Consider the following 56,203-nt stretch of genomic DNA (forward strand, 5'->3'; position numbering starts at 1 on the left):
TCAAGAAAAACCTGGTTTCAGAACTTGAATATATCCAGGTCAAGCAAAAGGTGGTTGAGAATCAAAGGGAGCTTGTTGCTGAGATCAATGCGGTTTCCTCGTCCAAGTCCCAGATTTCAGAAGTTCAAAACCAGATTCAGGACCTTCGGGCCGAACATGCCCTGGCTGCCCAGGCAGAATTGAGCAAGGTGGTGGGTGAGCTTGAACGGCTCCAGAGCAGTCGGGTGGCTTTGGAGGACCGGGTGAACAGAACCCATGTGAGATCTCCTGTCAACGGGACGGTAAAGCAGTTATTAATCAATACTGAGGGCGGGGTTGTCTCGCCGGGTATGGATATTCTTGAAATCGTGCCCACGGATGACAAGCTTTTGGTTGAAGCCAAGGTAAAGCCTTCGGATATTGCCTTTTTATACCTTGGCCAGGATGCGGTCTTGAAGATTACCGCCTATGATTTTGCCATTTACGGCAGCCTTGAGGGTAAAGTGGACCATATCTCCGCAGACACCATCCTGGATCCGGCCTTTCAAGAAGAGTTTTATCTGGTGAATATTAAAACCGATAAAAATTATCTGGGCACAGAGGATAATAAAAAAGAAATTATTGTGGGCATGACGGTTCAGGCGGACATTATCACAGGAAAGAAAACCATTCTTCAATATATAATGAAACCTATTTTGCGTGCCAAATACAATGCGTTCAGGGAGAAATAGCGAGAACTGAAGCCAAAGGAGACCCATGTTTATCTGTACGGGTGATCTAAAATTTGTTCAGGAGATCCGCAGGAGGAGGTTACAATGATCAATGATGCCGCCTTGATTGCCGACAAAGGAATTCAAACAGGCAAGGAAATGGTGGTCATTGATCTTGAACCCGGGTTTGAGAATATGGGGCTGTTTCCTGAAAAAATGCCCTTGTTGACCTGTCCTTGCATTGCGCTGTCAAATGTACCTGCCTATGAAGAGGCGGTTCGCCTGATGCAGTTCGGCATCAGGGGATATGGCAATAAATACATGCTGCTGGAAAATTTTCGCCAGACCGTTGCATCGGTATCTGCCGGACAATTATGGCTCATCCCGTTTATTTTAAATAAATTTATCCAGAATATGGCAGTTCCTGGACATCCGGAATCTGACAAAGAACGTCTGGCCTTTTGGACAAAAATCAGCAAGCGGGAAAAAGAAGTGGCCCAGCTCATTGCAAAGGGATTCTCCAACCAGGAGATTGCAGACAAGATGTTTGTCTCCCTTAGAACGGTCAAGGCCCATCTGACCAATATTTATGGCAAAACCGGATGCAGGGATCGCATGGACCTTGCCTTGAAAGTGAACCAGATGCATTGAGAACGGTAGTCTTTGGATTTGCTCAGGGCGTTGAGCCTGGATTTGAATCTTGGGGTTGAACTAAAGAAAATAAAAACCCCCCCGGACGGCAATCCGGGGGGGGGGTAGAGTTACAGGGGAAATTTAGCCAAGCTGTTCTCTCATGGTGATGTCATGTTTGAGTTCCTGAATGGTTTTTTTGCCCATCTTCCGGTCATGATCCTCGGAATAGGGCGAGGCACACACTTTTTTAAGCTTTTCAGCATTTCCCTCGACCGTGTGCCTTGCATCACTGGAAAGACCCTCGATGCAACTATTATATTGTTTATTCAGTTTTCGTCTCACTTTCAATTCCTCGTGCTGCCTGACAGCTCTGTCTTTCATAACAGGCTCCTTTCATATAATAGTGTAAACTATTTGGAACTTAAGATCCCCTTGGGTTAATAAAGGATATCTTCAGGTAAAAGAATAAACAGTTTTTTCTATTTGGCAAGGGTGTTGATGAAAAAAGTTTGACGAACCTTAAAAAAACAGCGAAGGCTTCTTTTGGATACCATTTGTAAGTATTCCACCGAAGTGATCAAAAGTCCATATTTTTCTGGGTGGAAAATATCTTTGTTTTTTTGGCCGGAATCCAAGCCTTTTAATTCGGGTTAACCTCTGCCCAGCATTGCTTTGATAATATGGTTGACCATGGCCGGGTTTTCTTTGAGCCGTCGGGTGGAATATCCAAACCAATGGGCACCAAAGGGGACATATACCCGGACCGGGTGGCCTGCATCTGCAAGTTTTTTCCTCTGTTTGGGTGTGACCCCGTAGAGCATCTGGAATTCGTAATTTTCTTTGGGAACATTGTACTTGTCAATCAACTCAAGTGCCCCCTGGATCAATGGCCGATCATGGGTGGCAATGGCAGGATACACCTTATTTTTAAACATGAACTCAAGGTCTTCAAGATAATGGGCATTGATTTCATGGTAGTCTTTATAGGCAATGGCGGCAGGTTCTACATAGATTCCTTTGCAGAGCCTGAAGTTTAAGGGGGCGGTATCTGATCTCAGGTCCAGCATGGCCTCAATATCCCCCAAGGTCCGTTTGAGATAAGCCTGGAGTACAAGGCCTACATTTTGGGGAAATTCATTTTTCAAGCGCCTGAATATCTCTATGGAATCGTCAACACAGGGGGAATTTTCCATATCAATGCGGATGAAATTATTAAAGGATGCGGCTTTGGCCACAAGTTCCCGAATGTATTCATAGCATTTTTCCCTGTCCAGAAGCAGGCCGAACATGGTTGGTTTGACAGAGTAATTACCTATTACTTCAGTCTGTTCAACCGTTTGAATAAGGTCCAGGTATTCATCCCGGTTGTCCCTTGCCTGGTCCATGTTTTCAATGAATTCTCCCAGGATATCAAGGGTGACCATTGTTTTTTCCCGGTTAAGGGTTTTGGATGCACAAATGGCTTCCTGGGTGGTTTCACCGGCAATATAATTTTTGGAAAACTGCCAGATAAATTTTTGGGGAAAATATGGAAGGACCTGACTGATAATTTTATTTAGCATGTTAAGCTCCTGATTTTTTCAATGGTTTAACCATTAACACTTCGCAAAATATGCGTTCATTTTTGCCAATTGTCAACCCTAATTTGCTGTCGGCAAATCAGATCAGGTCTTTTTCCTTGTATTCTTCTTTTATCAATTGACCCAGAAGGGCGATTCCCTTTTCAAGGGCAGGCTGCCATTGAATGCCGCAGTTGAGGCGCAGACAGTGTTTGTACCGGTCAGACGAAGAGCAGAGCCGTCCCGGCAAAATGGAGATGTCCCGACGCCGGGCTTTTTGGTAGATATTCATGGTATCAATGGCCTGGTTCAGTTCGATCCAGATCATCATCCCCCCTCTGGGAAATGTCAGCCGGGTATCTTTGGGAAAGTGATTTGCAATGGCAATGGCAAAAAATGAGGCCTGGTTTTTGATTTGGTTTCTAAGGCGCCGCAGATGCCTGTCATAGGCACCGCTTTCCAGAAATATGGCAGCCACCTTGTGATTGATGCTGGGGCAGGCCAGCTGGGTGTTGAGTTTGAGGCGGATGATTTTTTCCTTGAATTTGCCGGGAATGGTCCATCCTGCGCGCAGCCCCGGGGCCAGGGTTTTGGAGAATGATGAGCAATAGAGCACCAGTCCCTTTTCATCAATACTTTTAAATGTTCCGGGCCGGGTCTTTCCAAAAAAGAGATCTCCGTAAATATCATCTTCAATGATGGGAAGGTCATTGGCATGGGCAATATCCAACACCGATTTTCTGTTTTCAGGCGACATCACAGATCCGAGCGGATTCTGGAAGTTGGTGTTGAGCAGGCAGGCGCGGATGTCGTTTGAGGCAACAATGGCTTCAAATGCATGGGGATCCATTCCACGGTCCGGGTCTCCAGGCAGCTCTATGATATACATGTTCAGATCTTCGATAAGCTGTAAAAAGCAATGGAATACCGGAGATTCCACCAGGATGGTGTCTCCGGGGTTTGCCACAGCCCTCAAACAGAGGCTGACCGCTTCTAGGCAACCATTGGTGGTGATGATGTCATGGGCAAAGACTTTACAGGCATGGCCCAGCATCTGCTTGGCCAGAGCATTGCGCAGATCCAGGCTGCCCATGCAGGTATCATAGCTGACCATGGCCGTTTCCAAATCATCCATGGACATGGATTTGAGGATTCTGGACAACTGTTTGACGGGCATGAGCTCCTTTGATGCCACCGCCGCGCCCAGCTGAAGCATATTATCTGCCTGGAGATCCGTGAGTATGGTTTCGGCCAGGTCATTGATTTTGACCCGGCTCGGCAGGGCCGTGGTTTCATCCCTCCCGGGCAGGGGTAAGGGGTTTGCAACCAAAGGTCTTACATAAAAGCCTGATTTTTCCCTGGCATGGACCCGGCCCCGTTTTTCAAGCTCAATATAGGCCTGGTGGATGGTGGAAACGCTCAGGCCCAGCTGGTGGTGAAGTTTTCGAAGAGAGGGCAGCTTTTCTCCGGGCCTGAACTGCCCGGTCATGATGTCTGCCTGGATTTCATCGGCCAGGGCCACGTATCTGAAGTTGGTCTGGGAGGTCATGGTCTGCTCATCTGTTATGGTTGATGTTTCGATCTTTTGTAACTGTTTATCTTTTGATAAATAGTATAAGTCTTTTAAATTGGCAATATTTAAAAAGGCAGGATAATGAAACAGGTATTTTTGTATGCGGTTACCGTATTGATCTGGGGATCCACCTGGATTGCAATCAAGTTTCAGCTGGGCCAGGTGGATCCCATGGTTTCAGTGATTTACCGGTTTGGCCTGGCAGGGGCGCTGCTGCTTTTTTTCTGCAGGATTCGCAGGTTGACCTTGCGCTTTTCATTTAAAGAGCATTTTTTCATGGCAATGGTGGGATTTTTTTTGTTTTCCATGAATTATTGGCTGATTTACCGGGCCGAGGCCCATCTGACCTCCGGGTTGATGGCCGTGATATTTTCATCTCTTATTTTTTTTAATATTGCCAACAATGCTCTTTTTTTAGGGGCTGCGATTGATTTGAAAATGGTGGCCGGTGCCCTGGCCGGTATCTTGGGCATTTGCCTGATCTTCATGCCAGAAATTCAAGGGTTTTCACCTGGAGATAAGGGGATGACCGGAATCGGTCTGGGTGTGGCGTCTGTCCTTTTGAGTTCCTTTGGCAATATTGTCTCGGCCAGGAATACCCGTGAAAAGATTCCCATTATCCAGGCCAATGCCTTTGGCATGACTTACGGTACACTGACCCTGACCCTTATTGCCCTGTGTCTGGGAAAGGACTTTGGGGTTTCTTTTTCCCTTTCCTATACGACCTCCCTGGTCTTTTTGTCTGTGTTTGGCTCCATTGTGGCCTTTGGTACATATCTTACCCTGGTGGGCTCCCTTGGGCCGGATAAGGCCTCCTATGCCATCATGGTGGTTCCGGTGGTGGCCTTGGTGATTTCGTCTTTTGTGGAAAATTATGCCTGGACCCTTTCCGGAATCACAGGTCTTGGGCTGGTTCTCGGGGGCAATTTTCTGGCCCTTTGGAAACGGTCCGGGCAGCATTAGCCCAAGATTGAAATCTTGGAGTCAGGTCTCAAAAATCTTTACCTTGTAAAATGAGGTATCGAAAAATTCAACTTGGATGTAGATTTGCCCATGTGTAAGGCGCAAGAAATTTTGAAACCGGAGTGTACTCTTGTACATGAGGATTTTAAAATTTTGCAGCAACGCGGCAGATGGCAAGTCTACATCCAAGTACTATTATAGTTCAGGTTGCATAGTACAATAGATCTATGCTAATTAAATGACTTATGAAACAATATGTAATCGACGGATTGACGCTTCAAAATTATACTGCACTCAAGGAATATCTGGACGCACACCTGGATTGCGCTCCCGTCGGAGGGATCTATTGGCTTGAACTGGACCGGGAATGTCTCACCCCTGTCCAGGCAGACCATCGGGACTGCGGTCCCCATGTCTTTGCCCTGATGCTGGAAGAATCCTATTTATCTTGTGAACTGCTGGTGAGAATTAAAACCAATATTAAATGTGACTGCATGGGATATGCCACCAAAGAACAGCGGGACTGGCTGATCGATTGGACCGATGCCCTTATGGCGCATCTTTCCATCTGCATTTGATACTGGGTCTGGAAAATATTTATGCTTAAGATTATACCCTTGGGGGGCCTGGGTGAAATCGGCCTGAACATGATGGTGGTGGAATACGGTGATGTTATGTTCATCATTGACGCAGGTCTCATGTTTCCCGAAGATTATATGCTGGGTGTGGATATTGTCATTCCTGCCATGGATTATTTAAGGGAAAACCGGGACAAAATTGAGGGCATCATCCTCACCCACGCCCACGAAGATCATATCGGGGCATTGCCCTATCTTCTCCGGGAGATCCGTCTGCCGGTTTACGGCACCCCCTTTACCCTGGAAATTGTCAGAAATAAACTTGTGGAGTTTGAACTCAATACCTATATTGACCTGAATCTGGTCCATCCGGGTGAAGTGTTGTCCATTGAGCCCTTTGAAATTGAATTTATACGGGTGAGTCATTCGACCATTGACGGGGTGGGCCTGGCCATTACCACCCCTGAAGGGGTGGTGGTCCATACCGGAGATTTCAGGATTTCCCATTCTGCCGACAAGATGAAAAATACGGATATTTCAAGCTTTGCAAGGTTTGGAGAGCAGGGGGTCCTGGCCCTGATGTCCGATTCCACCAATGTTGAGGTGGAAGGGTATACCATGTCCGAGCAGGAGGTGGCCAAAAATCTGGGCAAATTGATTGCAGTCGCCCCGGGCAGGGTGCTTGTGGCCCTTTTTGCTTCAAATGTATTTCGTATCCAGCAGGTGATTGACATTGCAAGGCGCAATAACCGTAAAGTCATCTTTAACGGGCGAACCATGGAGCAGATTACCTCTGTTGCCATTCGCCTGGGGTATATTACCTGTCCGCCAGGCTTGATTGTGGATATCAAACAGATCCACAAACTGCCGGCCCAAGAGGTGGTGATCATTACCACGGGCAGCCAGGGAGAGCCCATGTCTGCCCTGGCCCGGATGGCTTCAGGCATGCACAAGCACATTAATATCCGCCAAGGGGATACGGTCATCCTTTCGTCCAAATACATCCCGGGCAATGAAAAGGCCATTGCCAATATTATTAACAAGCTTTACCGCAGGGGGGCTGAAGTGGTCTATTCAAAGATCGCTCAGATCCATGCCTCTGGTCATGCACACCAGGAAGAGCTCAAGCTCATGATCAATTTGACCAAGCCTGAATATTTTATTCCCATCCACGGAGAGTACCGGCATCTGGTCGTCCATGCAAGACTTGCCGAAAAGCTGGGCCTGGACAGGGATAATGTGATTGTGGCCGAGGACGGGCTGGTGATTGCCTTTGATCAGGAGAAGGGCGGCCGTATCGACGGCAAAGTCACAACAGGAAGGGTTCTTGTGGACGGCAAGGGCATCGGCGATGTGGGACGGTCCGTATTAAAAGAGCGCAGGGAGCTTTCAGAAGGCGGCCTTGTGGTGGTCACCATGATCATTGACGAAGAAACAGGGGGCGTTCTCTACGGGCCCGAACTGGTTTCCAAGGGGTTTGTCTTTGATTCGGCAACCGGATACCTGGTGGATGACGCCCAATGTGTGATTCTTGAAATTGTAGAGGAAATCGAGGCTGGTTTGGAGTCCAGAGTGGAATTGATCCGCAAAAAACTCCAGCGGGCCTTAAAGCAGTTCTTTGCCTTTGCCATCAACCGCAGACCCTTGATCGTACCCATTATTATTGAAGTATGAAAAAAGAATTATACGGCATTTCACTTTTCTTTTTTATCATCCTGACGGCAGTCAGCCTTTTTTCATTCCATGGGGCAGACCCCTGCGTGGGGAACCATTTTTATACTGTACCGGACAAGGTTCACAATCTCTTCGGCCTGGTCGGGGCCCATGTGGCCGGTTTTTTTGTCTATTTTTTCGGTATCGGCGCCCTGTGGATTCCCCTGGTTCTCTCTTTGCTCGGCCTGTGGTATCTTAAAGAAAAATCTTTAAAAGTGGTTTGGCTGACCCTTGGGGGCGGATTGATTTTAATGGTCGCAACAGGGGCAATATTTTATCTGTTTAAAGATGCCTATCATTTTTCAAATACCCTGATTCCTGCCGGCGGTATCCTGGGTCAAGGACTGACGGCATTTCTTTTAAAATACGCCAATATTACCGGGTGCGTGATCATTCTTTCCTTTTTTGTGGTCATCGGATTTACCCTGGCCACGGGTATTTCCATTAAAACCATTGGCCTTGTCCTGAGAAAACAAACAGTTTCCTTTGGCCAGACCATTTACCGGGACCTTATCGAGGGGTGGGAATATGCCAAAAAAAGGGCGGCCCGGTTTAAGGCGGCAAGGAAAGAGGCAAGACTTGAGCGGGCCGAAAAGATCGAAAAGATGGCTGCCCTGCCCAGGGAAATTGAGATTGAGCCTGAACCGGAATCTCATCCTCAGAAGATGCCGGTTGTGGTTGTACAACCCCCTGGGACCGAGTCCGAGAGCCTGGATCTGGATGCACTGTTTGCACCGAATATTGTGGAAGTTGAAACCGATGAAAAAGAATATACCCCAGACCCTCTGATTCAGGATATCCGGGAACAGCCGGATTTTATCCTGCCCAAGCTTTCGTTTCTGGACGAAAAACCCAAGATCAGGCGTCAGATTGACGCCCAGGGCCTTCAGGACAAGGCCAGGATACTTGAAGGCAAACTCAAAGATTTCAATGTCCGAGGCGAGGTGGCGGAAATTCTTCCAGGACCCGTGATCACCACCTTTGAATACAAGCCTGCACCCGGGATCAAGCTTTCCAAAATCGTGGGACTTTCCGATGATCTGGCCCTGGCCCTGTCAGCCATTTCCATCCGGATTGTTGCTCCCATCCCGGGCAGGGATGTGGTGGGCATTGAAATCCCCAATGAACAAAGAGAACAGGTCAACCTGAGGGAGATGGTTTCATCCAAAGAGTTTGTCCGGTCCTCCTCCCTTTTGACTTTGGGCCTGGGCAAGGATCTTCTGGGACAGCCCGTGGCCACCACCATGGACAAAATGCCCCATCTGCTCATTGCAGGGGCCACAGGCACGGGCAAGAGTGTGGGGCTCAATTCCATGATCATCAGTCTATTGTACAAAGCCACCCCTGATGAGGTCAAGCTGATCATGGTGGATCCTAAAAGGATCGAGCTTTCGGTGTACAATGATATTCCCCATCTCATCACCCCGGTGGTGACGGATATGAAAAAAGCCACCAATGCATTGTTCTGGGCGGTCAAAGAGATGGAGCGCCGGTATGAGCTTTTAGAACTTTCCGGGCTGAGAAATATTGTCCAGTACAATGAAATGGTCAAAGAGCAGGGAGATCTCGCCTCCGGTACCCAGGACGCTGAGGCCCAGCCCCTTGAAATCCTGTCCTATATTGTTGTTATCGTGGATGAGCTTGGGGATTTGATGATGGTGGCATCCAAGGATGTGGAGTATGCCTTGACCCGTCTGGCCCAGATGGCCAGGGCGGCAGGCATTCATTTGATTATTGCCACCCAGAGACCCTCTGCCGATGTGCTCACCGGCACCATCAAGGCCAATTTTCCCACACGGATCTCTTTCCAGGTCTCGTCAAAAATCGACGGCAGGATCATCATTGACCAGGGCGGGGCTGAAAGCCTTCTTGGCAATGGAGACATGCTCTTTTGTCCCCCGGGCACAGGCAAGCTGATGCGCATCCAGGGGGCCTATATTTCTGAAAAGGAAATCGGGCGGATCACAGGATTTTTAAAGGGCCAGCGTAAGCCTGACTACAACGAAGAGGTTGTTCAGGGCGAGACCTCAGATGATGAAAAAAGTTTTGACGACGCCGATTACGACGCCAAATATGATGAGGCTGTGGCCCTGGTCACCAAAGACCGCCAGGCGTCAATTTCCTATGTCCAGCGCAGATTGCGCATCGGTTATAACAGGGCGGCAAGGCTGATTGAGATAATGGAGCATGAAGGTATTGTCGGCCCCCAGATGGGGTCAAAACCCCGTGAAATTTTGGTGAAAAGCTATGACCATGAACAAAATTGATTTTCAATTTTTAAATACCATCAAAGGGTTTATGGATGACCAGGAGGTGGTTCGGCTGTTTGAAATTTCCAGGCAGGCTTCTGCCATGGGACCCTTGCTTGAAATCGGGTCCTATTGCGGACGGTCTGCTGCCATTATCGGCCAGGCCTGCAAGGAAAATAAAAGCATTTTGTATTCCATTGACCACCACAGGGGCTCGGAAGAGCAGCAGCCCAAAGAAGAATACTTTGACCCGGATCTTTATGACAAAAATACAGGGGGGATCAACACCTTTCCCTTGTTCCGCCAGACGTTGAAACAGGCAGGATTAGAGGAAACCGTGGTTCCCATTGTGTCGACGTCAGCGGTGGCAGGACGAATGTGGCAGACCGGTCTTGCCATGGTTTTTATTGACGGCGGTCATTCCTTTGAAGCTGCCCATACGGATTTTCTCACCTGGTCCCCCCATCTGATGCCGGGCGGGTTTCTGGTGATTCATGATATCTTTTTTGATCCTGACAAGGGCGGTCAGCCGCCCAGGCAGGTCTATGAAGCGGCCATATCCACAGGCCGGTACGAAATCCTTGAGATGACCCATACCCTGGGGGTACTCAAACAGAAAAACCATTGAAATGAAGGAGCCCCATGCTCGACAATCTTTTGGACACCATAAAACACTATTACCTTGAATGGCTGCCCTTTAACAAGGTCCTTGGAATCTCCATCGATCATCTGGACTATGAAACCGGGCAGGCCCTGACCTCTTTTCCCATGAAACCCGAACTGATCGGAAATTCTGCCGCAGGTATTCTCCACGGCGGGGTCACCGCTTCGGTGATTGATCTTACAGGGGGATTAAGCGCCTTGCTTTCCTGTGTTAAAGGTAATGAGGGCGCAAGCCTCGATGAAATCCAGGCAAAGCTTGTGGCCTCTGCCACCATTGATATGCGGGTGGATTATTTAAGGCCGGGAAAAGGGGATTCCTTTGAGTGCAAAAGCCGCCTTATCCGGGCAGGCTCCCGAGTTGTGGTATCCAAAATAGATCTGTTCAATGATACTGACATCAGGATTGCAACGGGCACGGCAACCTATATGATCGGGTGAGGCTGTTGCTTTCATAACCTGAAGGTCAGACCTGAAAAAACACCTTATTCCTGGGATTTTGCCGGAGGCAGCCCTTTCATTTTTTTCAAGGCAGCCTTAAATTTTTCACAGGGATCTTCGTAGCTTACCCGCTGGGTAAACCATAGAAAATCAGCAGGGGGTACGGGCGCAAACCCTTTAAGTTCCAGAGGGTCCAGGTACTCGTCAAGAACGGCAGGTTTTCTTGATATTTCCGTCATGGCCAGGTTGACCTGGGAAATGCCAGGGGCCAGGTGGCGGACGCGGTCGATTACCCCAAGCCCGTATTCGGTATGGCCGTTTCCCATGATGACCACCACAGGACCTGAGGGCTTTCTATTCCGGCCTGATTCGTGGAGCTCGACAATGGACAGGGCCATTTGATCATTTCTTGCCGTCCAGGTGTCATAGAGCCTCTCTGTCATTTTACCGTGGTTCATTCCGCAGTGGACCGCCTTGAATATGGATTTCATATGGGCCTCATAGGCAGGATCGTCTAATTTTGTGGAAAACAACCGTTTTTGTTCAATACGGGTCAGCCCTGCCAGTCCCTTTCGGGTAATCCGTCTTTTCTGGGCAGACGAGATATCCAGTCCTGTGGCCTGAAGATTGTTTTCGCCTGCCAGGGACAGAAGATTCCAATAATAGGCCCACATTCGGTCTGACTGGTTTGCCCATCCTAGGTTTTTTCTCATTTTTGTTTCAAGGGCCGTGTCTGATTTCAACTGGTGCCCTGCCTTTTGTGCATCCCCAAGGTTTAAAAGAAGAGGGGTGTCATAAACTGAAAAAAATTCAAATCCAATGGTAGGAGATTTCCCCCTATCCACCAGGTGCTGGATGATCCGGTGCTGGATATCATGGTGCATGGGGTTGTCGTGTTTTTCTGAGATATAGATCACATCATAGGGCTCTAAGGCGGCCATCAGGCTTGTGAAATCAACCAACTTTTGGGTGGAGCTGTTCACAATTTTTCCGATCAAAGGATCATTGCGCATGATGGTTTTTGGGGCGGTGGCACAGGCCGATACCAGTGGGATTAAAATGAGTATGATCAAAAAAAAGCGCATAATCTCCTCTCGGATTTTGGAGTTTAAGTGAATATAATGCTTTTTTAGAGGATTTAAACCTATGGATGAAATAGATCTGAAAAATTTTCAGGTTAACAGGCCCTGGGTGCAACACGGTAGATCGGCCAGTTGCCGGGCAATTTCGTTCAGATTATAAAAATGATCCTTAATTTTTCTGAAAATACAGTACCAGGCTTTTGCCCAGAACCGGGTTGAGCAATTGATCCACCCAGGCGGTGATTTTAGGTTTTTTCATAAGATCCCAGACCAGAAGTCTGTGATAAAGGTTCACGGGCAAGGAATCTGTTCGATTGGGACCGACCAGGCACTTGAGCCACCAATAGGGCGAGTGGATGGAATGGGCAAAATGATACCCTTTAAATTTAAATCCGTTAGCCTTTATTCTTTCGATAATCTCATCTTTTTTGTAAATTCTCACATGGCCCATATTGGCGTTGAAATATTCGTCTGAAAGCTGCCAGCAGATTTTTTCGGGCCAGGCCCTGGGCACACTCACGGCCAGGGTTTTACCCGGCTTAACAATTCTTGCAAGTTCTTGCATGGCCTTGGCGTCATCAGGGATGTGTTCTAACACTTCAGAACAGATGACCACATCAAAGCTTTTACTTTTAAAGGGAAGGGCTGTGATGTCCAGGCAGGAAAGGTTCCACTCCCGGCAGGACAGATCATTAATTTCCTGGTGAAACTCAAGCTTGCCTTTTGTGGTGACAAGATTGTCAAATCCAAAGTCCCCGCCCGTGCAGACCGCCCCTTTTTCCTGGCAGGCCCTGATGGTGTGGCGGCCCTCACCGCAGCCGATATCAATCACCCGGTCATCAGCTCCAATGTTCAGGCGTTTAAAGTCCATTGTAATCATCAATTACCTCCTGGTAAGTGGCAGCGGTTCTCATGGCGGTTTTTTCCCAGGTGAATTCTGAGGTCACACGTTCATAGCCTCTCTGGGCAAGATTGTGTCTTAGATTTGGGTCATCAAGCAGTTCGACAATGGCCGTTTCCAGGGCCTTGGCATCTCCGGGCGGTACAAGCTTTGCCGCATCTCCTGCCACTTCGGGAAGGGCCCCGCCTGTGGTGGAAATCACAGGAATGCCGCAGGCCATGGCCTCTCCCACGGGCAGGCCGAATCCTTCGTACATGGACGGGACCACAGCCACCTGGGCTTTGGCATATTCCCGGACAAACCGCTGGTGGTCTATTCTTCCGGTAAATTCGATGTGGGCGCCAAGGTCGAGTTTTTTAACCAGGTTTTCAATGCCCCCGTCTTTTTTGGGACTGCCGATCACGGTCAGGGAAACGCTCCGTTTTTTCAATACCCCTTTTAAGGCATACAGCAGGTGGTACAGCCCCTTTAAGGGGGTGTCCGCACTATTAGTGACAATGAGGCGGCCCGGAATTTTTTTAATATGGTCCAGGGGGAAAAAATTTTCCATGTCAATGCCGATGGGGATGGTTCTGAACCTGGATTCCGGGATCTTAAATTCCCTTGAGATATCTTTTTTGGAAGAGTCTGACACTGTGATAATGGCAGAAAGGCGTCTGGCCACCCTTTTTTGCATACTGATAAACGAGTACCACCTTAGGGCCTTGATTTTTTTTATAAAGGATCGGGTGGACTGGACCGCCAGTCGCCGGTCCACGGTCATGGGGTGGTGGATGGTGGCGGTGACGGGCATCTCTTTGGCAAGGGAGAGCAGACCAAAAGAGAGGCTCTGGTTGTCATGGATGATATCCAGATGGTTTCTTTGACCCTTCATATACCGCTTCACCCGCATGCCGAATGTCATGGGTTCTGAATATCCCATGGCCGAGATGTCCAGCCATTCCAGAAGATTGACAGGATCCCTAAGTTCATCAACCCTCGGGGTTCTGAACGGATCTTCGGAATTGTACAGGTCCAGGGTCGGAAGCATGGTCAGCTTGACATTGTTGTTGATCTGGGGGTCGGGTGGGCCTGCAATGACTTCAACCCTGTGTCCAAGGTCTGAGAGTGCATGGCTTAGGTGGCGGATATAGACACCCTGTCCACCGCAGTGGGGGTTGCTTCGGTAACTGATCAATCCGATGCGTAAGCCTGTTTTAAGGAAAGTGTTCATGAAGTTTATGGTGGTACGCCCGGCTGGATTCGAACCAGCGATCTTCAGCTTCGGAGGCTGACGTGCTATCCCCTGCACTACGGGCGCGAAAATCAGTCCCTCTTATACCATGTTATGAAATAAAATCCAGTTCAAATTTTCTCTTTGCCTCTCCGGCCACATACAAGGAGCCGGCAATACAGACGGTATCATCGTCGGAACATGTTGAAATTGCATGGGATACTGCCTCGGCCACATCTTCGATAATCATCACCTTGTCTGTGAAAGATTTTTTAACGGTCGAGGCCAGCACCTGGGGGTCAAGGCTTCTGTCTATTTTTGCCTTGGTAATGATTACCTGGTGGGCCAGGGGAAGCAGATGGGCCAGCATTTTTTCAAAGGGTTTGTCATCTAAAATACCCACCACCAGGGTCAGCGTTTTGGACCCTAGGGTTTTTTCAAGATATTTGCCCAGAACCTGGGCGGCCTTGAGATTATGGGCCCCGTCCAGAATCACCAGAGGTTTGTCTGATATTTTTTCAAGGCGGCCGGGCCATCGGGTGTTTGAAAGCCCCTGCCTTACCAGATCCACGGACAGATCATATCGATTGTCATTTTTGGCGTTTTGTTTAAAAATCAACTCACAGGCCGCCAGGGCCAGGGAGAGATTTTCCTTCTGGTGGTCTCCGGGCAGGGGTTTTATAATTTGTCTGAACGCCTGATGGATGCCCTGGAAGGTAAAAGATTTTTCCCTGGGGGTCTTGCGGAGGGAAAAATCTTTTTTAAACTGAAACAGAGGCGCCTTATTCTTGTCTGCGGTTTTCTGGATGACCCGAAGGCCCGAAGGCTGGGTTACAGCAGTTACCACAGGGGTTTTGGCCTTGATGATCCCGCCTTTTTCCCTTGCCAGATCCTGGATGGTATTTCCCAGATAATCGGTGTGCTCAATGGACAGATTGGTAATTACACTCACCTCGGGCCGGACAATGTTGGTGGCGTCAAACCGTCCGCCCATACCGGTTTCGATGACGGCCCAGTCCACCTGTTCCTTGGAAAAATGATAAAATGCCATGGCCGTGGCAAATTCAAAAAAAGTGGCCTTTCGTTTGCCGATATCCACGGCATTGACTGCCTCATAGGCCAGGACAACCTCTTCATCTGAGATCTGGTTCCCATTGATAGAGATCCGTTCATTGAACCGGACTAGATGGGGACTTGTGTAAAGTCCTGTCTTAAAGCCAGCCTGGGTCAAAATGGCGGCAATATAAGAGGCGGTGGAGCCTTTGCCGTTGGTACCGGCCACATGGACGGTTGCAAAATTTTTCTGGGGGTGGTTCAGGAATCTTAAGATGTTCTGGATGGTGTCAAGTTCAAGCTTGATGCCGAAACGGCCCAGCTTGTAGATTTTATCCAGACATTGATCATAGGGTGTCTTGGCCATTTGTTTATCCATAAAAAAACCCGGCATATCAGTTAAACTGACATACCGGGCGATTTTTTTGTGCTTTAGCTACGTCTTCTGCGAGTTCTGGAGGCAGCAATTCTTTGTCTTCTCATTGCTTCTCTCATCTTACGTCTTCTGTACTGACAAGGTTTTTCATAGTGCTTTTTAACCTTGAGACGTTTAAAGAGTCCATCGTTCTGGATCTTTTTCTTCAGAATTCTTAAGGCCTTTTCAACGTCGTTATCAATAACGGTGACCGTAATTTCTTTCAAGCAGCATCGCCCCTTTCATTGTGGATTTAAATATTAGATATTTATAACCCGCATTTGTAACAAACCCGATCGGATAAAGCAAGTAAAAAATGAGGTGATGCCCCTCCCGATGGAATGGAATAAAAGCCCCCGAAAATTGTTTCCAGCGGTTTTTTAAAATCGCTTTAGGTGAATAAGTCAAATTGGGTCTGATCCACAAACCCCGCACTCAAAGAATCTGTCCGGGTATAAACCAATAAAAGCGGTTTTGCCGTTTCCGAGGATCTTGTTGTTGAGTGCTGTTCTATGATCACCTCCACAGGCACATAGCTTGATCCGCTCTGCTCAATTTCCATTGCCCTGTCAAAGAGTGCAATTGAGGTGTCTGCGTCTGTTGATGACAGCTCTTTGGCTCTTCTGCGAAGGATGGTGATTTCCTGGGCCGCATCTTTGGTTATGGAGCAGTGAATCCTTGCCTTTGCCTCCTTTGATCGATTGATGTCGCTGGACTGCCTGTTTTCGAGTGCCTCAAAAAGAAACCCAAACCTTTCTTTTACCTCTTCGGTCAAGGCACCGAAGGTTTCCATGACTGACCCTGGGTCCGCCTGAGCCAGGGACGAGATCAGTTCTCCCACAAGCGATTGTATGGTTTCATCCCTTTGCTCGGTTTTGGTTTCATCCGGCTGGGGTTCCGGGGTTTTTTGGATCAGCCGGTCAAAGAGAGGCGTAAATTTTTGGGCCTCTTCTTTTCCCATCAGGGCAGTGATGGCTTCCTGGATGGATTTTGGATTCTGGGTGATTCTTTCCTTCAAGGTTTCCTGAACGGATTCTTGGGTATCCCTTATTTCTGGCTTTTTTGAGCCCAAAGATCCCAGGGAACTTAAAAAGACCTCAAGTTCAGGCGTGGTGCCGCCCCCAAGGGTTGCCAGGGTTTTTAATACCGTTTGGGGATCATCCCCAAGTTCGGCGCTGATAATTCTTTGGGTGGATTCATCCACGCTGCCGTCCCTGGTGGTGATCACCCGGGTATCAATGGATGTTTCAAATTCTGCCCTGGCCTTAAGGGCTATGTGGGTGTCGTCAATGCCCAGGGTACCGCCTAAACTGACCTTGTATTCCCGGGTCCCGGTTCGTTCAATATTGCCTGAGGATGTTATCAAAGTGGACCCTTTTGCCTGCCTGGAAAACTCGGCTTTGGCAGAGACGTCCAGGCTGCCCTCCTGTCCCAGCACGCTGAATTCTATATCCTCTATGCCGATGCTGGCCTTGGCACCAAAGGTGGCTTCAGTATCCAGGATAAAATCAATTTCATCTATCTCGTCCAGGCTGGGGCGTCCTTCAACAAAGCCCATGGCAAATCCGTATAAGGATCCCCCGGCCTCCTTACGGGTGGAATCAAATCGGGCAATATACCCGTCAGCCTCCATGACAGAGCCTTCAACCCCTAAAGAGAGCATCCCTTCTGCAAGGCCAAGTTCCAGGGAGAGTTTGGTTTGTGCGCTGGGTTTTACCAAGCAGCTGTAAGCATCCAGAACACCTTCGGATTGGGTGGATATTCTGCTCATGGCCATGGTGCCTTCATTCATGTGGGCAAAATCCATTTCCAGGGAGACTCCCCCAAGAAACGCATCTGAGACGGATTCAGGGGTTTTGATCTCTATTTTATGCTCACGGCCCACACTGGCGCTGATGGTCTGACCTTGCTTTAACCCGCCCACTAAATGATACAAAACCCCGGACAATTGGCTTCTTACCCCTATGGGGGTTGAGCCCTTTTTAATGAAGCTGTCTAACACTGTTTCGCCAAAGTTTTCCTGGACAAGAGCAGATATTTTTGCCTTGGCTCCATCAAGGCCAAGGGAGCCTAAATCTTCATAGTCCTGTAAAAAACAGTCCAAAACCGCATGGCTAATCCTGGGTTCTCCTTGAAAGATACTTGAAAAGTCTGCCTTTATCCTATTGATGATATCTGCCTTGCTAAGGACATTCCCGGTTTTAATGCCTTCTGCCTGAATGGCACCGGCAAGGGCTTTGAATTCCATTTGCATGCAGTTGAGCCTTTTATACTTTGATAGGAGGGCAGTTACTTCTTCCTGGTCCCCATTGGCCAGGGCGGTTTCTAATTTGGATAGTCTGGCCGAACCGGCAGAAAATTCCAAGCTGCTCACCCTGTTGTTTGCAATTCTTAACAGGTCTGCTTCCAATTTGTTCTGGATGACGGTCGTTACTGCCCCGTCTCCAAAGCCCACATTCAAGGAGTCCAGAGAATCAAACCGCCTGTCTTCAATGTCGCCGTCAGCCATTCCAAGGCGGATAAAAAATTCAGCCGTTTTTAAGCTCATGAGTTCCAAAGCCATGTCAGGATGATGGGCCATGCCTGACCTGAAAGCCTCCAGGGTCTGTGGCAGGGCGCGGGCCAGATTGTCCGCAAGTGCATCGCTGCTTTTCATGGCCCGGGCCAGTTTCAGGCTTCCGGAAAATCCTTTGGCGGCCAGGGTGTCAATGCTGTCCTGTCTGATCTCTTTTTCTTCAAGGCCAAGGGTCAAGCGCAAGCTGTCGAGTTTTGCATCAAAATCTTCATCACTTCCCCTGGCCGTACCGATGAGCAGCTCGAGCTGGGCTAAGGCATACAGGGCCAGGTTCTGTTCTGCCAATAATTGGGTTGCCTGGGCATTTGCGCTATCTTGTCCCTGGATCAATGCATTAATTATTTCAGTTACAGGGGGTTGGGATAAGCGTATTGCCGTGTCTGTACTGTCAATGGTTTGGGTGTCAAATCCCAGGCCCGAGGCAATGGGTTTTGGAAGATGAGCCAGAAGTTCTTCTTTGCCTCTGAACAATGATGTTTCAGCGGTGACCAGTTGGTCGTGTGACATTTCTTCGGGGCCAAAGGCGTGGAGGATGGTCTCGGCCCGGCTGCTTCCCCATGAGGTGCCAAAGAGCCTGTGAGTGTCGGCTTCCTCTCCTTTGCTGATGTTGATAACCACTTGCCTTGCTTGGCCTTCTAAGGTGTTAAGGGGGGATATCATCCCCTTGTCAATCGTTCCGAACATCCCGTTGACCTGGGTGATGAATTCATCTGTCAGCAATCCCTTTGAGGCGAGAATCATCAGGGCCTGTTTGGCTTCTGTGTCAAGGCCGGACCAGGTTTTTTGTTCAAACTGGTCTGTGAGTTCTGTCCGGACCCTTTGGATTAAGGTGATAAAATCTTCTTTTTCCGTTTCACTCAAGGACTCGGTCCGGGCCAGTTTTTGGACAAGGCTGCCTGGGTTGTCTTGGTCAAGCTGTGCAAGTCTTGATACCAGGTTTTTTAAATCCAGAGTATCCACCTCTCGCCTGAGCAGGTTGAAGCCGATTTCATATGCGGCATATGAGGCATCCATACCATCCATTCTTGTGAGGATCTGGGTGGAAATTTCCTTGATTTTTTCCTGAAGATTTAATTTTTGTGAATCAGATAAAAACGGATCATGAGTTATTCTGTGGGCAAGGCTGCCGGTTTTTGCAGAGTCCAGTTCACCTAATCTGAGGTCAAGCTGGTCTGTGCTTATACGTTCCAAATCATCCGCCAGAGCGTCAAGGCGAAGGTCAAGCAAATGGGTCAGCTGTTCTCGAATCTGGACGTTGGCTGTTTTGGCTGCGTCAACCGCCTCTGCTTTATGCTCATCAAAAAGGCCTGCAGCCTCAAGGGTTTTACTGCCTGAATCCTGGTAGGGCACAAGCCTTTCCAGGGCGCTTGTGCAGTCGGAGATGCTCGTGCTGCCCTCCAGGGTATCCCGTATGGACTGGATTGTTGCCTTGACCGAATCAAGGGACTGCTGGGACGCGGCCACTTCTTTGGTCATAAGATCGCCCATTTCCATTCGGGCCTCGGGCCTCAGCCCATCCCCGACTTCCCCTAAAAGTCCCATCCAATCCGGATTGTCAAGGTTTTCTACGGATTTGCTGATGGCGGTAATGGCCCCCTGGTGACCGGTTAATGCCGAGCGGATATTGGATAATTCCATGCCGTAGTCAAAGGCATTGTCTGAAAACATTGTTGCCACTTCCGGGGTGATGCCTGCGCTGAGGCCTGAAATCAACCCGCAATACAGGGCTTTTCCCAATTTCATGGCATCATCTGAACTCAAGTCTGGATGGGCCGCCATGGCCTGTCCTGCCATGAGCAAGGTGATGTCATCCGGGTCCATGGATGTCAAAATGCCATAGGCAGAGGTTGTGATTTCAGAATCGCCTGACAATCTGCTGTCTTTAAACGTGCGCAAAGTACTTTGAGCCATGTCGAGTGCAATTTTTGAGACATCTTCCCCGGTTAGATCGGGCAAGGTCAGGGCCTCAGTGAACAAGCTTCCGATGCCGTACTCAGAGGGCGGTCGTGCGCCTGTATGTTCCAGAATATGTTGTGCATCTTTTTTTAAGCTGGCCATGGACATTTTGCTGTAGTCCAGATTTTGCTGGGAGATCTGCCCCACCTGTTTGGTGAATATTCCCTTGATCCGGGTCCACAGGCTTTTGGGGGCCTGCTCCATTTTTCCCAGAAGAAAATCATTGTCAATGTGAACATCTGCAATTTTTCCTGCAACATCAAAGATTCTTGACTCTGAACTTGATAATTGCATTGCTTGGGGGATTGGAGAACTTATATTTGGAATTTCAGGCATTATAAAACATGTCCTTGTTTTAAATTCTTAAATAACTTTCTTTGATGAGTTCATCGGAAGTATCTGGGGTCTTTGTTTCTTTTTTGAATTCATTGACCAGCGCCATGCAGGTTTCACAAAAAATAGAGAGCCTGCTTTTAAATGAATCCATATCCTGGGTGGAAATATCAAATTTATCCCAGCAATAGACCTGCTCCGTCTCTTTTTCAAAGGCAATCCTGGGTATTGTTTGGGGTGTGTTTGTGCCTGGAATTTGGCTGTTGGGCATGTTGTAACTTAATAGTTTTTCAAATAAAACAGCCCTGTCTTTATGTTCAACGGGAAAAAGACAGGTGTAGACGTATAAAAACGGTTCATGTTCATCCGGTAAATCCAAGACCACGACAATATCATTAAATTTAAATGCGGTTGTATTGTTCTCTACGTCTAAAGCAAAACCCGCCTGGTTTGACAAGGCTTGGGTAAAGGCGTTGAAATCATCTGCAAAGGACATGGGTCCCCTCTTTTTAATTTTTGAAAATTAGGGAAGTTTACACCATAAATTTTCTTTAAATCAAGTTTTATTAAATTCGACTAAACCAGGGTCAGGTCTTGGTTATGGGTATCACTTTTTGGGGCGGGTCAATCTTTATAATTTTTTTATCCTGGGGGGGGGGATAAAAAAAATGAATTTTGCACCCTGTTTTTTATTTTCATCTTATTTTGAATTTTGCTGGTTTTTTTAAAAGGGTCTTGCAATCGGCCCGGAAGTCAGCTTAACCTTTCATAGGGTTTAAATATTTGCTCATCATTATTTTCAGGAGTTAAAAAACAAGGCATGAAAACAATTGGTTTGTTGGGCGGCATGAGTTGGGAAAGTACGCTGGGTTATTATCGCGAGATCAATGAAGGGGTTAAAAAAGCCTTGGGCGTCCTTACATCATTAATCAAAAATCTTGCTGAAGCTGATCTTGAAGGAGAGTTGGAGTCCCATCTCGGGCAGGAAGTTTCTGCCAACCGCCGTAATGGAAAAAGCAAAAAGACCATTAAATCCCTGGATGGTAAATTTGAGCTGGAAACCCCGCGTGACAGGGCCGGAACCTTCTCTCCACAGATCGTCAAAAAACATCAGACAACGCTCAGCGATGAAATTGAAAGAAAGATAATAGCCCTTTACGGCCTGGGCATGAGTTATAATGATATGGCTTCCCATTTACAGGAAATCTATGGACTTGAGATTTCAAATGCCACTCTGAGCACCATTACCGATAAAATCATCCATACCGTCAAAGAATGGCAGGCCAGGCCGTTGGAAAATGTGTACCCAATCGTATGGCTTGATGCCATACATTATAAAGTACGAGAAAACGGAAAGGTCGGCAGCAAAGCCGTTTACACAATTCTTGGGGTGAATATCGAGGGCCGCAAAGAGGTTCTTGGGCTGTACATATCCGAGAATGAGGGTGCGAACTTCTGGCTGCAGGTGTTAACAGACCTTTCAAACCGAGGGGTAAAAGATATCCTGATTGCCTGTGTTGATGGTCTAAAAGGTTTTCCCGAGGCCATTGAGACCATATTCCCGGACACAGAAGTTCAACTCTGCGTAGTCCACCAGATCCGAAATTCATTGAAATACGTTGGTTCCAAAAATAAAAAGGAATTTATGGCAGATCTAAAACGTGTTTATAAAGCGGTCAATAAGGATCTGGCCGAAGAAGAACTGGATATCTTGGAAAATAAATGGAATGACAAATACCCGATTGTGATAAAATCCTGGCGGAACAACTGGGAACGCCTCAGTCATTTCTTTAAATATCCAGAAGAGATTCGACGGATAATATACACCACAAATACCATTGAGGCTGTGCATCGACAGTTTCGAAAACTGACCAAAACAAAGGGATCATTCCCGAACCAGGACAGCCTGTTAAAGCTGCTTTACATGGGGATCCAGAACGCCAGTAAAAAATGGACAATGCCGATTCAAAATTGGTCACTGACAATTTCCCAGTTGGCAATTTTCTTTGAAGGCCCATTCTCGGACCTGACTTTTACTTCCGCTGGCGCTGAGGCAGATCCGGGAACCGAAACCGTGACACAGAATTCTGAACATTCCCATGGGACTCCATTCCAGAATTTTTTTCCCCCAATACATTCGCATATAATTATGCATGAAACCTGAAACAATCATTTCCTTCATAGCGGCATTCCAGTATTCATCATGGGTGAGGCATTCTAAAAGTTCTGATTTTGAATATAGGTATTTGCGGCGATCTCCTTGATGTTCTGCCAGACTTTTTTTTGCCCATGCCGGTAGACAATCCAGAGAATCATATGCTGCATTATAATAAACAAAATTGGCTGCCAGTTCTCTTCTGACAATCAACTCTTCCAGGTAGGACTTCTCTGCTTGATCGTTTGTTTTTTCACAGGCCTTTATCTTTAAAGCCAGGTATAAGGGAGAAATTTGGCCGAAATGAAGATATGGGCTCATGCATGAAATATCCAGAAATTTGGGCTCGTTGCGATGAGCTGCATATCTTAAAAAATGGTGATCTAAAAACAAGTTAAACCGCGCTTTTGCTTTAGATGTTCCCCCCATGAAAATGGGAGATACGGGTGAAATACTGTTGTCAATATTCATATCCCGAAGAATGGAGTCTATATTTTCCAGTTCCGCCCCCTCTATGGGTATATACAAAGACGAAAGTTTAACCTCGGTCTCATTCATGGGGATGAGGTAGTTGTCCAGCTGCCGAATAATTTTGGGGCGTATGGTGTATGCCGCATACTCTGCCTTGTCTGATACCTTTTCTATGGGAATCACAACATCTGTTTCAACTTGAACAACTGGGCAGTTTGACTTTTCCGATACCTCTTTGCGCCAGTTCCTTTGATGCTTTAAGTACCCTCGGTCGCAGACAATCATAGATGCGTTCTGTCCAATATCCAGAACCTGCTTTACCGGATGACCGATTCTGAAAATCAGTCGGATGCCCCTTTGGGCCAGGGTCTTTTTTGTCTCTTTAAGCCCTTCAAGCAAAAAGGTATAATGTCTCAGGTTGGCGTCCGGATAATGTTGCGTCAAACCAAAGACCACCACCACCATTTTTTCCTGGGCGTTCGCCTCACAGATTGCATATTCCAGGGCATGATTGTCTTCAGCCCTCTGAGACTGCTGCATCCAATACAATACATATTCACCCTCAGTCACTTCAGCCTGATTGAGTTGTTTTATCCGGGGGCCTTGGACATTCATTTTTTTATCCCTCTTTTCGATGATCATCGCCAACCAGAGGTCTTTCATGATCCACTTCAAAGAATACAAGGAATTTATCCTCATCAGGGTTTGAATCGCGTTTTCTGCGTTTAAGAGTATTTATTTGTTTAGAATTTTTTTCTTGCTTGACCTTGGTCAAATAGATCCTTTTCCCCTGATACCCCGGCCCATCTTCCATAAATAAATAGACTGCATGGGGGTTGGTTTCTAAGTTTTGGTAGGTCAGGCGATCCCGCATGATAAATGCCATCTTATCTTCTATAAAATGAGGCCGTGAATAAATAGCCGCATCAACATGGCCCTTGCTGTCTGCAGTCGATAAAATACCTGTTCCGCCTGTACTTTCAAAGTAAGATTTAAGTTTCATTTTCAGTTTTCCTCAAAATTTATGGATGGCCCATCGTGTGTCAAAGTCAGATGGAAATAGGCCGTTTTTATTTATGGTTTCCAGGCAGCAGGATATGAAACCGTAAAATTGCAAAAGGCCTCAATTGATATAAACTTAAGGCCTTTAACGTGTAGTTCAGACTAAAAAACGCTGAAGGTTTTTCATCCCCCGACGTTACCACCTTCAAGATCTCTCCAGGCCCTGTCAACACTGCTGCCGACAGTTCCGAACAGATCATCCAGTTCATTTTTCATTGGAGACCAGTCAGATGGACATTCATTTTCCAGCTGATCAACGCGAACCTGAGCCGCAGTCACTTCCTGGTCAAGCTGCCCTATGAGTGGTAAAATTTTTTCTTTTTCTGCAGACCCATAAGTATCTGCAACCTTTTTCATTGCTTCTAATTTTTCTTTCCAAGCAGTCACTTCAGCCAACATTGCTTTACAATAGTCTTTAACTTCCATGATTTCTCCTCTGCTAATTTAGATTAATGAAATGATGAATTCGCCATATAATTGTTTACAAAGGCTAAAGAGGGCACCATTTAAATCAGAACCGTTTTTGAATATTTCGAGAGCAACTGATATGGATTCAGTAGAATTATATGCCTGTTTACTATACAATTTTATTAAATAATTGTAACCATATATTTACAATTGTTACAAAACCCAAAATAGGTCGGTTTATATGATCAGTTCTATTAATCAACTCAGGGCAGTACTTGGCTTCATCGCCATATTCCATCTTATTTCTGGCCTTGGCTTGATGGTGTCAATTGAGTTTCAAAAAACGGCGATTGCTTTTTATGGGGGCACTCTCGAATGGACACCACCCCCATTTTCTTTATCAGAATAATAGGATCATTCGCCTTTGTCCTTGGGTATTTGGCCTGGGTGGCGTCCCGTGATCCCATGAAACACAAGCTGATTATCATTGGGTTTATCGAATTTTTTATTTTGCGGAACATTAACCGTCATTTTTTTGCAGATGAAGTCTAAATTGTACTCAATATAAGCCCGGCCATGAATATCATAACTTCAATATTTTTTGGGTTGCAGGCTCTGCTGCTGGCATATCTTTTCTGGCGAGTGTCCAGAGACATAAAAAAAACATAAACTCAGTAGATGCAATTTCAGGCATTGGGTTGGAAAAAATGCCAGGCCATTATCAAAATTTTAAAGATCACCATGTGGCCCCCGGCGATTTCATTAGCCATACGCCGAGTTCAAATATAACGTGGTTTTTTTCTTAAAAATCACAGCGATGGTTAAATATGCGTTCAGATCGATAGAAACATGATTTTTTGGGACAAGATGACAGTACGGTTTACATGATTATATTATTTGAATGAACGAAATTTGATTTGAAGGAGAGCCTTATGGAAAGCTTGACTATGCACAAATGTGTGCCCTGCGAAAAAGGTGGCCCTGTTGCTACAATAAATGAAATAGATGCCTACAAATCCCAGATCCCAGATTGGGAAATCGTTGATCAACAGAAACGCCAGTTTCTAAAGCGTGTATTTCATTTTAAAAATTTTAAACAGGCCTTGGATTTTGTCAACAAGGTCGGTGATTTAGCCGAGACAGAGTATCATCATCCAACCCTGATTCTGGACTGGGGTCGGGTGGAAGTGTTGTGGACAACCCACAAAATAAAGGGTCTGCATAAAAATGATTTTTCCATGGCCGCCAAAACAGACGCTTTGGTTTGATTTTGGTCTGCCCGAAGGCGGTTTTATTTTGACTGGCAATCGTCTTCAACATTTAAAACAAAAGGGGCTATGGGGTAACGTTTTTATTAATTTAAAAACAAATAATATTGTTTTGTTCACAAAAAGCATATGCTAAGCATTTTTGTTGGAGGCAGACAAGGCGTGGCTGACCGGGACAGTCCAGAGAGAATTTTAAGCTTAAAACTCAAATTGATATTAACCACCCCTGTCGTCCGTAAATCTCAATAACAATGAAACGATATTATGAATGAAAGATAGTTATAAATTGTTTAGGGGAAAATTGCCTTAGGTTCTCATGGGGTTATCAGTATTTTCTTGACAAAAAGCATCCTCCTGTCCTAATAAAATTTACCGATCACAGGACAGGGGGTCTGTCTGCCTTATGCTGGTAGCGGATGCTTTTTCTTTATTGAGCTTGGGAAATCAAGGCCGAAGGATACAACGGGATCTGCGCTGAAAATGGTGAACCCGTGGGCATCTTGAGACCGCTGGTCTGATACCGGCATGCTGATCAGACCTCAAAGGGTAGAAATAGGGGTTCATTTTGACGCGAAAAATTGACTTTGGGGATGGTTTGGGTAAATGACCGCTAATCGACAAACGGGCTTGTCTGCTAAAACAAGCCGGTTATATGATGTGAGCGCAGCACTGCTGGCATTCATCTGTTGGGGCGGGTGGGCCTTTTTTATAAATTATTCGGCCGGTGTGGTCACAGGACTGATTTCAGGGCTGACCCAGGGAACCGTCAGCATGATCATGACCCTGGTAATGATCAAAATCGTCACCGGTATGTTCCACCTGATTGCAAACCATATGATGCAGTTGGTCATGCCGACCCTGTTTACCGTGGGCGGTGCCGCAGGACTCCTGGTGCTGATGCACTCCCTGGTGGGCACCCCCAATATTTTCTGGACGATTCTTCCGGGGCTCAGCGGTGCGGTGCCGTTCTGTTTTTATACCTCATACAAACTGCAGCTTGCCGCAAGATAAACAATAAAAACGGCCATGGCCTAAGACAAGCCCAGGATGGGATATTGTTGGAAATTGCCTTTGTGATGGTATTCGCCGTGACCAGAATAATTTTGAATACAGCGACTCATTCCAAAAGAACAAATCAGACTTCCCTCTAAGCCTTATCCAAAGAAATGTATTAGTAGAATATTAAATTTTGTTAAATGGGAGGTTTAAATGCAAAAAAATATTCTCATAGACAAATTTTTACCCTGCTACACCTTTAATGAATACCATGAAATCCTTGTCGATTCTCCAATCGAGAAGGTCTATAAGGCTGCATCTGACGTTGATCTTTCAGAATCCAAAACAATAACATGGTTATTCAAAATCAGAGGGTTGCCGACAAAAAGATTAAACTTACAAGGTTTTATCCATGATATTGGGTTTACTCACCTTGGGTGTCATCCCCCCTATGAAAATTTAATGGGGTTCTGGGCAAGGGCTAAAATTGTTCCCGTCCCAGGGTATGAAGCGTTTGCAGCAAATTCGATTTCACCTTGGATTAAAGTTGTTTGGAATTTTCAATTTGAAAAATTAGAACCCAATAAAACCAAATTCAGCACGGAAACCAGGGTCTTGTGTGTTGCATCAATCACAAAACTGACATTTGGCTTCTATTGGTTTATCATAAAGCCGTTTAGCGGGTTAATTCGACAAAAGATGCTTAAAATCATAAAAAAAGATGCCGAAGCAGAGGGTATGAACGGCGAAACCTAAAATTTTTCCTTGAGAAATTGAATGGTTTTTTGAACTGAGTCCATGCCAAAAGCCTTGGGATCAAGGGCTTGGACCGGGATAAACTCAAAACCTGCCACGTCATCCAAGGCGGCTATGGGATCAAGGCTTTTGACCTGGCAGACAAAGGCAATGTCCGTGACAGGGTAGATCACGGATTTATAAGGGTAAGTGTTGGCAAAGGAACAGACAAAGGCCGATTGAACAAGATCCAGGTTCAGCTCTTCTTTGATCTCTCTTTTAAGACAATCGTCTATTCCTTCTCCAGGCTCGGAAAATCCGCCGGGCAGGTCAAGGCTGCCCTTTTGGGGATGGAATTTGCGCCGGGTTACAAGCAGCTGTTTTTGATCATCAAAAATCAGGGCCATGGCTGCTGCTGCGCAATTGATGAAAAATGAAAATCCGCAGTCCGTGCAAAAAAAGGATTTAATACTTTTGGGTTTTAGGGTTTTAGAACCGCAGCCGGGGCAGTGGGAAAAAGAATCACGGTTGGGATTTCGGCTTGGATCCGGATCAACACAGGCGGTCATATAGGTCCTAACAGGTCAGGTGGAAGCAGGCGCTGATCTCCTGAGCCTTGGGTTGTTTTATCATTTGGTTATACAAGGAGACGGCCCTGGGAGTATCTAATGCCTTGATGGTGATGCCTAAGCGCTCAAGTTGGAAAACAAGTTTCGGGGCAAGGCGCATTTTTCCATGGGCACCTGTGCCTGCAATGATCAGGTCCGGCCGCTGGAGCAAAAGGCTTTCCAGGTCTGAGATATCCACAAGATGGCCTGACTTTCTGTGCCAATTGTCTTTGACCCTATGATCCGGGAAGATGATCAGGTCCGAGGAAAACACGGTGTTTCCGATTTTCATTTTTCCAAAGGAATATGAGGTGATAATGGGCATTTTGATTTTCTCGCCATAAGGTCATTTACCCATAAGCTTAATACCTAATTGGACCCAGGTCAATGCGCGGGAAAAGGAAAACAAAAAGGATATTGAGCCAAAGTTTTTCTTGACACCCGAGGATGGGTCGTTATTTTACCTAGGTTTTTTTCAAGCTGTGGGTATTCAGGTCGTGGTCTAAAATATGGCAAAAGGTTAAAAATGAAGACAAATAAGACAATATGGCTGCTGGCATTGCTCAGCGCCTTTCCTCCCCTTTCCACAGATATGTATTTACCTGCAATCCCTCTGCTTCAAAAGACATGGGACCAGCCGTTGAGCACCATAAACCTGACTCTGGTCGGTTTTTTTATTTCCTATTGCATCTGCCTTTTATTCTACGGGCCCTTGTCCGACCGGTTCGGCCGGAGACCGCCCCTTTTGGCAGGGATCGGGATCTATATCGTGGCCAGTCTGCTGTGCGGGGTTTCAGGCAATGTGGGCTGGCTGATTTTATTCCGGGTGTTCCAGGCGGCAGGCGGTGCTGCGGCATCTGCCATGGCCCTGGCCATTTCCAAAGATGTGTACCAGGGGCATGAACGTGGGAAAATTCTGGCCTATATTGGAGTGATCATGGCCCTGGCCCCCATGGTGGCCCCTGTTATCGGGGGATGGGTGATGATCTGGCTGTCCTGGGAGTATCTGTTTTTTATCCAGGCCATGATCGGGATGGTTGCCTGGGCCGGGGTCTACAGAATGCCTGAAACCCTTGAACAGGTTTCTGCTATCTCCATGGTGCAGACCGCAGGCATTTACCTGGCGTTATTAAAAAACAAGCGGTTTATAGGCTTTACATTGATGATGTCCCTTGTGGTGATACCTCATTTTTCTTTTATCGGCGGGTCTGCTGATATTTATATCACCCGGATGGGGGTCTCTGAACAGGTTTTCAGCTATTTTTTCGCCATGAATGCCGCTGCCATCATGGCCGGTTCTTTTACATTTACACGGATGATTGAAAAGGTCAGTTCAGAGGCGTTGATGACCCTGAGTTTTGTTGGGATCTTTATTGGCGGCCTGGGAATGGTTTTGCCGTGGATGCAAGGTCCCTGGGGGCTGGGACTGCCCATGGCCGTGATTTCCTTTTCATTTGGGCTGAGCCGGCCGCCCTCGAACAACCTGGTGCTTGAGCAGGTGGACAGGCACGGGGGAGCCGCCTCTGCCTTGATGGTTTTTATTTATTTTATTCTGGGGGCTTTTTCCATGTGGTTGATTTCCCTGGATTGGACTGACAAGGTCTTTTTCATCGGGGGAATGGGAATGGTGTGCGGGGGGAGCCTGACAGGGCTTTGGCTTGGATTTTCAAAATTTGCCCAAAAACCATCACCATAGTATTGTGAAATTTCATTGGATTTGGGCGGGGATTTTGTCTAGCAGATGAGCACCAGGCCGTAGACCCCGGCAGTTTCTTTTTGAGGGGCCAGGGTTTTTCCTTCTATGAATTCTTGTTGTTCCCATCCTGCGATTTTAATCAAATGGGCCACATCAATACCAAAACCGGACATGGACGGCCTGGCCTGGTCAGGATGTCTGCAAAGACCTTGGGGGGAAAGCCCCTGACAGTCCGGCTTATCATGGCAGAAAATGGATTTGCAGGATCCTCCGGCAAATGCCCGGGCCTGGTCATATCCCATGGCTTTTGCCGTAATTTCCAAATATGCTGCGGTGTCATGGAGAACGGCAAAGATCTGGCTGGCATTGTAGGAAAATAGGATAGAGGAAGGAACCTCTATGTTGAAAAACAGGGCATGGGTGTAATCTTTAAGCCATTGGTTAAACTGGTCCGGGCCCTGAACATGGGGAGGGCAGCTCAAGGACTGCCCGAAATTGCTGCATTTAGGCTGGCTGCAATACCGGGCAAGTTCTTTTTTGACCAGAATTTTGTTGGAAGGTATGATCAGGGCATCTGAAACCCCCTGGGCCTTTGCCTGGTGAATCAAAAATGATAAATTTTTTTGAATATCCTTATTTTTTGTCATGGCCCTTTTTTCTATGATATTTTAATCCGAGTATGGGGATTTTTTTTAAAGTATACCAGGTAAATTCCTGGGGATAAATAGATTTTTGTTCCCTAAAAAATTTAGTGCATCTGTTAGTTTTTATTTGTTTCAAAATAAAGGATACTGCCCTTATTTGAAGATGAAAAAAGGAGAATAGATGACAGGGAAAATGATCAATCAATCCGATCAAATGATACAGGGCTATGTTTTTGCCCTGGCGGCTACAGCCATCTGGTCCGGTAATTTTATCGTGGCACGGGGGCTTAGCACGCTGATGCCGCCGGTAAGCCTTGCGTTTTACCGGTGGCTTACCGCCGTGATTGTCTTTACCCCCTTTGCCCTCAAGGGGATGATCAAGGAACGAAAGACTGTGGCCAGGCATTGGCGGTATTTTGGGATTACCTCCTTTTTAGGCATCACCTGCTTTAATACCTTTATTTATATTGCCGGCAGTACTACCTCTGCTGTCAACCTTTCCCTGATCAGTATTTCCTTTCCCATATTTGTCCTTTTTCTGGACCGAATTTTGTTCAAGGCCCGTTTAACCCCGGCAAAATTGTTCGGCATCGTCCTGGTTCTTGCCGGGGTGATCTGCCTGATTACCAAAGCAGATGTCAACACCCTTGTTGATATCTCCTTTGCAAAAGGGGATTTGTGGATGGTTCTGGCTGCCGGGATTTTTGCCGTTTACAGCATTCTGCTCAAAAAAAAGCCCTTAAATATTTCCCTTTTTACCCTTCAATATACCTGCTTTGTTCTGGGGCTTATTTTTTTAGTTCCCTTTTTTATTTGGGAACAACGCCTTGTCACCCATCCGCTTTTAACCCGGGCCACCATCCCGGCGATTTTGTACGTTGGGATTTTTGCCTCTTTGGCTGCATTTTTATTCTGGCACCGGGCAATTGTGATTATGGGGCCTGCAAAATCAGGCATGGTGTATTATACCCTCCCGCTTTTCAGCATGGTCCTGGGAAGCGTTTTTCTGGGAGAAAGTTTAGGGCTTGTCCATCTTGCAAGCCTTGTCCTGATTCTTTCAGGGATCTTGCTCACCAACCAATAGGTGACACTTGAATATGGGTTGACCCCCCAAGGCAAATGGGTTAGGGTGCCCCATCTTTTACTTTTAAAGTAAGCTCAGGAAGCTGTTTTTGGTCTTCATATTTAGATGACTCTCTGTCCTTACGCCTGCGAGGGGCAATGAATCATCAGGAGATGGATGCGGACCAGGGTGGTCTTAAAGCGATTCTTTTTAATATTATCCAGGGAAAATTGGCAGATCCAAACGACCATGGGCATCTGGTCGGTATTCTCAGGGAAATGATGGATTTTGGGCAGGAGCTTGTTCAGGATCTTGAAATATCCGGACAGGCCCCCAAGGTTTCATGCGGAAAAGGGTGCAGCTATTGCTGCCATTCCAGGGTGAATATCCTGCCCATTGAAGCCCTGCTGATTTCAGGGTTTATGGACAAAGAGTTTGACCTTACGGCCGTTGAAGCCATCAAGGCAAAGATTCAAACCAACCTGGGGCTGACCCGGGGAAAGAGTTTTTTTGAACGGGTTGCCCTGAAAGAGCAAACCCCCTGCATTTTTTTAGAAAATGGCCAATGCAGGGTCTACGAGGTTCGCCCCATGATTTGCAGGGCATGGAATTCTTTGGACAAAAAGGGGTGTCAGGCTGCATTTGCCAATGGAAATGCAGATGCCCAGATAGACAGTTCCAAGGTCCGTAACTATGTGTTCAGTACCACCCGGGATCTTTTTGGAGAACTGAGCTGTCAGATGGGTCTTCAGGCGGATTTACGGCAGATTCCAGAGGCCATCGGGGACTGTCTGGCATCCAGCAGTCCCCTGGTCCTCTGGGGGGGGGGCGGTGAATTGTTTAAACCCCAATTTCAGGTTTAAAACCGTCTTTTCTTAAATTTCTTTTTGGGTTTTTTGCCGTCCGGCGTGGACTGGTTGACCTTGATATGTTTTCCTTCCAAAAAGAGTTTGTTCAGGGCTTTAACCGCCTTGTCCGCCTCTGAGTTGTTGGGCATTTCAACAAAGGCGAATCCCTTGGAATCACCTTTGAATCGGTCTTTGATCAATTTGACGCTTTCCACGGTGCCGAATTCTTCAAACATGGATTGAAGTTGGTTTTGGTCTATTGAAGGCGCCAAATTGCCCACATATATATTCATATAAGGTCCTTGTTTGTTTAGTTGTGTTATGGGATCCCATACCAAAAGGATGCCATTTAAACAGAAAGAATGGGTCCTTTATAGTGAAAGGGCCTGTTTTTCAATACAGGCGCTTTTGATGCTATCTGTTGCCTTTGAGGATAGCAAGGATTTTCTTTTAAAGGCCTTTGGGAAGCCAGTTTGACCCGTTCTTTTTTTCACTTTTTCTGGGTCTTGGGTTTTTGGGGGCCTGTTTTTTGGGGGCGTTTAATTGGGAGGTTGAGGTGAATGCTGCATTTTCAACCTGGATTTTTTGTTTCATGAGACGCTCAATTTTGCCAAGCAACCCTTGTTCTTCGGCACTGACCAAGGAAAGGGCAATACCGCTTGCCCCGGCACGGCCAGTACGTCCGATCCTGTGGATATAATCTTCAGCCACATGGGGCAGGTCAAAATTAACCACATGGGGCAGGTGTTGAATATCAAGCCCCCGGGCAGCAATATCTGTTGCCACAAGGGTTTTAATATTTCCTTTTTTAAAATCGGCAAGGGCCCGGGTCCGGGTGGCCTGGCTTTTGTTTCCATGGATAGCGGCCGCTTCAATTCCGTCACTGATCAATTGTTTGGTCAAGCGGTTTGCCCGGTGTTTGGTCCGGGTAAAAACCAGAACCTGTTGCCATTTTCCCTTGCGAATCAGGCTGGAAAGCAGGCCTCTTTTGTCCGTCTGGGACACAGGGTATACTTTTTGATTGATTTTTTGGACCGTGGTGTTTCCCCTGGAGACCTCAACCATGGCCGGATTTTTAAGCAACCCCTTGGCCAGTCCCTTGATCTCTTGGGAATAGGTGGCTGAAAAAAGCATGTTCTGGCGGTTTTTAGGAAGATAGGTCATGATTTTTTGAATATCACGGATAAATCCCATATCCAGCATCCGGTCGGCTTCATCAAGGATGAGAACCTCAACCTTTGAAAGGTTGACCGTTTTCCGGTTGACATGATCAATGAGGCGTCCGGGAGTGGCCACTAGAATATCAATCCCTTTTTTCAGGCCTTTGATCTGGGGATTGATGTTCACACCGCCGAACATGACCATGGACCTGAGGTAAAGATTTTGCCCATAGGCTCGAATGCTGTCATCCACCTGGGCGGCCAGCTCCCGGGTCGGGGTGATGATCAGGGCCCTTGGATGGCCGTGTGCGGGTTTGACCGTTGACAATTTCTGGAGCAGGGGCAGGGCAAAGGCCGCTGTTTTTCCCGTACCGGTTCTGGCCCCTGCCAATATGTCTCGGTCCTGTAAAATAAGGGGAATCGCTCTGGCCTGGATGGGGGTCGGGCTTGTGTAACCCTGGGTTGAAATAGAATCAAGTATGGCAGGGCACAGCCCTAGTTGCTTAAATGGCATGGATAAATCTCTCCTGTATTTGCCTACCCCTTTTGCGGGGGCCGGTCCAGGCCTGGATATTTTAAAATTTGGTAAGGATTGAGGCAAATTAGGAAGGAATTAACCGCAACGCTACAGGTGCCGACCGGATGGTACCTTGTTAAAAACATTTAATTATACCAGGGTTTTGGATAAACGCAAGACAAATTTTTCACCCATGAGATATGATGGGGGCAAAAAACATGAAATATGGGTCAATACTTGCTCCAAAGGGTTAGGTTTGATAGAAGGCCTTACGCAAAAGTTGAATCATGAGAGGTGAGAATGACTGAACATACCGTTGAAGAACAATTGGCTTCATCCATAAAAGAGTTAACCGCGCTTGAAGCAAAATGGGGACAAGACCATCCCGAACTGGTCAATACCTTGAGCCGAATCGGCAGTCTGTACTGGGATGCCGGGCAGTTTGCCAAGGCCGTAACCTATGGGGAAAAGGTTTTAAATATTATTGAAAATCAATTGGGGCCCAATGATTTCCAGGTGGTCACCAGTGCAGAGAATCTGATAGCCGGCCTGGTCAAGATCCGGCAGTTTGCAAAGGCAATGAAAATCCGGAATCAAATTTTCAAACAATTGGACAAGAGTCATCCTCGGTTTGCCTATTTTCAGGCATTAAAAGCCTATATTGCCAAGGAAAGCACAAAGTCAGGCTTTCGTCCCCCGTCCAGACGGAAAAAAAAGAAAGGCTGATTTAATTCGTAAATTGGCCTGCCGGGATTAAAGGGACAGAACCGGGCCGGCGCCTTGGTTTTATGGGCCACAACAGCAAGGTTTTTGTCAAAATTACCCTCGCTTGCCGCTTTTGTCGTGGTATTGAGGGACGGTAAAGAAGAGGATGCGGTGCCTGTTCCCAAGCCAAAGGGGTGATACCCCTGGATTTCAAATCATTGGAAAATGTCTGTACACCCTAAGCCTGAAAAGAGCAGAACGGGTTTGGCGCCAAGGCACTGAGGGCTGACGTTTTCGTGCTCGCCTTGATAACGCTGAAGAGGGTGACCTTTTTAGTTTTTCCCTTTAACCTGACTCCGGGCATTTGAACAAACTCAACCCCCCTGCCTGCATTTTGAACAATATCTTTGGAAACCAGAATATCTGTTTTGAATTTTTTGTTCATATCCTGGATCCTTGATGCGGTATTCACGGTATCCCCGATCAGGCTGTAAGCGATTCTTTCCCTGGCCCCAATATTGGCGGCCAACACCTGACCCGTATGAATCCCGATGCCGTGCTTTAACCCCTGATAGCCCTGGGCCTGAAGTGTTTTATTGAGTGCCTCAAGCCTCGTTCTCATATCAATGGCAGCCTTTACCGCAGCCCGTTCATGTCCGGCCAAAGAAAGGGGGGCACCAAATACCGCCTCGATTTCATCCCCGACGAATTGAAGACCATTCCCTTATGCTGTTTAATGCATTGGGTCATTTCATCCAGGTAGGCGTTTAATATACGGATGATGTCAGTGGGCGGGGTCTTTTCCACCAGGGGGGTAAAATCTTTTAAATCGGCAAACAAGAGGGTGGCCTGCTTGAGTTCCCCGTCCAAAGGGATGTCTCCTTTGAGGATTTCATCCCGGACCTCCTGCCCCACATACCGGCCAAAGGTGCTGCGGATGAATTCTTTTTCCTTTAACCCCTCTGTCATTCTATTGAGGGTCTCTCCGGCAAATCCGATCTCGTCCCGGGAAAAAATTTTAGCCCTGGCGGAAAAATCACCTTTAATTACAAGGGACAGGGACAACATGATTTCCTCCACCGGCCGCCTTAATGTTTCAGATACCATAAGCAACAAAAATATCGCTATGGCAATAAAGAGTATGCTTTCCATGGAAATGGCGCTTTCAAGAAGATCCAGCAGATCTGATTCACTCGTCTGCCCTGTTGCCTGGATGTGTTTAAACCGGCTGATGGTCAGGCGGATAAAGACCAGGGGAACAATGGATATCGCAAAAACCAAAATTCCCAGCCGGGCCCTCAAACTCACGGACCAGACACCGGACACCTGCATCAGGTCCCCATTTGGGAAGAAAACCGGTACCCAATTGTTCTGGATGACATGTTCAGCCCAGAAAAAGGCAAGCACTCCTGTGGCCAGTCCGCTGGTTATCCCCACCATAAGGGTGTTGGAGATATTTAAGAGCCAACAGGCAAAACCAATAGCCCCCCAGGCGACCAGATTAACGCCGGCAATAAGATAGGGCTCGTTGAGCAGGCGCTTTCTGGCCAGGGCCACTCGGGCCGGGGCCATCGGTCTGCCGGTATAATACCGTTTCAAGCATTGACGGATCGGCCATTCATAGGCAATGACAATCCCTGTATTTATCGCAATCCAGGCCATGCCCAAAATCAGTTCCGTATTCCCGAAAAACCAAACAAACCGGTCCGAAGGCACCGGCATCCGATAATAGGGAAAAAGACCTGACATGATGCTGCCCAAGAGATTAACAATAAAATTGCCCAAAATAACTTCATTGGACAGGTGAAGGTATTGAACCCTGGGTTTGACAAGATGTTCGGTAGTCATTTTTTTTCCTTTGGGTCAAGGGGGGTATCCTGGGCAGGGTGGCCTCCCGGGGTAAATCAAAGGCTCAGCCTGACTTGTCGTGTGATTGTGCCGGGGGGTAAAATAAAAACCTGTATTCGTTTAATTGTGATTTCGTTGTAAATTTTTAAAAAAATACCGGACAATGATAGATTTTTGCCCGGTATCAGATCTTCAGAAATTAAATTTGTCCGCCACCTTGGCAAATAGCCTGATAAATGCCTCTCTTTCCTCGGGCTCAAGGGATTGCAAAATGTGACGGTTCTGTTTGTCATCCAGCTCCATGTGGGCGGTCATCATCTCTTCGCCCCTGGGGGTGATCTTGAGTGAAAAAGACCGGTAATCCCTGGGATTGATGATCCTTTGGACAAATCCCTTTTTTTCCAGCTTGGCCACAATGCTGCTCAGGGTTGTCTGGGGCAACCTGAGTCTTTCACGGATATCCTTTAAAATGATATCCGGTTCTTCATATGCCATGCTGATCACATGCATATCAGAAAAGGTGAGCCCTTTAAGTTTATCAGACTTTGATTCCGGCCTGCTGGTCATGATTTTAAGCCAAAGCGTATGAAAGGCCTTGTTGAACCTGCTGACCTGATCGACTGTTATTTTGTTTTTTTCCATTCTATTTTCCCATATGGTTGGTTGATTCGATATCAGAATATAACGATAATCGGTACACACGTCAACCCAAAAAGTTTGTCCTGCACGGCTGCAGTCGGCTACAAAGGCAGGGGGATCGGCCACACCATAAGTATGGTCAATCCCCTAAGGCGACCCTCTTTGAAATTTTCTCGCATTTAAAATTGTGATCAATAAATTGTCCGGTTTGCTGAATCCTAATCTAAAAACGCTTTTTAGAGTGGTTATATTCCAATATTTTATCTGCCTTTTTCAAGGAAGCGTGATGTGAAATAAGCATCATTATTTTCGGGTGTAAATTTAATATCATTATACTTAAATATTGATTTTCTATTATTTTTTACATTGGTCATCACCATATCCATGATTTTATACTTGTGGTTAACAGCATCGATTTCTTTGACTTGATTAACGGCCAATTGTTTGAAAATTTCTCCTTGATAATCATAGTAATCAGCCTTACGTTCGATAAAATCGGCTTTGCTTATCCAGGAAATTTTTTTGGTAAACCCGTTTTCATCGGCAACGTCGTCAGTTTTCGGTATGGCCTGAATGACCCAGCAGGTTTGGCCTTTAACCACAGCCTTCCCTAAATTCGTGTATTTAAAGTCATCAATTATGGGTCTGGATGTATCCGCATAGGAGAATTCAGAGCCCATAAAACTTTTTGATTTCTGGGAGCTTACAATCCTTCGTGTCTTGCGCAATGACGGCAAATAAATCCATGTATCGTCATCGGCTTTATGATAGTCGTACGTTAGAATGCCAATGCCTTTAACATCGGCAGGGGAAAGAAATTTAAACAGAACTTTTTCAGTATCGCCATCTTTGGTCATTTTACTCACCTGGGCATAGTTTTTGATCCTTTTTCGTCCTTTTTGATCAACGATGATTAAGGTTGCAACAGCTTGTAGACCTTTAACCTTACTTGCATCATTTCCTTTTTCTATGATCTGCTCGGGACTGAGCGGTTTGTCTGCAATAGCATTTTGAGAAAAGTGGATTAAAAGCATGGCCGAAACCATAAATCCTATTTTATAAATTTTTTTCATACCTATTCCTCTTAAAAGGATTGGAAGATGATTTTTGTCAATCAGGCAGTCAATTGTGAGGGCTCTTTTTGGGGCGCTCTTTTGGGCTCCAGAAAGTCTGGCTTGAACACAATGCACAAGGACGGAACAAAAATGATGGCGCCAATCAGGCAGGAAGAGATTGATACAATAATCAGGAAACCAAAGAATTTTACCGGCACAAAGTGTGAACTGAATAAAATGGAAAACCCGACAACAACGGATAGTGCGTTGAAGATTATTCCCCGGCCCGTTGTTAAAAGGGTATGTTTTATGGCTTCAACATGGTCATGATGGTTTTTCCTCTCTTTTTTATACCGCCATAAAAAATGGATGGTATAATCAACACCAACGCCGATCATGATGGATGAAAGAAGGGCATTGATGATATTTAACTCAATACCCAGGTATCCCATGAGACCAAAGAGAAAAATCACGGATAAACCCAGGGGGACGGCTCCCAATACACCTGCAATAAAAGACCTGAAGACAATCATGAGAATGAGTGAAATAAGAATGATTGAAGAGGCAATCGCAACAAGCTGACCCTGGACCACATGATTTGCCAGGCCTGAAAAAATATCTGCGACCCCGCCGATACAGGTTACATCCGGGTCATCTTTTGTCAGTTCCCGGATTTGATTGAGAACCTTTTGCAGAACAGAGGAGGAATGTTCAGAATTCTGTGTCACGGTTTCGGTTCCCGGATCTGCCTCAGCGCCAGCGGAAGTAAAAGTCAGGTCCGAGAATGGGCCTTCAATCAGCCACGTCGGAGGAGTTGACTTTTGCTGGAGTGGAGTTCCTGGAACCATCTTTTCCATCTGTAAATAAATCCTTATCAAATTCCCAGCTCTTTATCCAGCCGGCCTTCAAAGAAAATTGCCAACTGGGAAATTGTCAGTGACCAATTTTGAATCGGCATTGTCCATTTTTTACTGGCGTTCTGGATCCCCATGTAAAGCAGCTTTAACAGGCTGTCCTGGTTCGGGAATGATCCCTTTGTTTTGGTCAGTTTTCGAAACTGTCGATGCACAGCCTCAATGGTATTTGTGGTGTATATTATCCGTCGAATCTCTTCTGGATATTTAAAGAAATGACTGAGGCGTTCCCAGTTGTTCCGCCAGGATTTTATCACAATCGGGTATTTGTCATTCCATTTATTTTCCAAGATATCCAGTTCTTCTTCGGCCAGATCCTTATTGACCGCTTTATAAACACGTTTTAGATCTGCCATAAATTCTTTTTTATTTTTGGAACCAACGTATTTCAATGAATTTCGGATCTGGTGGACTACGCAGAGTTGAACTTCTGTGTCCGGGAATATGGTCTCAATGGCCTCGGGAAAACCTTTTAGACCATCAACACAGGCAATCAGGATATCTTTTACCCCTCGGTTTGAAAGGTCTGTTAACACCTGCAGCCAGAAGTTCGCACCCTCATTCTCGGATATGTACAGCCCAAGAACCTCTTTGCGGCCCTCGATATTCACCCCAAGAATTGTGTAAACGGCTTTGCTGCCGACCTTTCCGTTTTCTCGTACTTTATAATGTATGGCATCAAGCCATACGATTGGGTACACATTTTCCAACGGCCTGGCCTGCCATTCTTTGACGGTATGGATGATTTTATCGGTAATGGTGCTCAGAGTGGCATTTGAAATCTCAAGTCCATAGATTTCCTGTAAATGGGAAGCCATATCATTATAACTCATGCCCAGGCCGTAAAGGGCTATTATCTTTCTTTCAATTTCATCGCTGAGCGTTGTCTGATGTTTTTTGACGATCTGTGGAGAGAAGGTTCCGGCCCTGTCACGCGGGGTTTCCAGCTCAAATTTACCATCCAGGGATTTAATGGTCTTTTTGCTTTTTCCATTACGGCGGTTGGCAGAAACTTCCTGCCCGAGATGGGACTCCAACTCTCCTTCAAGAGCAGCTTCAGCAAGATTTTTGATTAATGATGTAAGGACGCCGCCCTTACCTGTGAAGGGTTTACCTTCCTGGATGCCTTTAAGGGCTTTTTGAAAATCAAATTCGGTGTTTTCTTCGGTCATGTCAGTTCTCCTTATTTAGCTGAGTATATCAGCTTTCATTCAACTGACACAGAATTTTGAACGCCCTTAAAAAAAGGGTAATCTTCAACCTTTAATAAGATGTTCAGCGGGCCGATTCATTGGGCCGGGGAAGGTATCATAAAATATGCAGATTATCCTAAAAAATGTGTTCAAAATAAAGAGAACGATCAATGTGTTTTAAGGCTGGAAAGCATAAACATGTCCCCATGGAAAATCAATCATGGGATGGGTTTCCATGGAAAGAAATGCCATGCCTGCGGCTTGAAAATTACATGGGGGCCAAACCCGAACATTTCCCGGAAGTGGTGGTGAAACTTTCCTACAACACCCGGGCCGTTTTTGTGATGTTTCAAGTCAAAGACCGATACGTTCGCGCCCTGGCTGGCAAGGATCAGGATGAGGTGTACAAAGACAGTTGTGTTGAGTTCTTTTTTACTCCGGGTCCTGATCTGTCCAAAGGATACTTTAACCTTGAGATGAACTGCGGCGGCACCATGCTTTTTCATTTTCAGCGACAGCCCAGAGAAAAAAGAATCCATTCTCTGCCGTCCATTGTTGATCCGGAAATAAAAGCGCCTGTTGTCTGGATCGTCGGTTATGAAATCCCCTTTTCTTTGCTGAAAAAATACTGTCGGGTGAGCATGCCCGGGCCCCAAACCCACTGGCGGGTTAATTTTTATAAATGCGGGGATAAAACCTCCCACCCGCACTGGCTGACCTGGTCGCCAATTGACCTTCCTGCCCCTGACTTTCACCATCCTCAGTCTTTTGGCCGATTGGAGTTTCAATGAAAGTTGTTAGGATCATTTTTGGAAACGACCTTGTTCTAAGACCTGTCTTTGCAGAGGACTGCGTGGAAGAATAAAAGAATAAGGGCACTCCACAGGTTGCTGAAGACCCTTATCCTTTTTTGAATCGTCAGGGTTTTGCCTTGGGAAAAAGGCCACTTCTAATCATTGTCTTTTGGCCGTGTTTTTAGGCCAGGCTTTCAAATTTTCCATGCCAGGCGCATTTGTCGCAATAGGTTTCATCCTCTTTTTTTATTTCCGGGATATTTTGGGTGTCAAGGGTTTCATCAAACACAACCTTGCCGTTAGGAGCTGTGAATTCATAAATTTCATATTCATCCTCGGCATCTTTGATATAGAACCGGTCATATCCGCATGTCGGGCATTTCATGATTTTTCCTCCAATATCTGGGGGTCATATTCTTTTTGGAAATGGGTCTGACACCCGAATATTTCACGAATCGATTTTACTTTAGCTGCAAGGCGTCAGGCTGTGAAGCCGTAGTAACTTTACTGCAAACGGTCTGCAACGACGCAGATGAGGTAAAATCGGTTCGTTCAAAGGGTGACAATTTGCATCCTTGAATTTGGTTTGATAAGTAATCATAACTTGCTGTATTTAATAAAATAAATACATATCTTTCTCAAATTGTCAGTTTATGACCTTCAGGTTATAAAATATTCGGGCTAAAGGTTTTCAACCAATGCTTTGGCATATTGCTGACAGGCTTTTGCACCCTCATCGGTTTTCATCATATCTTCTGTAAGGTTCAGGGGGCCAAGCTCGGTAACATCCATTTTAAAAACATGCTGCATGGTTTCATAAATCATGGGCGCTGATTCACCACTATGGGTATGGGAGCCAAAGGCCCCGCCAATTTTGCCTGTCAGGTTGGCCCTTTCAGCCACAAAAAGAAATTGTTTCATCCCCCCGGTCATGTCTTTATGGTAGGTGGGGCAGCCAAAGAGGCAAGCGTCGTATCCTGAAACCTCTTTTTCACTCTTCAATTGGGATATTTTTGAGGCCGTAACCTCGCCTCCTCCCATTCGAATACCCTCTGCCAGATAGTCTGCCATTGTTTGGGTGGTGCCGGTTCTGCTGGTGTACGCAATCAAAACTTTTTTCATCTTACACTCCTGGTTTTGTGGTTAAATGCAAAAAAAAATCCATGACTTAGAAGATAATGGGCCTTTTCATAATTCAGGCCGCAATTTGAATCAAACCTCTTATCTTTCAAACTTTAGTACTCAAGTTTTGTGCCAGGCTTCATATACCGCCTGTTTCAATGGAAGTGTCCCTTTGGAATGATTCAATAAATGTGTGTGATACATTTATTGAGACAATGTTGTATCAAGAAAAAGGGGAGGATTTGCGAGTGCCGTCCAAAGAGGTGCGAGCCCGAAAACTTAAGGCTTTGCAAAAAAGAGGGGAGCAAGGCTACGTCCGGGGCAGGGATCGGGAAAAAATGCCCGGCAAGCACAAAGGGTTGCCGGGCATTTGTATAACTCAAGTATTTAGGCGCCGGATAAGAGTTCCCGGGCGCTTATCCTACAATTTGCTGATCAGTTCAGCTGTTACATCGGGCAGTGCTGCTTCACCCTTGAGGGTGATGTATTTGATTGAATCATCTTTTGCAGCCAGATCTCTGTAAAAATAGGCAGAGGCCAGGGTGCCGGTATCTGAATCGTAGTAGATGGAATGACGTTTGTCGATGGCGGTTTCATCCTGGTCATCATCACGGGCGCTCAGGGCACCGCCGCATACCCGGCATTTGTCTCCGTCAGGTTTGATGGCGTCAATGAAGATGTTATTGGGATGGTTATTGTCTTTTTCACAGAGTCTGCGTCCCATGATTCTGTTTTTGGCAATTTCGCGGTCTAGGAGCAGTTCAATGACATAGTCCAGTTTCATGCCTTCTTCTTCAAGGGATGCATAGAGTTTTTCAGCCTGGACTTTGTTTCTGGGAAATCCGTCCAAAAGCCAGCCGCCTTTGCAGTCGTCTTTTTTAAGACGGTCAATCATCATGGGAATGGTGATTTCATCAGGTACCAGGTCCCCTTTGTCAATAAAGGCTTTGGCTTTTTTGCCCAGGTCTGTGCCGCCTTTGATATTGTCGCGGAAGATGCCGCCGGATTCAATATGGGCAATATTATACTTGTCTTTTAAAATTTTTCCCTGGGTTCCTTTACCGCTGCCGTTGGGGCCGAAAAAAAGAATGTTCATCGTATCTCCTTATTGGGTTTATATTCATCTAAATTCAGAACAACTTTTTTACATATAAGACTGACTTTTTTTTGTCAAGTTTAAGAGGAAAACCAAGGGGGATTTACCCCCTGTGTTCGCTTGGAAAAAGGACAAATTATTTTAGGATTAGTTCTTGAATGTGGGGTCGGGAATTGCTATTAATGTGTGAATTTGAAACCTCATAAAATTCATACTATATAATGATCTAAAGAATACCGACTATAAGGTAAGGGGGAAACATGACAGAACTGATTGATATCAGGGCAAGGGAAATAATTGATTCCAGGGGAAATCCCACAGTGGAAGTGGATGTCACCCTAGCCTGCGGTGCAAAGGGCAGGGCAGCGGTCCCTTCAGGTGCATCCACAGGAACCCGTGAGGCTTTGGAGCTCAGAGACAATACCGGGAACCGGTATATGGGCAAAGGGGTGTTAAATGCCGTGGCCAATGTCAACGAGGTGATTGCCCCGGAACTGATCGGGTATGATGCCCTTGACCAGGCAGGGCTTGACCGTACCATGATTGATATTGACGGCACGGAAAACAAATCCAGGATGGGGGCCAATGCCATTCTCGGGGTTTCCATGGCCGCAGCAAGGGCTGGCGCCGATGCCTGCGATATCCCTTTGTACAGACATCTTGGCGGCATCAATGCAAGGGTGCTGCCCATTCCCATGATGAACATCATCAACGGCGGGGCCCATGCCGCCAACAATCTGGATATCCAGGAGTTTATGATTCTTCCCCATGGGGCCCAGGGCATACTTGAAGCCATCCGCATGGGGGCTGAAACCTTTCATAACCTTAAAAAAATTCTCAAGTCCCAGGGTCTGAGCACGGCTGTGGGGGATGAGGGCGGGTTTGCCCCGAATCTCAAGTCCAATGAAGAGGCCATTGAGTATATTATCAATGCCATTGAAGCGGCAGGCTACCGGCCGGGCAAGGATATCGGCATTGCTCTGGATGCGGCGGCCTCTGAGTTTTTTAAAGATGGAAAATATGTATTTCAGTCCGAAGGGCGTGACCTGTCTGCCCAGGACATGATTGATTATTATGAATCCCTTGTGGATAAATACCCCCTTTATTCCATTGAAGACGGTCTTGCCGAAGGGGATTGGGATAACTGGGAACTTATGACCCAGCGTCTGGGCAACCGGATTCAGATTGTGGGGGATGATATTTTTGTCACCAATCCTGATATATTTAAAAAAGGCATTGCCAGGGGCGTGGGCAATTCCATCTTAATCAAGCTTAACCAGATCGGAACCGTGACCGAAACTTTGGATACCATCCAGATGGCCAAGGAGTCTGGATATACCATAGTGGTCTCCCACAGGTCCGGTGAAACCGAAGATACTTTTATTGCCGATCTTGCTGTGGGTGTGAATTCGGGCCAGATTAAAACAGGATCCATGTCCAGAAGCGACCGGGTCTCCAAGTATAACCAACTCATCCGGATTGAAGAACAGCTGGGCGATTGTGCCGTGTTCCCGGAAGATGTGTTTATTTAACCCAAAAGGTTTCATGCGAAAACATTATTATATTTCTTTTTTGGTGGTCATTGTTTTTCTCATGGCCGGTACCAGGGGTGAGGCTTTTGTCCCGCAAACGCCTCACCTTTTGCATTTGATGGTGAAAAAAATCAAACGGCCGGCTGCCATGACAGTTGTTCAGACCCGGCATATTGCAACGGCCCAAAGAAAAGATACTGAAACCACCCCCCAGGCGTCATCTTCTCTGGGAGAAACCCTGGCCTATTTGTTTCCGGATCATTTAAGATCTGATACAGATTCAGGCAAGCGGTTTTATGTCCAATCGCCTGACGGATTTGTCTCTGTTCTGGACGGGGTGGTGACCGATGTGGAAAAGTCAATTTTGACTTATTATACAGATCCTTTGATCTACAGAGATTCTGAGATCCTTTTAAGGCAGCTTGGCCTCGCCGGAATCCATGTCGAAGATGTTTCCATTGAACGTTTTGACGGGCAGATCTGTTATTTTATCGGACAGAGGGACTCCGCCCAGGATTCAGGTCCCGGGTTGTGGATCGAAAAGGATCATTTTTTCCCAGTGCGGTATCTTGTAAAAAAGAATAACAGAGTTATTGACGCAAGATACGGCAATTGGCAGCGGGTGTCCAAGACCTGGTATCCCATGGAAACCCGTATTTTCGTTGACCAGCAATTGTTTGTGACCATTTCAGTCGCCCGGTGCGAGCTTAAATCCGGATTTTTAAAATCGCTTTTTAATGTGGATCAGATTCTAAGCAAATACCCGAAAAAAACAGAGGCTGTCCAGAGTGATACCGGCCATAGGGACAGGATAGAAGATTTGGATAAAGAAATTGAAGATTTTAGTAAACTATATGATTAATTCAAGAGAAGTGGGGGATTGATGGCTGAAAATACCAAATACATTTTTGTGACCGGCGGGGTATTATCATCTTTGGGCAAGGGGCTTGCATCTGCAGCCATAGGGATGCTTTTGGAGAGCCGCGGCCTTTCCGTGACCATCCAGAAACTGGACCCCTACATCAATGTGGATCCCGGAACCATGAACCCGTTTCAGCACGGTGAAGTCTTTGTTACGGATGACGGAGCGGAAACCGATCTTGATTTGGGTCATTATGAACGGTTTACCAATGCCAGGCTGGGAAAGAACAACAATTTTACCACCGGCAAAATTTATGATCAGGTCATTACCAAGGAACGCCGCGGGGAATATCTCGGCGGTACGGTTCAGGTGATTCCCCATATTACCGACGAGATCAAACAGGCCATTACCCTGGTGTCCAATGCCACGGATGTGGTGATTGTGGAAATCGGCGGCACCATCGGGGACATTGAATCCCTTCCCTTTCTTGAGGCCATTCGCCAGTTCAGGGCGGATGCCGGCCCTTCCAACGTGATTTATATCCATTTGACTCTGGTGCCCTATATCAAAACGGCTTGTGAGGTCAAAACAAAACCCACCCAGCACAGTGTTAAAGAACTTCGAAGCATCGGGATCCAGCCGGATCTTCTCTTGTGCCGGACTGAAAGTTATCTCTCCCAGGACATAAAGGACAAGATTGCCCTGTTTTGCAATGTCGGGGCTGATGCCGTGTTCACGGCCAAGGATGTGGACTGCATCTATGATGTGCCCCTGGTCTATAACAAAGAAGGCTTAGGGGACATGATCTTAAAGAAGCTCAATATCTGGGCCAGGGCCCCGAGACTTGATGAATGGCGGGAAATGGTGGAACGGCTGCGGCATCCCAGAGCCAATGTGAACATTGCCATTGTGGGTAAATATGTGGATCTTACAGAAAGCTATAAGAGCCTTAACGAGGCCCTGACCCACGGTGGTATTTCCAATGATACCAAGGTGAACTTCCAGTTTGTGGATTCCACCACTTTGAACAATGAAAATGTTCAAGAGATTTTGTCCCAGAGCGATGGCGTGCTTGTGCCCGGCGGGTTTGGGTCAAGAGGGATAGAAGGCAAGATCCTGGCAGCCCAGTATGCCAGGGAAAACAAGGTGCCTTTTTTCGGGATCTGTTTGGGCATGCAGATGGCCGTGATCGAGGTGGCAAGAAATCTTGCCGACATGGAAGATGCCAATAGTGAGGAGTTTGATCCCTATACCCCGTTCCCGGTGATCTATCTCATGAAAGAGTGGGTTGACGAGCAGACAGGGCAAGTGGAACAAAGGGACGAAAGTTCGGACAAGGGCGGCACCATGCGGCTGGGAGCCTATCCCTGCCGGCTGGTGGAAGAGACCTTTGCCATGAATGCCTATAAAACCCAAGATATTTCAGAACGCCACAGACATCGGTTTGAGTTTAACAATGAGTATAAGGAGCGTCTGGTCAAAGCCGGCCTGGTTATCTCCGGAGCCTCTCCGGACCATGATCTTGTGGAAATTGTCGAACTTGCGGATCATCCCTGGTATGTGGGATGTCAGTTCCATCCGGAATTTAAATCCAAACCCATGACACCCCATCCCCTGTTCCGGGAATTTATCCGGGCATCCTTAAAAAACAGGAAATAGGGCGTTTTTATGGGGGTGTTGTCTTGTCCTGACAAAATCCGGGTTGAACGGGTCCGGTTTGAGGGCAGAATAAAAGAGCATATCAAGGGGATCCGCCATGCGGTGTTTACCTGTGAACAGCAGGTGGATCCTGCCCTGGATCTGGACGGTCAGGATTTAACGGCGGTTCATGCTCTGGTCATGGCAGACCCAACCCCTGTGGCCACAGGACGTATGCTTGATGATGGTCATATCGGGCGGGTGGCGGTACTCAAACCGTATCGGGGAATCGGGGCCGGTCAGATGATTGTCAACGCGCTTGTGGGCCAAGCCCTGGAAAACAAAATGCCCAGGGTTTTTCTGGGCGCACAGATCCATGCGGTTTCCTTTTACGAGCGATTGGGGTTTGCCGAATATGGTTATCCCTATGAAGAGGCTGGGATATCCCATATCCACATGGAAAAGATTCTTTTGACCAATAAAGGGACAAATTGTGGAAACCCCTGTTATAATTTCCAGTCCGGGCATCCGGCTTGAAGGCCGGCTGAGACTTAACCCGGCAACTTCAAAAGGCGTGGTGATCACCCATCCCCATCCCTTGTACGGCGGCAACATGGATAGGGGCGCATTCCCATTTTCCCGGTTTTAAAAAGGCCTGTCTTTTAGAGCAAAAAGAATGATATCCTCTGTTACGCTGAAATGAACATAAATGGATTGTGCTAATGAAGAAAGCTGAAGATTGTAATACTGTTGATGAAGTCCTTGCATGCCTCAAAGAACTGGAAGAAGATCCAAATCGCTTGGTTCGTAACGCTAACGAATTAGAACAGATGGAGCAGGAAATCCTTGAGTATACAAATCGGATAAGCGCCTTTTTTTTAAAAAAAAGATCCAGGCCTCAGTAGATTCCTCTGAACAGGTCGACCAAGAAAAAGAATTGATGTCCAATTGGCCGGGACGGATGAAAAGCGAAGGGCTTGAGACCGTTTGGATTCAGCTTTGTACAGATAGTTCGGTTGATATTCATGTTCGATACTATCGAAGGTCCTGTGACCGCCGAAAAGGAAAAAGATATAAAGGTGCATACGCTGGCTTAATCCTTCTTGGAATCCATGATCGCTGCTCGCCTGCTTTGGCTTCTATGGTGAGTTCTTGGTCAGCCTTATTAAGTTCTTTTGAAGAAGTCCGTCAAGTGCTTTGTGACCGTGGGATGACGTTGGGTATAAAGGTCATCCGTAAACTGACCTATCGGTACGCATAGCGGGCTCGAGCCGAACAACAAGCGGGCCGAATCCCATTAAATGATAGAGATTTACTTGAAGGGCGGCGAGTCGTTATCAGCACTGATGGTGGCCGCACTCGGCTCAGAGAGAAGAAAAGGGGACCAAAAACCCAAAAGGATAGAACCCGATTTCGTGGGGCATGGCGAGAACCCAAGCTTTTGATCATTTATGTAGTGGACGCCCATGGAAAACAAGAAAAAAGCTTTTCACCATTTATTGATGGCTGTTTCAATGGACCGGATGGTGTATTCCACTTGTTAAAGGGTTATTTGAACTCCCTTCATATTCAGAACTCAGACAAAATACTGTTTGTTGCAGATGGGGCACATTGGATTTGGAATCGAATCCCCGGACTGCTAAAAGCATTGGGTTTGGCTCCTGAGCGTGTGTATGAACTTCTCGATTTCTACCATGCAGTTGAGCATCTGGGTACAGTAGCAGGCTTAAGGAAGACCTGGTCATCCAAGGAACGCAAACGCTGGGTATCGAAGCAGCGAGGTCTTCTGCTGAAGGGAAAGGCGATTGAGGTGGTACAGGCCGTCCAGAAGCTTTGTAGAGGCAGAAACAGTAAGGCTATCAAGACGGAACGGGATTATTTTGTGCGCAATGAACTGAGGCTTAATTTCTCAACTGTAAAAGCGTTGAACTTACCTATTGGCAGCGGTGCTATTGAAAGTTCGATTCGGAGAGTCGTGAATTTACGTCTTAAAGGTCCATGCATCTTTTGGTATCGGGAGAATGCAGAAAAAATGATTATGCTGCGATCATTTTATAAAGCAGGGCGTTGGAACTGCCTGAAGCAGATGGCAAACATGCACAATCCAGTGCCAGCGGTATAACCGGGAAAATGGGAATGCGCCCACCTATAAATAGCCTTGTAAATAAAGGGCACCGCTAATGATCAGAATTTTTAGATTAAGTTCAAAGCCCAGCTTAAAGGCCAGAACCTGGCAGGGGGATATGTTTATGATTCCAGGCAAAAAAAAGGTTTCACAACCTTTAAAGGCTTGAACCGTTAAGGAAAAATTTTCAGTAGTGTCCGGTTAGGTTGTTGCATATAAAAAGCATCTAAAATCATTGAAAAAACAGTCTGTTTTGTGTTGACAAATGTGCGTAAAAATTTTTGTGCGCCTTGAAAATTTAACTCAAGGAGCTCAAATGACGCACATCTCAGTCCCTAAAAAACAACTACGGTCCCTGAACTTTGACAATTTCAGGTGCCCTCTGATAAAGTCACTTTCAAAAGCACCGGAATTACAATCTCGAGGAGACCGCCCTTTAAAAATGACATTCGAAGACCAGATAAATGCTTTGGTTTATTTCCATCTTCAGGAGCACAAGTCTGCCCGACATTTAATTCAGGATCTCAAGGAGAATGTTTTTGCTAAAGAAAATATTGCGCCAGACGGTGGTATCAGCCGTAGTAGTTTCTGTGAAGCCATCAATCACAGGGGACTCGAACAACTGCAATTTATCTTTGAGGATCTTTATAAACAGGCTCTTGAGTGTCATCCGGGTGAACACGCCGAGTTAGGAGAGTTGGTTTCCATTGACGGTAGTCTCATAAATGCAGTCCTTTCAATGCACTGGGCGAACTACAGAAAAGGAAGTAAAAAAGCCAAAGTACATTGCGGATTTGACATTAATCACGGAATCCCAAACAAAATCTTTTTGACTGAAGGCAACGGCGCTGAACGCACTTTTGTTCCCAAAATACTTTCCAAGGGGCAAACAGGTGTTATGGATCGTGGATATCAATCCCATAAAGAATTTGACCTGCTTCAGGAGCAAGGCAAACATTTTGTCTGCCGTATAAAAACCAGGACAACAAGAACAATTATTGATAACCACGAGACCCCTTCCGACAGCTACATTTTTTATGATGCACTGGTTAAACTTGGTACTCCGAATCAAAACCAGACGAAAAGGCCTGTTCGGGTTGTTGGCTATAAAATTGCTGGCGTCAAATACTATGTGGCAACTGACAGGCATGATTTAACAGCGGAACAAATAGCAACAATTTATAAACTCCGGTGGACCATTGAGGATTTTTTCAAATGGTGGAAAGAACATCTGAAGGTATATCATCTCATTGCCCGCAGTGAATACGGCCTTATGGTTCAGATTCTTGGCGGCCTTATCACTTACCTGTTACTGGCAATCCATTGCCAAAAACAGTTTAATGAAAAGGTCACGATCAAAAGAGTTCGGCAGCTGCGAACCGCCATTCTAAATGACCTGTTTGGCTGCGAGGAGCAGGGCTCTCATAGTTCAAACAGGGACAATATTGTCAAAGATCAAAAAATTATTGAGCAAGCAAAAACCTAACCGGACATCACTGAAAAATTTTATAAAATAAGGAAACCTTATGAACAAAACCGCACTCATTACGGGGGCCTCTACAGGTATTGGATATGAGCTGAGTAAAATTTTTTCAAAGAACGGATATAACCTTGTCCTGGTTGCAAGGTCCCAAGATCGACTGGAAAAACTTGCATCTAAGATAGGTCGGCAAAACAAGGTACAGGTGGACATTATTGTTAAAGATTTATCCCAAGCCGATGCGGCCAAAGAAGTTTATGATCAAATTCAAAAGGGCAATATAAAAATTGATGTGCTTGTGAACAATGCCGGCATCGGCATTGGCGGCAAATTTTCAGAGACCCCTTTAGAGCAGGAGTTGAATCTTATTGCACTCAACATTACCTCTTTGGCCTATTTATGCAAACGGTTTGCCGGGGATATGGTGAAAAACGGCCAGGGGAAAATTTTAAATGTTGCCTCCACCGAAGCATTTCAGCCAGGACCCTATATGAGTAATTATTATGCGTCTAAAGCCTATGTGATCATGCTGTCCGAAGGCCTGAACCTGGAGCTGAAAAAAGATGGGATAACGGTGACGGCATTATGCCCCGGCCCCACAAAAACAAATTTTTTCAACCGGGCAGATATCAAAGGGTCTTATCTGGCAAACAGTCCGCATATGATGAGCCCTAAAACAGTGGCTGAACTAGGATTTGCAGGATTAATGAAGGGTAAGACCATTGTCATTCCGGGACTTATAAATAAACTGCTTGCCTTTTCAGTGCGATTGACCCCCCGCTGTCTTATTTCATATATTACAGGATATCTAAATAAACGATAATTTGCAGGTGTTTTCCCTTGCTTGGAGCATAAAGGACGATTTTTTAGGTTTCGGAGATAAAAAAGATAAGATAGATAAAAAGTCAGAAAAAAAATTTTAACCTGTAAAATCCACACGGGCAGGCCGTGATTTTGAAATGAGGGTGAAAATGAAGGCGTCTGAGGATTCCCCGCTTGAACCATTTGGTCAAGCCCTTCTTGCCTACTGGCAAGGTAATACATCTGCAGAACTTATACATGAGTTCAAAACCGGCCAAAAGAAGTCGTTGCCGGTTTCTGTGTTTTTCCGTTCCCATGGACAATTTTTACCAACGGATAATGCTTTTGAGAACTGCCGGGGTCAAATTTTGGTTGTTGGCGCAGGAACAGGGGTTCACGTTCTTGAACTTGAAAAGCGAGGCTATGAGGTGACGGCCATCGATATCTGTCCTCAAGCTGTATATATCATGAAAGAACTTGGAATCAAGAGGGCCAGACAGCTGGACTTTTTTCAATTTAAGGGTGAACGCTTTGATACCATTTTTATGCTGGGGCATAACATTGGCATGTGCAAAACCCTAAAGGGGATCAAAGGATTACTCCACAGGTGTGAAAGAATTCTTCGTCCCAACGGCCAATTGCTGGTCAATTCTGTCAAAGAGCCTGGATCCGCAAATTGTTCAAGCCCAAAAGGGTATCCAGGAGAATTGGAGTTTCGCCTTTCCCATGAAGGGAAGGCCGGTCCCTGGATGCGCTGGCTCCACTTAGATTTTGAAACATTGACTGCCCATGCTTTAAAATGTGGCTGGTCCACAGAAAAGCTTGTCAGCACAGAAGAGGGAGGCTTTTTAGCAAGGATGAAACCTGGTGTTTAATTTATGCCTTATAAAAAAATTAGGAGTAGAGGCTTGGGCAGAGAAGAAAGCCAAAGCTTTCAAAGAAACTTACTTCAATGTAAATTGGAGTTTATAGAGCATAAATTTACCTTTGAATACTGGAGAAATACACGTGAATAAAAAATATTTTCTGCCTATTTTTGCTCTATTCCAAATTTTATTGATGACGGTTTATGCCCAAGAGGTGTCAAAACCCGGTCTGCAGGAATTGAAAGAACAGGCAGATGCGGTTCTGAATCAATCTAATGTTTCTGCACGAAGGGATATTGATCTTGTCTTTAAATTCGCAGACAGACTTCTTGAACTTAAAGAATACGATGCTGCAAAAAAATATTTAAACAAGGGCCTTGAGCATAATCCCTGGGATTTAGATCATCAGATGGTTTACGCCAGCCTGTTAAAAGAAAAAGGAATGAAAACAGCGTGCACAGAAAAAGCAAACCTTGTCTTAACCTATGCTGAAAGAGACGCTTTAATAGACAAGGCCAGGCAGATTTTAGATCTTCCCCCGTCCTCTGATTTTCAGGCGATCCAACATATTGGAGGCACAAATCACTGCATTGTTTTAGTTCCACTTCAAAATTGTGATAATTGGCTGATATTAAAGCTGCAGGCAGATATTTCACAAATCCTTGACATTCCAGTTTACATTCAAACGATAAACGCGGAGTATCCCGCACCAAGCCGTGATTTACGCGGACAAATTTTAAATCGGATAAGAAGAAAAATTATCAAAGAAGAAAATAAAGATCCTCAAATTACCTTTGCCATGAATCAGCTTAACTTAAATATGGCCGATTTAAACCATGATGAAAATTATAGTTCACTTGATGGTCCCTCTGCTTCAAGCAAATGGGAGACCTGCTGTTGAACAATTTAAATCAACACTCAAAGATGCCGTGGGCAAAAAACCTCAATGGAATGCAGGAGAACTGCATTCTGTTTTGTATAAATCAGTTGTGTTTTATAAACGAAAGAATGTTGCATATCTTGGGATAACCTCTGAGGATATATACGCAAAAGATTATAATTTTCTGTTTGGGTGGGCCAACACCCGGGGGGGTGTTATGTCTTATCATCGCTTTCGTGCAAAATTTAACGATGAGCCGCCCAACCAGAGTCGTCTGTTAAAAAGAGCAAAAATGCAAGCACTCTCTTCAATCGGACATATTTTTGGCATTAAGCGTTGTACCAACCCTATATGTGCCAGGGCATATCCTCATAATCTGTCAGAGCACGACGCCAAAGAAGGGGCTTTGTGCACCCAGTGCGCTGAAGGGTTTATAAGAAAATTTAAACAAATACATTGAAAAAGGCAGGACAAAGGGGGGAACGGTTTTGCTTGCCTTGTGTCTGCCTGTACAAACATCTTATAAAAATTGTTCTGGCAAAATCAAAACGATCTGAAATTCAACCCAATAAAGTGATTCATGGGTATGGGGTTGACGGATATTTTATTGGTAAAAATATTTATAAAGAGTGTGTGTCAAATGATGTGAAAATAATAAAGCATCTGCAAATGACTGATAGTGGAAAATTTGAATTTGTGTTTGAAAATATTGATCGAAGAAGGATTTGTATTGGAATTAAAGCCGGTTAAAATCCATCCTGGCTGGGTACCTGCTAAAGTCCCTTAACAGCATGATCCGTGTGACAGCATTTGTGAGTGGAAGGAAAAAAATGAAAGAGTATTTCAAAGGACACGGGGTATTCAGTTTTAACGAGCTGATAACAACTGATTTGATTTTGGCAAAGAAATTTTACGGTGAGTTGTTTGGCTGGTCCTTTACCCAAACAAAGACAATATACGGCAATCCCTATTTGGCAGTGCACAGAAAAGGAATCATGATCGGGGGGATGATGCTCAAAGATGGGAATGTTCCCCATGAGGTTGTGCCCTGCTGGGATCCATATATCACGGTTGACGATGTTGACGCATCCGTCAAAAGGGTAGAGGCGTTAGGAGGGAAAGTTATCCTTTCTCCCACAAATATCCCAAACGTCGGACGTTTTTGTGTGATAAGGGATCCCCAGGGAATCAGCCTGAATCTCATAACCTATGGAGAGAATAAATGAAGCCAAGAATCAGCATGATCACTCTGGGAGTTCGCAATCTTGCGGCAGCGGTTGAGTTTTACGAGAAGGGACTTTGCTTTCCCCGAATGGCGTCTCCTCCGGAAGTTGCTTTTTTTACATTGAATGGGACCTGGCTGGGATTATACGGGCGAACTGCATTGGCGGAAGATGCTGCCGTCTCTCCCCAAGGTGAGGGGTTTGAATCTTTTACACTGGCCCATAATCTAAGCTCGGCACAAGAGGTTGATGAGGTCATATCCCAAGCGATAGAAGCCGGAGCAACCCTGGTCAAGAAGCCGCAGAAGGCCTTTTGGGGCGGTTATCACGGGTATTTTAAGGACCTTGATGGCCATCTTTGGGAGGTGGCCCGCAACCCGTTATTCTGGGTTGGTCCTGAAGATGAAAAAGCATAAGGATCAACTAAAACCTGGAAAGGCTCACTTTTTTATCCAATCTCCCTTTTTTGTGTCACAGAAATCAGGTGCTTTGTTCAGCGCCTGATTTCTGTGAGGATTTCCGGTCAGCTTGTTCGATCTGGGTCCTGTTCTGCGGCTGAACCAATGCCGGCTGTCTTGAATAAAAGGATTGACTGATCAAGTCGGATCAATTGTGAATGGCTGATAATCCGGCTGTCAAGTTCCAGTACGGGCACCTTTTCCATTACCCCTTGCCGGGCAAGGGCCAGGTTGTCCGAAATCATGGACACCCTGGCCTTGACACTCGTTTTTTTTAGGGCTTTTTTTACGATGGTTTCAGCTGTCATCAGCCGCCCTGGATCCAGATTCAGAATGCGGATATGGTGAATTTTTGACATGGCTAATTATTGAAGGAATGACCGATATTCTGCAGGGTGTGATCCAGCACCCTGAAATCCCTTCGTTCCAATCCTTCAAAAAGTGCTTCCATTCCCTGTTCATCATAGACTGCCGGTTCCGGAAGTTCTACCGGAACCGGGTGGGTTGTTATTTCCCGGTAGAGACGGATCTGCTTTTCCATGTTCTCAAGACAAAAATCATTGAGCTGGGAAGAGAATCCAAACATGTGCCTCATGATAAAATAGTCGTATTGGTTGACCAGGCTGTAAATTTGAGAACTCCTTTTAACAGCGGCATCGTCAAGCTGGTCCATTGGGTGACTGCATGAACTCTGGCAGCAGGGAATCCCAAGGGACAGATTCAGTTCAGTCAGCAGAATATTGATCATGGTATTG

At 46.1% G+C, this 56,203-nt stretch carries 61 protein-coding genes and 1 tRNA gene (2 of these 62 running past the window's edge); 32 read left to right on the plus strand and 30 right to left on the minus strand.

All coding sequences use genetic code 11. From position 1 onward, the window contains the following. Both HUN05_10980 and HUN05_10985 read left to right on the plus strand, forming a co-directional pair. On the plus strand, positions 1-710 hold the 3' portion of the coding sequence (locus HUN05_10980; GenBank protein WDP85587.1) for an HlyD family type I secretion periplasmic adaptor subunit. It extends 622 nt beyond the left edge of the window; the window shows 710 of its 1,332 coding nt (coding positions 623-1,332); its start codon lies off the left edge, out of view; its stop codon occupies positions 708-710. Positions 711-794: 84 nt separating this feature from the next. Continuing rightward, positions 795-1,340, plus strand: a complete 546-nt coding sequence (locus tag HUN05_10985) for a response regulator transcription factor (GenBank protein WDP85588.1) — start codon at positions 795-797, stop codon at positions 1,338-1,340. Between the two features lie 123 nt (positions 1,341-1,463). On the opposite strand, the gene HUN05_10990 is transcribed toward HUN05_10985, so the two are convergent. The 3 genes from HUN05_10990 to HUN05_11000 form a co-directional block, all read right to left on the minus strand. After that, positions 1,464-1,703 carry a hypothetical protein gene (locus HUN05_10990; protein WDP85589.1) on the minus strand — a complete coding sequence of 80 codons (240 nt, stop codon included), beginning with the start codon at positions 1,701-1,703 and terminating at the stop codon, positions 1,464-1,466. A gap of 269 nt (positions 1,704-1,972) precedes the next feature. After that, the gene (locus tag HUN05_10995; protein WDP85590.1) at positions 1,973-2,884 is read right to left on the minus strand and encodes a proline dehydrogenase family protein; all 912 of its coding nucleotides are present in this window, start codon (positions 2,882-2,884) and stop codon (positions 1,973-1,975) included. Positions 2,885-2,981: 97 nt separating this feature from the next. Continuing rightward, the gene (locus HUN05_11000) at positions 2,982-4,430 is read right to left on the minus strand and encodes a PLP-dependent aminotransferase family protein (protein ID WDP85591.1); all 1,449 of its coding nucleotides are present in this window, start codon (positions 4,428-4,430) and stop codon (positions 2,982-2,984) included. Between the two features lie 105 nt (positions 4,431-4,535). On the opposite strand from HUN05_11000, the gene HUN05_11005 reads away from it, so the two are divergent. From HUN05_11005 to HUN05_11030, 6 genes are all read left to right on the plus strand, one after another. After that, complete coding sequence (locus tag HUN05_11005; GenBank protein ID WDP85592.1) at positions 4,536-5,417, plus strand: DMT family transporter; 882 nt, start codon at positions 4,536-4,538, stop codon at positions 5,415-5,417. Between the two features lie 245 nt (positions 5,418-5,662). Then, positions 5,663-5,995, plus strand: coding sequence for a hypothetical protein (locus HUN05_11010; protein ID WDP85593.1), 333 nt, complete (start codon positions 5,663-5,665; stop codon positions 5,993-5,995). A 21-nt stretch (positions 5,996-6,016) separates the two neighbouring features. Further along, positions 6,017-7,669, plus strand: coding sequence for a ribonuclease J (locus tag HUN05_11015; protein ID WDP85594.1), 1,653 nt, complete (start codon positions 6,017-6,019; stop codon positions 7,667-7,669). Beyond that, a complete protein-coding gene (locus HUN05_11020) occupies positions 7,666-9,975 on the plus strand; it encodes a DNA translocase FtsK 4TM domain-containing protein (GenBank protein WDP85595.1) in 2,310 nt (769 codons plus the stop codon). The genes HUN05_11015 and HUN05_11020 overlap by 4 nt, the downstream gene beginning before the upstream one ends. Beyond that, a complete protein-coding gene (locus HUN05_11025) occupies positions 9,962-10,585 on the plus strand; it encodes a class I SAM-dependent methyltransferase (GenBank protein ID WDP88029.1) in 624 nt (207 codons plus the stop codon). Before HUN05_11020 ends, HUN05_11025 begins: the two co-directional genes overlap by 14 nt. A 14-nt stretch (positions 10,586-10,599) precedes the next feature. Next, positions 10,600-11,058, plus strand: coding sequence for a thioesterase family protein (locus HUN05_11030; protein ID WDP85596.1), 459 nt, complete (start codon positions 10,600-10,602; stop codon positions 11,056-11,058). 44 nt (positions 11,059-11,102) lie between these two features. On the opposite strand, the gene HUN05_11035 is transcribed toward HUN05_11030, so the two are convergent. The 11 genes from HUN05_11035 to HUN05_11085 form a co-directional block, all read right to left on the minus strand. Then, the gene (locus HUN05_11035; GenBank protein ID WDP85597.1) at positions 11,103-12,143 is read right to left on the minus strand and encodes a ChaN family lipoprotein; all 1,041 of its coding nucleotides are present in this window, start codon (positions 12,141-12,143) and stop codon (positions 11,103-11,105) included. 166 nt (positions 12,144-12,309) lie between these two features. Further along, positions 12,310-13,020 (minus strand): class I SAM-dependent methyltransferase, encoded by a 711-nt coding sequence (locus HUN05_11040; GenBank protein ID WDP85598.1) that lies wholly within the window; start codon positions 13,018-13,020, stop codon positions 12,310-12,312. Continuing rightward, complete coding sequence (locus HUN05_11045; protein WDP85599.1) at positions 13,001-14,254, minus strand: glycosyltransferase family 4 protein; 1,254 nt, start codon at positions 14,252-14,254, stop codon at positions 13,001-13,003. The genes HUN05_11040 and HUN05_11045 overlap by 20 nt, the downstream gene beginning before the upstream one ends. Positions 14,255-14,265: 11 nt before the next feature. Continuing rightward, positions 14,266-14,341, minus strand: a tRNA-Arg gene (locus tag HUN05_11050). 25 nt (positions 14,342-14,366) lie between these two features. After that, the gene (locus HUN05_11055) at positions 14,367-15,674 is read right to left on the minus strand and encodes a bifunctional folylpolyglutamate synthase/dihydrofolate synthase (protein WDP85600.1); all 1,308 of its coding nucleotides are present in this window, start codon (positions 15,672-15,674) and stop codon (positions 14,367-14,369) included. A gap of 65 nt (positions 15,675-15,739) precedes the next feature. Beyond that, complete coding sequence (rpsU, locus tag HUN05_11060; GenBank protein ID WDP85601.1) at positions 15,740-15,949, minus strand: 30S ribosomal protein S21; 210 nt, start codon at positions 15,947-15,949, stop codon at positions 15,740-15,742. A 164-nt stretch (positions 15,950-16,113) separates the two neighbouring features. Next, entirely contained in the window at positions 16,114-20,589 is a 4,476-nt protein-coding gene (locus tag HUN05_11065; GenBank protein ID WDP85602.1) for a hypothetical protein, read from the minus strand. Positions 20,590-20,608: 19 nt separating this feature from the next. Next, a complete protein-coding gene (locus HUN05_11070; GenBank protein ID WDP85603.1) occupies positions 20,609-21,082 on the minus strand; it encodes a hypothetical protein in 474 nt (157 codons plus the stop codon). Between the two features lie 1,479 nt (positions 21,083-22,561). After that, complete coding sequence (locus tag HUN05_11075) at positions 22,562-23,827, minus strand: deoxyribodipyrimidine photo-lyase (GenBank protein WDP85604.1); 1,266 nt, start codon at positions 23,825-23,827, stop codon at positions 22,562-22,564. Positions 23,828-23,831: 4 nt separating this feature from the next. Beyond that, complete coding sequence (locus HUN05_11080; protein WDP85605.1) at positions 23,832-24,215, minus strand: pyridoxamine 5'-phosphate oxidase family protein; 384 nt, start codon at positions 24,213-24,215, stop codon at positions 23,832-23,834. Between the two features lie 182 nt (positions 24,216-24,397). Next, a complete protein-coding gene (locus tag HUN05_11085; protein WDP85606.1) occupies positions 24,398-24,700 on the minus strand; it encodes a hypothetical protein in 303 nt (100 codons plus the stop codon). 357 nt (positions 24,701-25,057) lie between these two features. Between HUN05_11085 and HUN05_11090 the strand changes: the two genes are divergently transcribed. The 4 genes from HUN05_11090 (at position 25,058) to HUN05_11105 (ending at position 27,702) form a co-directional block, all read left to right on the plus strand. Then, entirely contained in the window at positions 25,058-25,234 is a 177-nt protein-coding gene (locus HUN05_11090) for a hypothetical protein (protein ID WDP85607.1), read from the plus strand. Positions 25,235-25,614: 380 nt separating this feature from the next. Next, complete coding sequence (locus HUN05_11095) at positions 25,615-25,950, plus strand: 4a-hydroxytetrahydrobiopterin dehydratase (GenBank protein ID WDP85608.1); 336 nt, start codon at positions 25,615-25,617, stop codon at positions 25,948-25,950. Positions 25,951-26,553: 603 nt separating this feature from the next. Next, positions 26,554-26,961: a hypothetical protein gene (locus HUN05_11100; protein WDP85609.1), complete on the plus strand. Its 408-nt coding sequence runs from the start codon at positions 26,554-26,556 to the stop codon at positions 26,959-26,961. Between the two features lie 198 nt (positions 26,962-27,159). Continuing rightward, positions 27,160-27,702 (plus strand): SRPBCC family protein, encoded by a 543-nt coding sequence (locus HUN05_11105; protein ID WDP85610.1) that lies wholly within the window; start codon positions 27,160-27,162, stop codon positions 27,700-27,702. Here the strand turns inward: HUN05_11105 and HUN05_11110 are convergent. Next, positions 27,699-28,250 (minus strand): NUDIX domain-containing protein, encoded by a 552-nt coding sequence (locus HUN05_11110; GenBank protein WDP85611.1) that lies wholly within the window; start codon positions 28,248-28,250, stop codon positions 27,699-27,701. The two genes, HUN05_11105 and HUN05_11110, sit on opposite strands and share 4 nt — an antisense overlap. A 7-nt stretch (positions 28,251-28,257) precedes the next feature. Next, on the minus strand, positions 28,258-28,581 hold the full coding sequence (locus HUN05_11115; protein WDP85612.1) for a hypothetical protein: 324 nt from the start codon (positions 28,579-28,581) through the stop codon (positions 28,258-28,260). 234 nt (positions 28,582-28,815) lie between these two features. On the opposite strand from HUN05_11115, the gene HUN05_11120 reads away from it, so the two are divergent. Beyond that, positions 28,816-29,985 (plus strand): multidrug effflux MFS transporter, encoded by a 1,170-nt coding sequence (locus HUN05_11120; protein ID WDP85613.1) that lies wholly within the window; start codon positions 28,816-28,818, stop codon positions 29,983-29,985. Between the two features lie 38 nt (positions 29,986-30,023). Here HUN05_11120 and HUN05_11125 read toward each other — a convergent pair whose 3' ends face one another. Further along, entirely contained in the window at positions 30,024-30,632 is a 609-nt protein-coding gene (locus HUN05_11125) for a DUF2284 domain-containing protein (GenBank protein ID WDP85614.1), read from the minus strand. Positions 30,633-30,822: 190 nt separating this feature from the next. Between HUN05_11125 and HUN05_11130 the strand changes: the two genes are divergently transcribed. Together HUN05_11130 and HUN05_11135 are read left to right on the plus strand one after the other, a co-directional pair. Further along, the gene (locus HUN05_11130; protein ID WDP88030.1) at positions 30,823-31,713 is read left to right on the plus strand and encodes a DMT family transporter; all 891 of its coding nucleotides are present in this window, start codon (positions 30,823-30,825) and stop codon (positions 31,711-31,713) included. A 137-nt stretch (positions 31,714-31,850) separates the two neighbouring features. Next, positions 31,851-32,555 (plus strand): YkgJ family cysteine cluster protein, encoded by a 705-nt coding sequence (locus HUN05_11135; GenBank protein WDP85615.1) that lies wholly within the window; start codon positions 31,851-31,853, stop codon positions 32,553-32,555. On the opposite strand, the gene HUN05_11140 is transcribed toward HUN05_11135, so the two are convergent. Both HUN05_11140 and HUN05_11145 read right to left on the minus strand, forming a co-directional pair. Then, complete coding sequence (locus HUN05_11140; GenBank protein ID WDP85616.1) at positions 32,552-32,833, minus strand: RNA-binding protein; 282 nt, start codon at positions 32,831-32,833, stop codon at positions 32,552-32,554. The genes HUN05_11135 and HUN05_11140 overlap by 4 nt on opposite strands. Before the next feature lie 157 nt (positions 32,834-32,990). After that, on the minus strand, positions 32,991-34,214 hold the full coding sequence (locus HUN05_11145; protein WDP85617.1) for a DEAD/DEAH box helicase: 1,224 nt from the start codon (positions 34,212-34,214) through the stop codon (positions 32,991-32,993). Between the two features lie 303 nt (positions 34,215-34,517). Here HUN05_11145 and HUN05_11150 point away from each other — a divergent pair, with 303 nt between their 5' ends. Then, the gene (locus HUN05_11150; protein ID WDP85618.1) at positions 34,518-34,943 is read left to right on the plus strand and encodes a tetratricopeptide repeat protein; all 426 of its coding nucleotides are present in this window, start codon (positions 34,518-34,520) and stop codon (positions 34,941-34,943) included. 217 nt (positions 34,944-35,160) lie between these two features. On the opposite strand, the gene HUN05_11155 is transcribed toward HUN05_11150, so the two are convergent. The 6 genes from HUN05_11155 to HUN05_11180 form a co-directional block, all read right to left on the minus strand. Then, the gene (locus tag HUN05_11155) at positions 35,161-35,616 is read right to left on the minus strand and encodes an adenylate/guanylate cyclase domain-containing protein (GenBank protein ID WDP88031.1); all 456 of its coding nucleotides are present in this window, start codon (positions 35,614-35,616) and stop codon (positions 35,161-35,163) included. After that, positions 35,559-36,770, minus strand: a complete 1,212-nt coding sequence (locus HUN05_11160; protein ID WDP85619.1) for a hypothetical protein — start codon at positions 36,768-36,770, stop codon at positions 35,559-35,561. The genes HUN05_11155 and HUN05_11160 overlap by 58 nt, the downstream gene beginning before the upstream one ends. A gap of 192 nt (positions 36,771-36,962) precedes the next feature. Beyond that, positions 36,963-37,412: a MarR family transcriptional regulator gene (locus HUN05_11165; GenBank protein ID WDP85620.1), complete on the minus strand. Its 450-nt coding sequence runs from the start codon at positions 37,410-37,412 to the stop codon at positions 36,963-36,965. Positions 37,413-37,669: 257 nt separating this feature from the next. Further along, complete coding sequence (locus HUN05_11170) at positions 37,670-38,443, minus strand: outer membrane lipoprotein-sorting protein (GenBank protein ID WDP88032.1); 774 nt, start codon at positions 38,441-38,443, stop codon at positions 37,670-37,672. 80 nt (positions 38,444-38,523) lie between these two features. Continuing rightward, on the minus strand, positions 38,524-39,321 hold the full coding sequence (locus HUN05_11175) for an MMPL family transporter (GenBank protein WDP85621.1): 798 nt from the start codon (positions 39,319-39,321) through the stop codon (positions 38,524-38,526). 17 nt (positions 39,322-39,338) lie between these two features. Beyond that, positions 39,339-40,550, minus strand: coding sequence for an IS256 family transposase (locus tag HUN05_11180; protein WDP85622.1), 1,212 nt, complete (start codon positions 40,548-40,550; stop codon positions 39,339-39,341). A 227-nt stretch (positions 40,551-40,777) separates the two neighbouring features. Here HUN05_11180 and HUN05_11185 point away from each other — a divergent pair, with 227 nt between their 5' ends. Further along, the gene (locus HUN05_11185; protein WDP85623.1) at positions 40,778-41,362 is read left to right on the plus strand and encodes a diguanylate cyclase; all 585 of its coding nucleotides are present in this window, start codon (positions 40,778-40,780) and stop codon (positions 41,360-41,362) included. Positions 41,363-41,546: 184 nt separating this feature from the next. Here the strand turns inward: HUN05_11185 and HUN05_11190 are convergent, their stop codons facing one another. The 3 genes from HUN05_11190 to HUN05_11200 form a co-directional block, all read right to left on the minus strand. Continuing rightward, entirely contained in the window at positions 41,547-41,750 is a 204-nt protein-coding gene (locus HUN05_11190) for a hypothetical protein (protein ID WDP85624.1), read from the minus strand. A gap of 296 nt (positions 41,751-42,046) precedes the next feature. Beyond that, positions 42,047-42,487, minus strand: a complete 441-nt coding sequence (locus HUN05_11195) for a flavodoxin domain-containing protein (GenBank protein ID WDP85625.1) — start codon at positions 42,485-42,487, stop codon at positions 42,047-42,049. Between the two features lie 421 nt (positions 42,488-42,908). Continuing rightward, positions 42,909-43,583, minus strand: coding sequence for an adenylate kinase (locus tag HUN05_11200; protein ID WDP85626.1), 675 nt, complete (start codon positions 43,581-43,583; stop codon positions 42,909-42,911). Between the two features lie 260 nt (positions 43,584-43,843). On the opposite strand from HUN05_11200, the gene eno reads away from it, so the two are divergent. The 15 genes from eno (at position 43,844) to HUN05_11275 (ending at position 55,406) form a co-directional block, all read left to right on the plus strand. After that, positions 43,844-45,115, plus strand: a complete 1,272-nt coding sequence (gene eno, locus HUN05_11205) for a phosphopyruvate hydratase (protein WDP85627.1) — start codon at positions 43,844-43,846, stop codon at positions 45,113-45,115. Positions 45,116-45,263: 148 nt separating this feature from the next. Continuing rightward, on the plus strand, positions 45,264-45,977 hold the full coding sequence (locus HUN05_11210; protein WDP85628.1) for a hypothetical protein: 714 nt from the start codon (positions 45,264-45,266) through the stop codon (positions 45,975-45,977). 21 nt (positions 45,978-45,998) lie between these two features. Next, complete coding sequence (locus tag HUN05_11215) at positions 45,999-47,636, plus strand: CTP synthase (protein WDP85629.1); 1,638 nt, start codon at positions 45,999-46,001, stop codon at positions 47,634-47,636. A gap of 9 nt (positions 47,637-47,645) precedes the next feature. Continuing rightward, entirely contained in the window at positions 47,646-48,152 is a 507-nt protein-coding gene (locus HUN05_11220) for a GNAT family N-acetyltransferase (protein ID WDP85630.1), read from the plus strand. Positions 48,153-48,337: 185 nt separating this feature from the next. Further along, positions 48,338-48,520, plus strand: a complete 183-nt coding sequence (locus HUN05_11225; GenBank protein ID WDP85631.1) for a hypothetical protein — start codon at positions 48,338-48,340, stop codon at positions 48,518-48,520. Positions 48,521-48,576: 56 nt separating this feature from the next. Beyond that, a complete protein-coding gene (locus HUN05_11230; protein WDP85632.1) occupies positions 48,577-48,876 on the plus strand; it encodes a hypothetical protein in 300 nt (99 codons plus the stop codon). A 180-nt stretch (positions 48,877-49,056) separates the two neighbouring features. After that, on the plus strand, positions 49,057-49,737 hold the full coding sequence (locus HUN05_11235; GenBank protein ID WDP85633.1) for a hypothetical protein: 681 nt from the start codon (positions 49,057-49,059) through the stop codon (positions 49,735-49,737). A 319-nt stretch (positions 49,738-50,056) separates the two neighbouring features. Then, entirely contained in the window at positions 50,057-51,226 is a 1,170-nt protein-coding gene (locus tag HUN05_11240) for an IS4 family transposase (protein ID WDP88033.1), read from the plus strand. A gap of 40 nt (positions 51,227-51,266) precedes the next feature. Next, on the plus strand, positions 51,267-52,043 hold the full coding sequence (locus HUN05_11245; GenBank protein WDP85634.1) for an SDR family oxidoreductase: 777 nt from the start codon (positions 51,267-51,269) through the stop codon (positions 52,041-52,043). A gap of 148 nt (positions 52,044-52,191) precedes the next feature. Then, positions 52,192-52,896, plus strand: a complete 705-nt coding sequence (locus HUN05_11250; protein ID WDP85635.1) for a class I SAM-dependent methyltransferase — start codon at positions 52,192-52,194, stop codon at positions 52,894-52,896. A 133-nt stretch (positions 52,897-53,029) separates the two neighbouring features. After that, complete coding sequence (locus HUN05_11255; GenBank protein WDP85636.1) at positions 53,030-53,788, plus strand: hypothetical protein; 759 nt, start codon at positions 53,030-53,032, stop codon at positions 53,786-53,788. After that, positions 53,724-54,227: a hypothetical protein gene (locus tag HUN05_11260; GenBank protein WDP85637.1), complete on the plus strand. Its 504-nt coding sequence runs from the start codon at positions 53,724-53,726 to the stop codon at positions 54,225-54,227. The genes HUN05_11255 and HUN05_11260 overlap by 65 nt, the downstream gene beginning before the upstream one ends. After that, a complete protein-coding gene (locus HUN05_11265) occupies positions 54,224-54,517 on the plus strand; it encodes a hypothetical protein (protein WDP85638.1) in 294 nt (97 codons plus the stop codon). Before HUN05_11260 ends, HUN05_11265 begins: the two co-directional genes overlap by 4 nt. Before the next feature lie 80 nt (positions 54,518-54,597). Beyond that, positions 54,598-54,993, plus strand: coding sequence for a VOC family protein (locus HUN05_11270; protein WDP85639.1), 396 nt, complete (start codon positions 54,598-54,600; stop codon positions 54,991-54,993). Then, complete coding sequence (locus HUN05_11275; protein WDP85640.1) at positions 54,990-55,406, plus strand: VOC family protein; 417 nt, start codon at positions 54,990-54,992, stop codon at positions 55,404-55,406. Before HUN05_11270 ends, HUN05_11275 begins: the two co-directional genes overlap by 4 nt. Before the next feature lie 107 nt (positions 55,407-55,513). Here the strand turns inward: HUN05_11275 and HUN05_11280 are convergent, their stop codons facing one another. After that, entirely contained in the window at positions 55,514-55,756 is a 243-nt protein-coding gene (locus HUN05_11280; protein WDP85641.1) for a hypothetical protein, read from the minus strand. Positions 55,757-55,809: 53 nt separating this feature from the next. Next, positions 55,810-56,203, minus strand: partial view of a trimethylamine methyltransferase family protein gene (locus tag HUN05_11285; GenBank protein WDP85642.1) — the end only. It continues 860 nt past the right edge of the window; only the last 394 of its 1,254 coding nucleotides appear in the window; the start codon falls outside the window, past its right edge — the gene reads right to left on this strand; it ends in the stop codon at positions 55,810-55,812.

It is taken from the genome of Desulfobacter sp. (genome assembly GCA_028768545.1).
GTDB lineage: Bacteria > Desulfobacterota > Desulfobacteria > Desulfobacterales > Desulfobacteraceae > Desulfobacter.

What these genes read in the sequence shown, in the direction of transcription:
- HUN05_10985 (WDP85588.1), top strand. Translation starts at nt 795, where the DNA reads ATGATCAATGATGCCGCCTTGATTGCCGACAAAGGAATTCAAACAGGC.
- HUN05_10990 (WDP85589.1), bottom strand. Translation starts at nt 1,703, where the DNA reads ATGAAAGACAGAGCTGTCAGGCAGCACGAGGAATTGAAAGTGAGACGA.
- HUN05_10995 (WDP85590.1), bottom strand. Translation starts at nt 2,884, where the DNA reads ATGCTAAATAAAATTATCAGTCAGGTCCTTCCATATTTTCCCCAAAAA.
- HUN05_11000 (WDP85591.1), bottom strand. Translation starts at nt 4,430, where the DNA reads ATGACCTCCCAGACCAACTTCAGATACGTGGCCCTGGCCGATGAAATC.
- HUN05_11005 (WDP85592.1), top strand. Translation starts at nt 4,536, where the DNA reads ATGAAACAGGTATTTTTGTATGCGGTTACCGTATTGATCTGGGGATCC.
- HUN05_11010 (WDP85593.1), top strand. Translation starts at nt 5,663, where the DNA reads ATGAAACAATATGTAATCGACGGATTGACGCTTCAAAATTATACTGCA.
- HUN05_11015 (WDP85594.1), top strand. Translation starts at nt 6,017, where the DNA reads ATGCTTAAGATTATACCCTTGGGGGGCCTGGGTGAAATCGGCCTGAAC.
- HUN05_11020 (WDP85595.1), top strand. Translation starts at nt 7,666, where the DNA reads ATGAAAAAAGAATTATACGGCATTTCACTTTTCTTTTTTATCATCCTG.
- HUN05_11025 (WDP88029.1), top strand. Translation starts at nt 9,962, where the DNA reads ATGAACAAAATTGATTTTCAATTTTTAAATACCATCAAAGGGTTTATG.
- HUN05_11030 (WDP85596.1), top strand. Translation starts at nt 10,600, where the DNA reads ATGCTCGACAATCTTTTGGACACCATAAAACACTATTACCTTGAATGG.
- HUN05_11035 (WDP85597.1), bottom strand. Translation starts at nt 12,143, where the DNA reads ATGCGCTTTTTTTTGATCATACTCATTTTAATCCCACTGGTATCGGCC.
- HUN05_11040 (WDP85598.1), bottom strand. Translation starts at nt 13,020, where the DNA reads ATGATTACAATGGACTTTAAACGCCTGAACATTGGAGCTGATGACCGG.
- HUN05_11045 (WDP85599.1), bottom strand. Translation starts at nt 14,254, where the DNA reads ATGAACACTTTCCTTAAAACAGGCTTACGCATCGGATTGATCAGTTAC.
- HUN05_11055 (WDP85600.1), bottom strand. Translation starts at nt 15,674, where the DNA reads ATGGCCAAGACACCCTATGATCAATGTCTGGATAAAATCTACAAGCTG.
- HUN05_11065 (WDP85602.1), bottom strand. Translation starts at nt 20,589, where the DNA reads ATGCCTGAAATTCCAAATATAAGTTCTCCAATCCCCCAAGCAATGCAA.
- HUN05_11070 (WDP85603.1), bottom strand. Translation starts at nt 21,082, where the DNA reads ATGTCCTTTGCAGATGATTTCAACGCCTTTACCCAAGCCTTGTCAAAC.
- HUN05_11075 (WDP85604.1), bottom strand. Translation starts at nt 23,827, where the DNA reads ATGAATGTCCAAGGCCCCCGGATAAAACAACTCAATCAGGCTGAAGTG.
- HUN05_11080 (WDP85605.1), bottom strand. Translation starts at nt 24,215, where the DNA reads ATGAAACTTAAATCTTACTTTGAAAGTACAGGCGGAACAGGTATTTTA.
- HUN05_11085 (WDP85606.1), bottom strand. Translation starts at nt 24,700, where the DNA reads ATGGAAGTTAAAGACTATTGTAAAGCAATGTTGGCTGAAGTGACTGCT.
- HUN05_11090 (WDP85607.1), top strand. Translation starts at nt 25,058, where the DNA reads ATGGACACCACCCCCATTTTCTTTATCAGAATAATAGGATCATTCGCC.
- HUN05_11095 (WDP85608.1), top strand. Translation starts at nt 25,615, where the DNA reads ATGGAAAGCTTGACTATGCACAAATGTGTGCCCTGCGAAAAAGGTGGC.
- HUN05_11100 (WDP85609.1), top strand. Translation starts at nt 26,554, where the DNA reads ATGACCGCTAATCGACAAACGGGCTTGTCTGCTAAAACAAGCCGGTTA.
- HUN05_11105 (WDP85610.1), top strand. Translation starts at nt 27,160, where the DNA reads ATGCAAAAAAATATTCTCATAGACAAATTTTTACCCTGCTACACCTTT.
- HUN05_11110 (WDP85611.1), bottom strand. Translation starts at nt 28,250, where the DNA reads ATGACCGCCTGTGTTGATCCGGATCCAAGCCGAAATCCCAACCGTGAT.
- HUN05_11115 (WDP85612.1), bottom strand. Translation starts at nt 28,581, where the DNA reads ATGAAAATCGGAAACACCGTGTTTTCCTCGGACCTGATCATCTTCCCG.
- HUN05_11120 (WDP85613.1), top strand. Translation starts at nt 28,816, where the DNA reads ATGAAGACAAATAAGACAATATGGCTGCTGGCATTGCTCAGCGCCTTT.
- HUN05_11125 (WDP85614.1), bottom strand. Translation starts at nt 30,632, where the DNA reads ATGACAAAAAATAAGGATATTCAAAAAAATTTATCATTTTTGATTCAC.
- HUN05_11130 (WDP88030.1), top strand. Translation starts at nt 30,823, where the DNA reads ATGATCAATCAATCCGATCAAATGATACAGGGCTATGTTTTTGCCCTG.
- HUN05_11135 (WDP85615.1), top strand. Translation starts at nt 31,851, where the DNA reads ATGAATCATCAGGAGATGGATGCGGACCAGGGTGGTCTTAAAGCGATT.
- HUN05_11140 (WDP85616.1), bottom strand. Translation starts at nt 32,833, where the DNA reads ATGAATATATATGTGGGCAATTTGGCGCCTTCAATAGACCAAAACCAA.
- HUN05_11145 (WDP85617.1), bottom strand. Translation starts at nt 34,214, where the DNA reads ATGCCATTTAAGCAACTAGGGCTGTGCCCTGCCATACTTGATTCTATT.
- HUN05_11150 (WDP85618.1), top strand. Translation starts at nt 34,518, where the DNA reads ATGACTGAACATACCGTTGAAGAACAATTGGCTTCATCCATAAAAGAG.
- HUN05_11160 (WDP85619.1), bottom strand. Translation starts at nt 36,770, where the DNA reads ATGACTACCGAACATCTTGTCAAACCCAGGGTTCAATACCTTCACCTG.
- HUN05_11165 (WDP85620.1), bottom strand. Translation starts at nt 37,412, where the DNA reads ATGGAAAAAAACAAAATAACAGTCGATCAGGTCAGCAGGTTCAACAAG.
- HUN05_11170 (WDP88032.1), bottom strand. Translation starts at nt 38,443, where the DNA reads ATGCTTTTAATCCACTTTTCTCAAAATGCTATTGCAGACAAACCGCTC.
- HUN05_11175 (WDP85621.1), bottom strand. Translation starts at nt 39,321, where the DNA reads ATGGAAAAGATGGTTCCAGGAACTCCACTCCAGCAAAAGTCAACTCCT.
- HUN05_11180 (WDP85622.1), bottom strand. Translation starts at nt 40,550, where the DNA reads ATGACCGAAGAAAACACCGAATTTGATTTTCAAAAAGCCCTTAAAGGC.
- HUN05_11185 (WDP85623.1), top strand. Translation starts at nt 40,778, where the DNA reads ATGGAAAATCAATCATGGGATGGGTTTCCATGGAAAGAAATGCCATGC.
- HUN05_11190 (WDP85624.1), bottom strand. Translation starts at nt 41,750, where the DNA reads ATGAAATGCCCGACATGCGGATATGACCGGTTCTATATCAAAGATGCC.
- HUN05_11195 (WDP85625.1), bottom strand. Translation starts at nt 42,487, where the DNA reads ATGAAAAAAGTTTTGATTGCGTACACCAGCAGAACCGGCACCACCCAA.
- HUN05_11200 (WDP85626.1), bottom strand. Translation starts at nt 43,583, where the DNA reads ATGAACATTCTTTTTTTCGGCCCCAACGGCAGCGGTAAAGGAACCCAG.
- eno (WDP85627.1), top strand. Translation starts at nt 43,844, where the DNA reads ATGACAGAACTGATTGATATCAGGGCAAGGGAAATAATTGATTCCAGG.
- HUN05_11210 (WDP85628.1), top strand. Translation starts at nt 45,264, where the DNA reads ATGACAGTTGTTCAGACCCGGCATATTGCAACGGCCCAAAGAAAAGAT.
- HUN05_11215 (WDP85629.1), top strand. Translation starts at nt 45,999, where the DNA reads ATGGCTGAAAATACCAAATACATTTTTGTGACCGGCGGGGTATTATCA.
- HUN05_11220 (WDP85630.1), top strand. Translation starts at nt 47,646, where the DNA reads ATGGGGGTGTTGTCTTGTCCTGACAAAATCCGGGTTGAACGGGTCCGG.
- HUN05_11225 (WDP85631.1), top strand. Translation starts at nt 48,338, where the DNA reads ATGAAGAAAGCTGAAGATTGTAATACTGTTGATGAAGTCCTTGCATGC.
- HUN05_11230 (WDP85632.1), top strand. Translation starts at nt 48,577, where the DNA reads ATGAAAAGCGAAGGGCTTGAGACCGTTTGGATTCAGCTTTGTACAGAT.
- HUN05_11240 (WDP88033.1), top strand. Translation starts at nt 50,057, where the DNA reads ATGACGCACATCTCAGTCCCTAAAAAACAACTACGGTCCCTGAACTTT.
- HUN05_11245 (WDP85634.1), top strand. Translation starts at nt 51,267, where the DNA reads ATGAACAAAACCGCACTCATTACGGGGGCCTCTACAGGTATTGGATAT.
- HUN05_11250 (WDP85635.1), top strand. Translation starts at nt 52,192, where the DNA reads ATGAAGGCGTCTGAGGATTCCCCGCTTGAACCATTTGGTCAAGCCCTT.
- HUN05_11260 (WDP85637.1), top strand. Translation starts at nt 53,724, where the DNA reads ATGATGAAAATTATAGTTCACTTGATGGTCCCTCTGCTTCAAGCAAAT.
- HUN05_11270 (WDP85639.1), top strand. Translation starts at nt 54,598, where the DNA reads ATGAAAGAGTATTTCAAAGGACACGGGGTATTCAGTTTTAACGAGCTG.
- HUN05_11275 (WDP85640.1), top strand. Translation starts at nt 54,990, where the DNA reads ATGAAGCCAAGAATCAGCATGATCACTCTGGGAGTTCGCAATCTTGCG.
- HUN05_11280 (WDP85641.1), bottom strand. Translation starts at nt 55,756, where the DNA reads ATGACAGCTGAAACCATCGTAAAAAAAGCCCTAAAAAAAACGAGTGTC.